54 protein-coding genes (2 of these 54 only partly in view) are annotated in these 57,671 nt (G+C 48.5%); 39 read left to right on the forward strand and 15 right to left on the reverse strand.

Translation table 11 applies throughout. From position 1 onward, the window contains the following. The 8 genes from fabV to IDZ20_RS04225 form a co-directional block, all read left to right on the forward strand. Positions 1-965, forward strand: partial view of an enoyl-ACP reductase FabV gene (gene fabV / locus IDZ20_RS04190; RefSeq protein ID WP_188150162.1) — the 3' portion only. It extends 223 nt beyond the left edge of the window; 965 of the gene's 1,188 nt are visible here — the last part of the coding sequence; its start codon lies off the left edge, out of view; its stop codon occupies positions 963-965. A 51-nt stretch (positions 966-1,016) separates the two neighbouring features. After that, complete coding sequence (locus tag IDZ20_RS04195; protein WP_188150163.1) at positions 1,017-2,060, forward strand: NADP(H)-dependent aldo-keto reductase; 1,044 nt, start codon at positions 1,017-1,019, stop codon at positions 2,058-2,060. A 7-nt stretch (positions 2,061-2,067) separates the two neighbouring features. Continuing rightward, positions 2,068-2,307, forward strand: a complete 240-nt coding sequence (locus IDZ20_RS16480; protein ID WP_188150164.1) for an LpxL/LpxP family acyltransferase — start codon at positions 2,068-2,070, stop codon at positions 2,305-2,307. Continuing rightward, the gene (locus IDZ20_RS16185; RefSeq protein WP_425443413.1) at positions 2,247-2,483 is read left to right on the forward strand and encodes an LpxL/LpxP family acyltransferase; all 237 of its coding nucleotides are present in this window, start codon (positions 2,247-2,249) and stop codon (positions 2,481-2,483) included. The genes IDZ20_RS16480 and IDZ20_RS16185 overlap by 61 nt, the downstream gene beginning before the upstream one ends. 64 nt (positions 2,484-2,547) lie before the next feature. Further along, entirely contained in the window at positions 2,548-3,423 is an 876-nt protein-coding gene (dapA, locus tag IDZ20_RS04210) for a 4-hydroxy-tetrahydrodipicolinate synthase (RefSeq protein WP_188150166.1), read from the forward strand. A 59-nt stretch (positions 3,424-3,482) separates the two neighbouring features. Then, positions 3,483-4,691: an outer membrane protein assembly factor BamC gene (bamC, locus tag IDZ20_RS04215; protein WP_188150167.1), complete on the forward strand. Its 1,209-nt coding sequence runs from the start codon at positions 3,483-3,485 to the stop codon at positions 4,689-4,691. 8 nt (positions 4,692-4,699) lie between these two features. Continuing rightward, positions 4,700-5,485 carry an MBL fold metallo-hydrolase gene (locus tag IDZ20_RS04220; protein ID WP_188150168.1) on the forward strand — a complete coding sequence of 262 codons (786 nt, stop codon included), beginning with the start codon at positions 4,700-4,702 and terminating at the stop codon, positions 5,483-5,485. A gap of 379 nt (positions 5,486-5,864) precedes the next feature. Continuing rightward, on the forward strand, positions 5,865-6,155 hold the full coding sequence (locus IDZ20_RS04225) for a PilZ domain-containing protein (RefSeq protein WP_245792096.1): 291 nt from the start codon (positions 5,865-5,867) through the stop codon (positions 6,153-6,155). Positions 6,156-6,224: 69 nt separating this feature from the next. On the opposite strand, the gene IDZ20_RS04230 is transcribed toward IDZ20_RS04225, so the two are convergent. After that, positions 6,225-6,755 carry a hypothetical protein gene (locus IDZ20_RS04230; protein ID WP_188150169.1) on the reverse strand — a complete coding sequence of 177 codons (531 nt, stop codon included), beginning with the start codon at positions 6,753-6,755 and terminating at the stop codon, positions 6,225-6,227. Positions 6,756-7,107: 352 nt separating this feature from the next. Between IDZ20_RS04230 and IDZ20_RS04235 the strand changes: the two genes are divergently transcribed. From IDZ20_RS04235 to IDZ20_RS04255, 5 genes are all read left to right on the forward strand, one after another. Beyond that, the gene (locus tag IDZ20_RS04235; protein ID WP_188150170.1) at positions 7,108-7,497 is read left to right on the forward strand and encodes a BlaI/MecI/CopY family transcriptional regulator; all 390 of its coding nucleotides are present in this window, start codon (positions 7,108-7,110) and stop codon (positions 7,495-7,497) included. Positions 7,498-7,545: 48 nt separating this feature from the next. Then, on the forward strand, positions 7,546-9,135 hold the full coding sequence (locus IDZ20_RS04240) for a M56 family metallopeptidase (protein WP_188150171.1): 1,590 nt from the start codon (positions 7,546-7,548) through the stop codon (positions 9,133-9,135). Between the two features lie 99 nt (positions 9,136-9,234). Continuing rightward, positions 9,235-9,927, forward strand: a complete 693-nt coding sequence (locus IDZ20_RS04245; protein ID WP_188150172.1) for an energy transducer TonB — start codon at positions 9,235-9,237, stop codon at positions 9,925-9,927. Then, a complete protein-coding gene (locus IDZ20_RS04250) occupies positions 9,924-10,340 on the forward strand; it encodes an ExbD/TolR family protein (protein WP_188150173.1) in 417 nt (138 codons plus the stop codon). Before IDZ20_RS04245 ends, IDZ20_RS04250 begins: the two co-directional genes overlap by 4 nt. Positions 10,341-10,576: 236 nt before the next feature. Next, positions 10,577-11,344, forward strand: a complete 768-nt coding sequence (locus IDZ20_RS04255) for a class I SAM-dependent methyltransferase (RefSeq protein ID WP_223144893.1) — start codon at positions 10,577-10,579, stop codon at positions 11,342-11,344. 64 nt (positions 11,345-11,408) lie between these two features. On the opposite strand, the gene IDZ20_RS16300 is transcribed toward IDZ20_RS04255, so the two are convergent. The 7 genes from IDZ20_RS16300 to IDZ20_RS04290 all read right to left on the reverse strand — a co-directional run bounded on the left by IDZ20_RS16300 (position 11,409) and on the right by IDZ20_RS04290 (position 15,836). Further along, complete coding sequence (locus IDZ20_RS16300; protein ID WP_245792097.1) at positions 11,409-11,735, reverse strand: hypothetical protein; 327 nt, start codon at positions 11,733-11,735, stop codon at positions 11,409-11,411. Further along, positions 11,732-12,205 (reverse strand): molybdenum cofactor biosynthesis protein MoaE, encoded by a 474-nt coding sequence (locus IDZ20_RS04265; protein WP_188150175.1) that lies wholly within the window; start codon positions 12,203-12,205, stop codon positions 11,732-11,734. Before IDZ20_RS04265 ends, IDZ20_RS16300 begins: the two co-directional genes overlap by 4 nt. Positions 12,206-12,230: 25 nt before the next feature. Beyond that, positions 12,231-12,527, reverse strand: a complete 297-nt coding sequence (moaD, locus tag IDZ20_RS04270; RefSeq protein WP_188150176.1) for a molybdopterin converting factor subunit 1 — start codon at positions 12,525-12,527, stop codon at positions 12,231-12,233. Further along, positions 12,511-12,999, reverse strand: coding sequence for a cyclic pyranopterin monophosphate synthase MoaC (moaC, locus tag IDZ20_RS04275; RefSeq protein WP_188150177.1), 489 nt, complete (start codon positions 12,997-12,999; stop codon positions 12,511-12,513). Before moaC ends, moaD begins: the two co-directional genes overlap by 17 nt. Positions 13,000-13,028: 29 nt before the next feature. Continuing rightward, positions 13,029-14,162: a succinyl-diaminopimelate desuccinylase gene (dapE, locus tag IDZ20_RS04280; protein ID WP_188150178.1), complete on the reverse strand. Its 1,134-nt coding sequence runs from the start codon at positions 14,160-14,162 to the stop codon at positions 13,029-13,031. Positions 14,163-14,242: 80 nt separating this feature from the next. Beyond that, a complete protein-coding gene (gene dapD / locus IDZ20_RS04285; RefSeq protein ID WP_188150179.1) occupies positions 14,243-15,277 on the reverse strand; it encodes a 2,3,4,5-tetrahydropyridine-2,6-dicarboxylate N-succinyltransferase in 1,035 nt (344 codons plus the stop codon). Between the two features lie 208 nt (positions 15,278-15,485). Next, on the reverse strand, positions 15,486-15,836 hold the full coding sequence (locus tag IDZ20_RS04290) for an ArsC family reductase (protein ID WP_188150180.1): 351 nt from the start codon (positions 15,834-15,836) through the stop codon (positions 15,486-15,488). 348 nt (positions 15,837-16,184) lie between these two features. On the opposite strand from IDZ20_RS04290, the gene IDZ20_RS04295 reads away from it, so the two are divergent. After that, positions 16,185-17,996 carry a mechanosensitive ion channel family protein gene (locus IDZ20_RS04295; RefSeq protein WP_188150181.1) on the forward strand — a complete coding sequence of 604 codons (1,812 nt, stop codon included), beginning with the start codon at positions 16,185-16,187 and terminating at the stop codon, positions 17,994-17,996. A 17-nt stretch (positions 17,997-18,013) separates the two neighbouring features. Here IDZ20_RS04295 and nth read toward each other — a convergent pair whose 3' ends face one another. From nth to map, 4 genes are all read right to left on the reverse strand, one after another. After that, the gene (gene nth / locus IDZ20_RS04300) at positions 18,014-18,682 is read right to left on the reverse strand and encodes an endonuclease III (RefSeq protein ID WP_188150182.1); all 669 of its coding nucleotides are present in this window, start codon (positions 18,680-18,682) and stop codon (positions 18,014-18,016) included. 72 nt (positions 18,683-18,754) lie between these two features. Next, positions 18,755-19,951 carry a succinyldiaminopimelate transaminase gene (gene dapC, locus IDZ20_RS04305; protein ID WP_188150183.1) on the reverse strand — a complete coding sequence of 399 codons (1,197 nt, stop codon included), beginning with the start codon at positions 19,949-19,951 and terminating at the stop codon, positions 18,755-18,757. Between the two features lie 13 nt (positions 19,952-19,964). Continuing rightward, complete coding sequence (locus tag IDZ20_RS04310; RefSeq protein WP_188150184.1) at positions 19,965-22,673, reverse strand: [protein-PII] uridylyltransferase; 2,709 nt, start codon at positions 22,671-22,673, stop codon at positions 19,965-19,967. Beyond that, a complete protein-coding gene (gene map / locus IDZ20_RS04315; RefSeq protein WP_188150185.1) occupies positions 22,673-23,446 on the reverse strand; it encodes a type I methionyl aminopeptidase in 774 nt (257 codons plus the stop codon). Before map ends, IDZ20_RS04310 begins: the two co-directional genes overlap by 1 nt. A gap of 526 nt (positions 23,447-23,972) precedes the next feature. Between map and rpsB the strand changes: the two genes are divergently transcribed. From rpsB to IDZ20_RS04395, 16 genes are all read left to right on the forward strand, one after another. Continuing rightward, entirely contained in the window at positions 23,973-24,728 is a 756-nt protein-coding gene (gene rpsB, locus IDZ20_RS04320) for a 30S ribosomal protein S2 (RefSeq protein ID WP_188150186.1), read from the forward strand. 120 nt (positions 24,729-24,848) lie between these two features. Further along, positions 24,849-25,724, forward strand: a complete 876-nt coding sequence (tsf, locus tag IDZ20_RS04325) for a translation elongation factor Ts (protein WP_188150187.1) — start codon at positions 24,849-24,851, stop codon at positions 25,722-25,724. A gap of 252 nt (positions 25,725-25,976) precedes the next feature. Continuing rightward, the gene (pyrH, locus tag IDZ20_RS04330; protein WP_188150188.1) at positions 25,977-26,720 is read left to right on the forward strand and encodes a UMP kinase; all 744 of its coding nucleotides are present in this window, start codon (positions 25,977-25,979) and stop codon (positions 26,718-26,720) included. Further along, positions 26,710-27,267, forward strand: coding sequence for a ribosome recycling factor (gene frr / locus IDZ20_RS04335; RefSeq protein ID WP_188150189.1), 558 nt, complete (start codon positions 26,710-26,712; stop codon positions 27,265-27,267). Before pyrH ends, frr begins: the two co-directional genes overlap by 11 nt. 82 nt (positions 27,268-27,349) lie before the next feature. Beyond that, entirely contained in the window at positions 27,350-28,102 is a 753-nt protein-coding gene (gene uppS / locus IDZ20_RS04340) for a polyprenyl diphosphate synthase (RefSeq protein ID WP_188150190.1), read from the forward strand. Continuing rightward, entirely contained in the window at positions 28,095-28,931 is an 837-nt protein-coding gene (locus tag IDZ20_RS04345) for a phosphatidate cytidylyltransferase (protein WP_188150191.1), read from the forward strand. Before uppS ends, IDZ20_RS04345 begins: the two co-directional genes overlap by 8 nt. Further along, positions 28,931-30,127: a 1-deoxy-D-xylulose-5-phosphate reductoisomerase gene (gene ispC, locus IDZ20_RS04350; RefSeq protein WP_188150192.1), complete on the forward strand. Its 1,197-nt coding sequence runs from the start codon at positions 28,931-28,933 to the stop codon at positions 30,125-30,127. Before IDZ20_RS04345 ends, ispC begins: the two co-directional genes overlap by 1 nt. 79 nt (positions 30,128-30,206) lie before the next feature. Next, a complete protein-coding gene (gene rseP / locus IDZ20_RS04355) occupies positions 30,207-31,580 on the forward strand; it encodes an RIP metalloprotease RseP (protein ID WP_188150262.1) in 1,374 nt (457 codons plus the stop codon). 92 nt (positions 31,581-31,672) lie between these two features. Next, a complete protein-coding gene (bamA, locus tag IDZ20_RS04360; protein WP_188150263.1) occupies positions 31,673-34,360 on the forward strand; it encodes an outer membrane protein assembly factor BamA in 2,688 nt (895 codons plus the stop codon). A 38-nt stretch (positions 34,361-34,398) separates the two neighbouring features. Then, complete coding sequence (locus IDZ20_RS04365) at positions 34,399-34,902, forward strand: OmpH/Skp family outer membrane protein (protein ID WP_188150193.1); 504 nt, start codon at positions 34,399-34,401, stop codon at positions 34,900-34,902. Positions 34,903-35,021: 119 nt separating this feature from the next. After that, the gene (gene lpxD, locus IDZ20_RS04370) at positions 35,022-36,050 is read left to right on the forward strand and encodes a UDP-3-O-(3-hydroxymyristoyl)glucosamine N-acyltransferase (protein ID WP_188150194.1); all 1,029 of its coding nucleotides are present in this window, start codon (positions 35,022-35,024) and stop codon (positions 36,048-36,050) included. A 55-nt stretch (positions 36,051-36,105) separates the two neighbouring features. Then, positions 36,106-36,546: a 3-hydroxyacyl-ACP dehydratase FabZ gene (gene fabZ / locus IDZ20_RS04375; protein WP_188150195.1), complete on the forward strand. Its 441-nt coding sequence runs from the start codon at positions 36,106-36,108 to the stop codon at positions 36,544-36,546. Between the two features lie 66 nt (positions 36,547-36,612). Next, positions 36,613-37,395, forward strand: coding sequence for an acyl-ACP--UDP-N-acetylglucosamine O-acyltransferase (gene lpxA, locus IDZ20_RS04380; RefSeq protein WP_188150196.1), 783 nt, complete (start codon positions 36,613-36,615; stop codon positions 37,393-37,395). Next, positions 37,395-38,594: a lipid-A-disaccharide synthase gene (lpxB, locus tag IDZ20_RS04385; RefSeq protein ID WP_188150197.1), complete on the forward strand. Its 1,200-nt coding sequence runs from the start codon at positions 37,395-37,397 to the stop codon at positions 38,592-38,594. Before lpxA ends, lpxB begins: the two co-directional genes overlap by 1 nt. Then, positions 38,591-39,184, forward strand: coding sequence for a ribonuclease HII (gene rnhB, locus IDZ20_RS04390; RefSeq protein ID WP_245792098.1), 594 nt, complete (start codon positions 38,591-38,593; stop codon positions 39,182-39,184). The genes lpxB and rnhB overlap by 4 nt, the downstream gene beginning before the upstream one ends. A 252-nt stretch (positions 39,185-39,436) precedes the next feature. Then, complete coding sequence (locus tag IDZ20_RS04395; protein WP_188150198.1) at positions 39,437-39,856, forward strand: PilZ domain-containing protein; 420 nt, start codon at positions 39,437-39,439, stop codon at positions 39,854-39,856. Here the strand turns inward: IDZ20_RS04395 and IDZ20_RS04400 are convergent. Both IDZ20_RS04400 and yciH read right to left on the reverse strand, forming a co-directional pair. Continuing rightward, positions 39,853-40,389, reverse strand: coding sequence for an energy transducer TonB (locus tag IDZ20_RS04400; RefSeq protein WP_188150199.1), 537 nt, complete (start codon positions 40,387-40,389; stop codon positions 39,853-39,855). The two genes, IDZ20_RS04395 and IDZ20_RS04400, sit on opposite strands and share 4 nt — an antisense overlap. A 120-nt stretch (positions 40,390-40,509) precedes the next feature. After that, the gene (gene yciH / locus IDZ20_RS04405; protein ID WP_188150200.1) at positions 40,510-40,830 is read right to left on the reverse strand and encodes a stress response translation initiation inhibitor YciH; all 321 of its coding nucleotides are present in this window, start codon (positions 40,828-40,830) and stop codon (positions 40,510-40,512) included. Between the two features lie 125 nt (positions 40,831-40,955). Between yciH and IDZ20_RS04410 the strand changes: the two genes are divergently transcribed. Then, positions 40,956-41,834: an ion transporter gene (locus IDZ20_RS04410; RefSeq protein ID WP_188150201.1), complete on the forward strand. Its 879-nt coding sequence runs from the start codon at positions 40,956-40,958 to the stop codon at positions 41,832-41,834. Positions 41,835-42,005: 171 nt separating this feature from the next. Then, on the forward strand, positions 42,006-44,165 hold the full coding sequence (locus IDZ20_RS04415; RefSeq protein ID WP_245792099.1) for a putative bifunctional diguanylate cyclase/phosphodiesterase: 2,160 nt from the start codon (positions 42,006-42,008) through the stop codon (positions 44,163-44,165). 32 nt (positions 44,166-44,197) lie between these two features. On the opposite strand, the gene IDZ20_RS04420 is transcribed toward IDZ20_RS04415, so the two are convergent. Then, positions 44,198-45,655, reverse strand: a complete 1,458-nt coding sequence (locus IDZ20_RS04420) for a M48 family metalloprotease (RefSeq protein WP_188150202.1) — start codon at positions 45,653-45,655, stop codon at positions 44,198-44,200. A 257-nt stretch (positions 45,656-45,912) separates the two neighbouring features. Between IDZ20_RS04420 and IDZ20_RS04425 the strand changes: the two genes are divergently transcribed. The 7 genes from IDZ20_RS04425 to IDZ20_RS04455 all read left to right on the forward strand — a co-directional run. Further along, positions 45,913-46,173, forward strand: a complete 261-nt coding sequence (locus tag IDZ20_RS04425) for a sulfurtransferase TusA family protein (RefSeq protein WP_188150203.1) — start codon at positions 45,913-45,915, stop codon at positions 46,171-46,173. Positions 46,174-46,176: 3 nt separating this feature from the next. After that, positions 46,177-47,328 carry an AI-2E family transporter gene (locus tag IDZ20_RS04430; protein ID WP_188150204.1) on the forward strand — a complete coding sequence of 384 codons (1,152 nt, stop codon included), beginning with the start codon at positions 46,177-46,179 and terminating at the stop codon, positions 47,326-47,328. Next, positions 47,325-50,342 carry an insulinase family protein gene (locus tag IDZ20_RS04435; RefSeq protein WP_188150205.1) on the forward strand — a complete coding sequence of 1,006 codons (3,018 nt, stop codon included), beginning with the start codon at positions 47,325-47,327 and terminating at the stop codon, positions 50,340-50,342. The genes IDZ20_RS04430 and IDZ20_RS04435 overlap by 4 nt, the downstream gene beginning before the upstream one ends. 610 nt (positions 50,343-50,952) lie before the next feature. Then, positions 50,953-53,607, forward strand: coding sequence for a pyruvate dehydrogenase (acetyl-transferring), homodimeric type (aceE, locus tag IDZ20_RS04440; RefSeq protein WP_188150206.1), 2,655 nt, complete (start codon positions 50,953-50,955; stop codon positions 53,605-53,607). 25 nt (positions 53,608-53,632) lie between these two features. Continuing rightward, on the forward strand, positions 53,633-55,534 hold the full coding sequence (gene aceF / locus IDZ20_RS04445; RefSeq protein ID WP_188150207.1) for a pyruvate dehydrogenase complex dihydrolipoyllysine-residue acetyltransferase: 1,902 nt from the start codon (positions 53,633-53,635) through the stop codon (positions 55,532-55,534). A 672-nt stretch (positions 55,535-56,206) separates the two neighbouring features. Next, complete coding sequence (locus IDZ20_RS04450) at positions 56,207-56,779, forward strand: DUF2214 domain-containing protein (RefSeq protein WP_188150208.1); 573 nt, start codon at positions 56,207-56,209, stop codon at positions 56,777-56,779. A gap of 267 nt (positions 56,780-57,046) precedes the next feature. Then, positions 57,047-57,671: the start of a cellulose binding domain-containing protein gene (locus tag IDZ20_RS04455; RefSeq protein WP_188150209.1), read on the forward strand. It continues 1,355 nt past the right edge of the window; 625 of the gene's 1,980 nt are visible here — the first part of the coding sequence; it begins with the start codon at positions 57,047-57,049; its stop codon lies off the right edge, out of view.

Raw genomic sequence — 57,671 nt, forward strand, 5'->3', positions numbered from 1 at the left:
AAAAGCCCGGCACAGAAAAGAAATCGGGTTCGGCGGGTTTCTACAATTCGGCTGCATTCCACAAGGAAGCCGAAGCCGCAGGCTTGTTTGCCAAGAGCATTAACGGCGATGCATTTGCTCACGACGCTAAGCAAAAAGCGATCGATGTGATCAAAGCGGATATGGGTAAAATTGATTTGGTGGTTTACAGCTTGGCATCGCCACGTCGTCAAGACCCTGATAGCGGTGAACTTTATTCGTCGGTATTAAAGCCAATCGGCAAGGGCTATACCGCGAAAAACCTCAATACCGACAGTCTTAAAATTGCTGAAGTCACCGTAGAACCTGCTTCAGAAGAGGAGATCGCCAATACTGTTAAGGTTATGGGCGGCGAAGATTGGGAGTTGTGGATGGCCGCATTAAAAGACGCCGATGTCCTCGCCGAGGGCTGTAAAACTGTGTCCTACACCTATCTTGGTGAAAAACTGACCTGGCCTATTTATGGTCATGCCACTATCGGTAAAGCCAAAGAAGATCTAGATCGTGCCGCTACGGCCATCACCGAGCGGTTGTCTAGCCTCGGCGGCAGCGCCAATGTGGCAGTGTTGAAAGCGCTGGTAACGCAAGCGAGTTCAGCCATTCCTATCATGCCTTTGTATATTTCTATTTTGTACAAGGTAATGAAGCAGGACGGCACCCACGAAGGCTGTATCGAGCAGCTGTACCGCTTGTACACCGAAGGCTTATATACCGACCAGCCACGGTTGGACGACAACAACCGCTTCCGTATGGATAACCTCGAGCTGAGCGCAGAAACACAAGCCAAGGTTGAAGCCATTTGGCCGCAGGTGACTGAAGAAAACCTCTTCGACCTTACCGACTACAAAGGTTATAACTACGAATTCTTGAAGCTGTTTGGTTTTGGTGCGAAGGGCGTTGATTACGACCAAGACAGCGATATGGTTGCCGACTTTCCTTTGCTGTAACGACCACATCAAAGCTATTAACGCAATCGCCTATACAATCTCGGAGGGTAAATGAAATACCGAAAACTCGGCAGTTCCGAGATTGATGTCAGCCTAATCTGTTTGGGCAGCATGACTTGGGGCGAGCAAAACTCAGAAGCGGAAGGTTTTGCGCAAATGGATATGGCGGTAGATTACGGCATCAACTTCTTTGACGTTGCCGAAATGTACCCCGTGCCGCCAAAGCCAGAAACCTTTGGTTTTACTGAACAGATTATGGGGAATTGGCTGGCAAAGCGTGGCAACCGCGAGAAGCTCGTTATTGCCACCAAGGTTACCGGTCGCAGTAGTAATAACCTTGGTCTTGGCCATGTGCGCAATGGCGCGCGCTTAAACCGAGAAAACATTTTTGCAGCGGTGGATGATTCCCTAAAGCGTCTGCAGACGGATTATATCGACCTCTATCAAGTGCATTGGCCGGAGCGCCAAACCAACTACTTTGGTCGCCTCGGCTATAACCATGTCGACGACGACAGCTTGCCGATCGAAGAAACATTGGACGCACTCGACGAGCTGGTGAAAAGCGGTAAGGTGCGGGCGATTGGCGTATCTAACGAAAGCGCTTGGGGACTGCACGAATATTTGCGTCTCGCCGAGGCGAAGACGCAAGCGCGTATCATCTCGATTCAAAACCCCTATAACTTGTTAAATCGTAGCTACGAAGTGGGCTGTGCTGAATTTGCGATGCGCGAAGGCATCGGTTTGCTGGCTTACTCTCCGCTGGCGTTTGGTAAGCTCTCGGGTAAATACCTGAACGGCCAGAAGCCGGAAAAAGGCCGCTTAACCCTGTACGAACGTTTTACTCGCTACAGCAAGGTGAATGCCGATGAAGCTACTGCGGCTTATGTAGCCTTAGCGCTTAAACACGGTTTAAACCCAGCACAAATGGCATTGGCTTACGTCAATAGCCGCGACTTTACGGTTGCTAATATTATTGGCGCGACCTCGGTTGAACAGTTAAAAGACAATATTGAAAGCGTTGATCTCGAGTTAAACGACGAGGTAATTCAGGGTATTGAAGGCATTCACGCCCGCTATCCAAATCCTTCACCCTAGGATCTAAATGAAGCGATCCCTCTTCACATCCAACCTTTTGCATCCGCGCTGTTGGCTAACGTGGCTCGGGTTTGGTTTGTGGTGGTTGGTTGTGCAGATTCTGCCCTATCGCGTTCAAATGGCGCTGGGGGCGGGGCTGGGTATTTTGGCCGCGCTGGCGCTTGCGCCGTTTGTGGTCGCTACCACATCAAGGTTCACCCTCCGCTCACGCTTAGCGGAGAGAACCCCGAAGCCGATGCACTATTAGTGAATCAGTTTCTGGAAGAGCAGCTGCTGCATAATCCCGAGCAATATTTGTGGGTGCACCGTCGCTTTAAAACTCGGCCGGAAGGCGAGCCCGATATCTACAATATCGACCATCTACTCGAACGCAGCCTTAAGCGAAGAGCTAGGCGGGTTGTAAAAAGATCGAACAAAGGTTGAGTGTGTCGGCGGACGCCAGTAACATTACCGCCCCCGCGTTGGGCCTATTTTTGGAGAACTCATTATGTTAAATGGCAGCATGGTCGCACTTGTGACCCCGATGAAAGCGGATACCTCGCTGGATTGGGATGCGCTGCACAAGCTAGTTGACTGGCATTTGCAGCAGGGTACTCACGCAATTGTTGCGGTGGGAACCACTGGCGAAAGCGCGACACTGAGCATGCAGGAACATATTGAGGTTATTCGCAAGGTTGTCGATCAGGTAAATGGTCGTATACCCGTAATTGCCGGCACTGGCGCCAACTCCACCTCGGAAGCCCTAGAGTTAACCGAGGGCGCGAAAAGTGTAAACGCCGATGCCTGCCTATTGGTAACGCCTTACTACAATAAGCCGAGCCAAGAAGGTTTGTACCAACACCACAAGTACATCGCCGATCGTGTTGCTATTCCCCAGTTGCTTTATAACGTTCCGGGCCGCACGGCGGTCGACATGCTGCCTGATACGGTTGCGCGCTTGGCCTTGGTAAACAATATTATTGGTATAAAAGAAGCCACTGGCAGTATGCAGCGTTTACAAGACATAAAGGACCGAGTACGAGACGATTTTTTACTTTTGTCCGGCGATGACGGCACGGCCTTGGAATTTATGCGTCTTGGCGGCGATGGTGAAATATCGGTAACCGCGAATGTTGTGCCGGCAAAAACATCAAAAATATGTGAACTGGTTGCGGCGGGCAGAGTCGAAGATGCTCGCGCCATCGACGCCAGTTTGGCGCAGCTGCACCAAGCGCTTTTCCTAGAGGCAAACCCAATCCCAGTAAAATGGGCCGTGGCGCGTATGGGCATGATGGGGCAAACGATGCGCCTGCCTCTTACCCCGCTAGCGGAAGCGTATTGGGCTGAGTTAGAACAGGCTATGCAACTAGCCGGTGCTATTTGAGATTAATTAAAACGCCGCGATCACGTCTGGTTTGAACGGGGCAACTAAGATAAAACTTTATGAATTCCACGAATATAGTCACTCCATCGTTTAGCGCCCTGCGTCATTCAATCAAGCATGGCGTTTTGTTTCTCAGCTTAATATGGCTTACCGGTTGCGGTGTTTTTTACGGCAAGCAGGGTGTCTTTCGCGGTCGCGCACAAGACTACCTACAAGCTGGTTCGATCAAAGAGGTCACCTTACCTGAAGGTGTAAAAACCACCGGTCTACAGGCTATGTATTACGTACCTAGTGTCGATGCTACCGATGAGTTCGGCGATCCACTTGTGGTTGAAGAATACAAGGTGCCGCGTCCGCAAGCCTTGGGTGACAAGGGTGAAGTTGGTGTAAAGATACAAAAGCTTGGTGAAACCTCTTGGGTTTACCTGAATGCTTCTACCGGTCAGGTTTGGCCGCGCACCCAAAACTTCCTTACTCAATACGGTATTACGGTGGATCGCAGTGATGCGAGTAAAGGCATTATTGAAAGCCGCTGGTTAAAGTTTCGCGATGACGAAAATAACTATCTACGCTTTCTTATTCGTCTCGAAAAAGGTATCTATGCGGATACTACTGAAGTTCATATCTTGCACCAGCAGGCTCCAGTGGCTACTCCCACCGCGGAATTGGCCGATAAGCCCTGGCCAAAAAAATCAGATTCAGCTGAGCGCGAAGAGTGGTTGTTGCGCGAGCTAGCTAACACCTTGGCCGATACGGTTGATAATACTGCAGCGTCTTTGCTGGGCCAAAATGTAGGCGGCGAGTTAAAGGCCGGTTTTACAGCTTACAACGGCGAGCCTGCATTACACGTGCATTTGAACTTTGATCGCGCATGGGCGACAGTACTGCACTCGGCGTCCAAAGATGGTTTTGTTGCCTGGGGCGATTCTCCTGAGCAGCGAATTATCCATACCGCTTACGCGTCAGAAGATAAAAGTTGGTTGTTCTCTTGGGGCGAAGATAAAGAGTTGCCAGAGAAAGCGCCATATAGCCTAAACGAACTGTTGGCCAATCTAGCGAGTTCTGATGAGGCGAAAGCGCTTTTCGGAGCTACCGCAGGTGTTAACTTCAGCAATAAGAAACTCGAGAATGGCGTGGGCTATTTGATTTATATGGCGCCGCAGGGTGAGGAAGAATTTGTCTTCGTTATTCGCGATTGGCGCGGTAACAAGATCCCGCGCAACCAAGCAAAGGCATTACTTCGTACCTTGCGCGCTAACTTAATTTAATTCCCGTAGTGGCACAGCCGATACTTGAATTTGCATCCCTCGGGAGCGGTAGTAAAGGCAACGCCACGTTAGTACGATGTGGAGCCACTATTCTGCTGGTGGACTGTGGCTTCGGGGTTAAGGAAACCTCTAAGCGGCTGGAAAAGTTCGGCCTTACTGGGCATGATCTCAGTGCCATCCTTGTTACCCATGAGCACGGGGATCACACCAAAGGTGTTGGCCCCGTCGCACGAAAATTCAAACTCCCCGTTTATATGACGCCCGGCACACACGTTAGCCGAGATTACGGCGTATTGTCGGAGTTGTGCTTAATCAAAGCCTACCAACCATTTTCGCTTGGCAGCATCGATGTCACGCCTGTTGCGGTGCCGCACGATGCCCGTGAGCCTGCGCAATACGTGTTTACTTGCGATGGCGTCAAGTTGGGGGTATTGACCGATCTAGGCAGTGTCACGCCCCATGTACTTGAGGCGTACGCCGATTGCCAAGGTTTGCTGGTTGAAGCGAATCACGACCTTGAAATGCTTGCCGCAGGCCCATACCCGCCGTCGTTACAGGCGCGAGTTTCTGGGCCGTGGGGGCATTTAAACAATTATCAAGCGGCAGAGTTTTTACGTTGTGTTGCTACAAATCCACTGCAGCATCTGGTGATTGGTCACCTCAGTGAGAAGAACAATTGTCTTAGCCGAGTGAAGTTAGCCCTCTACGATGTCATCGAAAACCACCACAACGTATTATTTGCGTCTCAGAATGATGGTTTCGACTTTCTGTCGTTACATTCAACCGAGAATTAAGACCGAATTCTGCATGTAAGTACACACTCCCTCCGCACTCCTTTAGAAGCCTTTGTCAATAGGGTTTTCCACATCAATTTGTTTATTTCAGATATGTGACTAAAAAACAGACGATGCGTACTCTAAATACACTAAAAATACTGCAAGTTATTGAATTATATAAGAAATAAAGTTTTGTTTGTTTTCCCGTCAACTTGTCTAAGGCCGAGTAACTTAGCCGCTTTGGTGAATCTTTAAAGAACTTTCTCACAGAGTTATCCACAGGAAGTGTGGATAACGTATAGGTAAATAATCCCCTATCCAAGAGTGCAAACAAACTGCAATTGTCTATGCTTAATAAAACATTTGAGCGACTCGTTCGCAGCAGCAGGTTATAAAAATGATGATAAGTCGAACTACCGGTGACGAACGACGTAAATATGAGCGAACGTCGGCGGCAATTCGCGTAGAAATTCAGCATCCAGCGTTTGGTATCATCCTTGGCTCGACGCGGGATATCTCCGATGGTGGGGCGCAGGTTTCTATCGAAAACCCGCCAGTACCACCAGTAGGCACGGTGGTAAACGTTAAATTCAAAAAATTGGTAGGGCGTATTAATGAGGAGGCTGTCGAGATGAGAGTTATGCACGTCAGCCGCAATGTGGTTGGTTTGATGTTTGTTGCGCGTTAATCGCCTGTATTTGTATACCGCGCCCTGCTGCTTAAAAGCGCAATAGCTTCATAGCTCGTGGCTGGAGACTTAGTTGGAAGCGCAATGTTCCGGTACCAGTAATTTTAACGCCTTTCTCGTGCGGAGCTCATGCAGAGTGTTGCAATCCAAATTTTGATTGCCGCGCAAGTCTAGGTAAATTAACTGCTTCAAAGTCGTAAGCGGTTGAGCATTTACCACCTCGTTATTCGCTAGATTTAAACTCTCCAAGACTGCAAACGACTCGAGCAACGCGAGTTGTTTGACACTGTTTCCGGCCAAGCCGAGTTGACGTAACTGCACGAACTGCTCAAGTCCCGTAAGGTTGTTAATTTCGCCAGGGCCACAAAGCAGATTGGTTAGCTGCGCGGGCCGGTTCAAACGCTGTTCGGTAACCACGCTGGTTACACAGCTTTTTAGGGCTCCATCCCGAAAATCCAAGCTCCCTCGATAATCGCGCGAATCGTATAGCTCGCGCTCGTTCAAAACGAGTTCGTAACTGTTGCATGCACCTAGCAGTGATGCGGCACCGATTGCTGCGCAAAAGAAAAGTCTGTTTTTAAGGTGGCTTCTGGTCTTCATAGAGGATTCTCTGCGGTATAGCGCATGTATGTGGGAGCTGGTGAGTTGCGGTTAGCCGGCCAGCGGGATTGCCGGTGATTTTACGCGAATCTCACTGCGACAATAGCACTAGGATCAACTTTCTCGAAGCGATTTGGCGGCGCAGAGTGATGAACTAAAATCTTCTAGTGCTAATTATTTAGCACTAGAAGATTGCATCTCCGAAATTAAGGTGCTACTTTTACAGCATGGTGCTAAAAACGTAGCACGTGGAGTGTTGATCCACGCTGGCTAATCGAGCGGCTAGCCAAGTCTGATAGCTGAATCGTAAAAGCTAGTGTGAAGAATCTAATATTAAAAAGGTACACGTGAAATGCCGCCACTTTCCCAACACAATTTAAGCCGTCGAGAGCGCCAGATTATGGATATCCTTTATGAAATGGGGTCTGCCTCAGCCCACGATGTACAGGCGCGGTTGCCGAACCCACCAGGCTATTCGGCGGTGCGGGCGTTAATCGCCCGCCTAGTTGAAAAGGATATCGTGAGTTTTAAAAACGAAGGGCCGAAATATATTTACTCGCCGAAGGTTGGCGAAAAAAAGGCGAGTCAATCGGCGATACAGCGTCTAATCAAAACATTCTTTAAAGGCTCTCCGGTACAGGCCGTAAACGCCTTGCTCGATATGGAAGGCGATGACTTGTCCGCGCATGAAATTGAACAGCTGGAACGCAACATTGCGCGGATTAAAGCACTAAAAAAATAGTGATTACTCTAGCAACAATTAATCGCGGGAACAGGAAGGGCTAAAACGATGATCGTTACCGTAAACATTATAAACGCGCTATTCGCGGTGTGGTTAAAGCCTGTTGCTACTTTATTGTTCGTCGGTTGGTTGTTGGCGAGGCCTAGCGTTAGCTCTTCAAACAGGCAGCACAGTTTTTTAACGATTGGTCTTTTGGTCACTTTGATCGCGTTAAGCGTAAGTGTTTGGCTGCCGCAGCTGGCGATTGGGGTAGTACCGAGTGAGCTATACCGCGCGGCTAATTTGCGCTTACTTTTGGGGCCGCAACTCACTACAGATTTAACACTAAGTTATGTGCTTATAGGGGCGTACCTCTTGGTTGCTATTAGCCTGTTAATCTCAAGCCTACGGGAGCTGCTCGATATAGCCCGATTGACAAAAGTGGCGCAACTTAGCGATAACAAAAAAATCGAATCCGCAGCGGCAAAACTTACTGCACATTTCGGTCTAGCGCCGGGGCGTATACGCTTAAAGCAAAGTAGTGAAATTCCTTCGCCGATAACTTGGGGATGGAAAAATGCGGTAATTTTACTGCCGAAGGATGCATCTAATTGGCCAATCGCGCGACTTGAACGGGTCCTCTGTCATGAAGTTGCCCACATAAAACGTGGTGATTGGATAACCAAGCTGTCGTTGCGCGTTATCACCTCGCTCTTCTGGTTTTTGCCACCGGTCTGGAAATTCAGTAACAAAATTAATTGGCATGCAGAGATAGCCTGTGACGACAGTGTGCTTAGCCTATTTAATTGTAGAGCTGAGTATGCGGAGGATCTGCTAGCTATATCGGCAGATATTAAACAAAACTCACTTGCGCTTGGCTTTAATTCGCTTTTATATCGACGTATCGATCTTATCTTGGATCCGAGCCGTCATCGCAGTTCAGTATCAGTTTGGCAGATGTGTTTTTTCGCGATAGGTGTTTTGCTATTGGTAGGCCCCGTTGCATTGTTGCAGTTAGATGAGGTGACCAAGCAAGAGGACTACCTAACGTGGTTGCCTTCGCCGCTAGCACTTGTAGCGCAGGAGTCGGTAACGGAGAGCTACGCGGATCATACGAGTGAACGCGATTGGAAAATACGTCAGTGGGAGTTAGATCTACGCAAGACTTTATCAGCGGAATCCGCAGTAAAGAACTCCCAAGATTCCAATAAAGAATTAACCGGAGCCAACTTAACGCGGTTAGATTATACAGTGCCTACACGTGTGACGGCGGAACACACTCTAACCGTGAATACTGCGGTCGAGGCAGCATCTAAAGATAGCGTTGATAATACGGCAAGGATTATAACGATAAAGCCAAAACTTGCGCAGCCGCCGTTAAAGCTTCAGAACTATCAACTGTTACAGGTTGTCGCGCCTGAATATCCACGTTCCGCTTTAGTTCGAGGTCTAGAAGGGCGAGTAAAAGTGGTGTTTGATGTAAATGAAAATGGGGCGGTTGAAGCTATTCGACTGGTGGAGCCATCGGAGTATTCGGTTTTTAATCGTGCGGTTATCACTGCGGTAGAAAAATTTAAGTTTCAGCCTTTAGAGTTGAATGGAACACCGATAAAAACAAAAAATGTCTCAGAGACATTTGTCTTCACTTCTAGCGATTAGCCAGAAGTAAGACGGTAATAAGCGCAACTGTAATTCACCTTGGTCAAAAACGTGTGCCTTAAATGGCTTGACGCATAACAAAAGTGAGAGGAATACAGTATGAATTCGAAAATGTATATCGAATCAAAACAGGGTTTTACATCGAACGGCTCGTTGAGCATATTAGGTGAGGCTAGCAAAAATACGATTTCATCGATTGTACACTGGAGTAAAGTCGCGTCCCTAGCGCTTGTGATTACCACGTTATTGCTATTAACCATGGAGCGCTTAATCGCAATGACCCATATCGAAATTGTTGAAGAAGAGTTTGTGCCGATGCCGCCGGTATGGATGGAGGAACCGGTAATCAAAACCATTATCGATAATAAACCAAAACCACCTGCAGAGATCGACAATGTACCGCCAATACCAGAGCCTGTGGTAGCGGATGGCGGAAAAATTGGTGTCGAAATACCGACAACGAAAATTATTCGTGATAAGGGTGATAAGTTTGTACTTACAAGCGGTGCTAATATTCCCATTGCGCAATACTTGGTCGCGGCAAAATACCCGGCATCGGCCTTACGTCGTGGCCAAGAGGGCTATGTCGATGTGATGTTTGATATAACCGCGTTTGGCAGTACCGACAATATTCGAGTGCTGTACGCGGAACCTCAAGGTGTATTTGAACAGTCCGCAACCGCGGCGGTAAGTCGCTGGCGTTACCAGCCAAAAATGGATGGAGATAAGCCGGTTAGATTTGAAGGTATGACTAATCGTGTTCGCTTTGAGATGCAGGAGGGAAGTCTATGAAGACATCTATCGCTAGGATAAAAAGCAAACCTGATAGTAAGGCCGAAATTGATTTAACACCTATGCTTGATGTAGTTTTTATAATGCTGATATTTTTCATTGTCACGGCTTCGTTTGTTAGAGAAAAATCACTAGGGCTTAACTTGATGCCGAAAATTAACAGCGAATCTTCTGATTCTGCCGTCGCCATTTTTAATGTGAATGCAAATAATGATATTAGTTTAGACGGGCGTTCCGTGGATATACGCTCTGTACGTTCTGTCGTAGCACAAAAACTAGCCGAAAATTCCGGCATGAGTGTAGTGGTGAATGCTCATGAGCAATCGAATACTGAGACTTATATGGCGATATTGGATGCCGCCCGACAGGCTAAGTACCCCAATGTAATGTTGAAAACCTATGGAGGTACTTAGCGTGTTAAATACGACCACTAAACGTCTGTTTATAAGGTGTTAATGGTGAATCTTTGAAAAATTAAAATTGCACTAGTGGCATATAGAACAGTAGCGCCCTTGACGCTTTCGTATGAAAGCGTCTTTTTTTGTTTTAAGCTACTCATACAGTAATTGTAAATCTGACGAGAACCGAGTCTCCCATGACCGAACACAATAATTCTGAAGGCCAGCTAGCGGTTGCCACTGATGGTGTTATGAGGGTGGACGATGCTAAGGCGTTTGCCAAACACTACCAGTTACCATTATTGGCGACTAACGATAAAGCGTGGAGAGCCTTGGTTTTAGTTTTTGGCAGCCAAAAACTGTGGTTAGAAAATCGTGCCGAAAAAAAGCCGGTGGTTACAATCGTCGATTTTGTTGAAGGAGCAAATGCGCACCGGCGTAAATTTGGCGGTGGTAAAGGGCAGTCGATTGCAAAGGCTGTTGGACTTGGTAAAAGCAAACATATCACTGTGTTGGATGCTACGGCTGGAATGGGGGCGGATGCTTTTGTATTAGCGACGCTGGGTTGCAAGGTGACGCTGTTGGAACGTAGCCCTGTCGTGCAGCTGTTGTTGGAAGATGGCTTGCGACGAGCGTTGAGTTATGCCGAAAGCGAAGACCCTGAGCTCGAAACAATTCTACGGCGGATGACCTTGATTAAAAGTGACAGCCTAGCGTATTTGAGGGCATTACCAGAAGACAGTACGCAAGTGGTCTTTCTCGACCCGATGTTTCCTGAGCGTAAAAAAAGCGCCGAAGTAAAAAAAGAAATGAAATCGTTCCATAGTCTAGTGGGTAAGGATGAAGATGCCGATGCACTTTTGGCCCTAGCGCTTAGAGTCGCGAACAATCGTGTTGTGGTTAAACGACCAAAGTTAGCGCCGTTCTTAGCTGAGCAAGAACCTGGCTATCAGCTTGTCGGAAAGTCGGGGCGGTTTGATGTGTATCCCTTAAAGGCCTTTGACGCAGATCCGGCTTAAGCTCGCTCTATTTATTTAGCAAAGACTAAGCTAAAGGTAAGCGACAGGATTATCCTCTGACACGTTACTTGTCGATGAATTTAACTAGACGGCTAATAATCAGCCTTACGTGCGCCAAGATAGCGACCACGAAGCCCGCTCCGGCCATTATAAGCCCTGCTAGTACCAGCCATTCTTGTTTGACTGAGGGTTCAACCGTGGTGTTGGCGAGATAAACAATTATTACCCCAACGGCAAAAAAAATTGCACCGTTACGAAATTGTTTAAACATAAGTTGTTGCGGAGCATGATAGTGCAGGTAAAGCGCCTGTTTGATTAACGCCCATTTTGATTGCAAAGTACTGCCGTGTAATTTGGCACCCTGCTGGGGTGTTTGTTTTTTCTGTTTCATTCGGATTCGGTCGTCCAGCGCGAGGCGGCTTGTTCGTCACTTTCTTTAGCATCGACCCAGTTATCACCTTCTTTTTTCCAGAACGGCGCTTGGGTTTTTAATATATCCATAATATACATGGCGCCGTCGAAGGCTGCGGCGCGGTGTGCTGCACTAACGGCAACCAACACAATCTGATCGCCGAGCTGGAGTGAGCCGACGCGGTGAATTATTGTGACCTGTTGTAGCTTATAGCGAGATCGCGCCGCAACTTCGAGTTCTGCCAGCACCGTTTCGGTCATACCGGGATAGTGTTGCAGAGAAAAGGTGTTTGCTGTTGGGTTGCCTTCAGCCGTGTTCGTAGTCGCTATAAATTCTCGCACTAGGCCCGTAAATAAAACAATCGCACCGGCGCTCGCCGAGGTGTTGGCGCTGCGTAATGCGTTATATTCTGCGCCGGTATCAAAATCTTCCTGTTGGATACGAATCATCGAAATTGCCCTTATTCTCCGAGCTTTAGCCGCCGGTAACCGGTGGGAAGAATGCTACCTCGTCGCCGTTTCTTAGTGGTGTGTCGTCGCGCGCAACAGTTTGGTTTACTGCACATAAAATCGTCGCGCCTTGGGCGGCACTGGCCCAACGGCTGTCGTGTTGTTGGAGATACTGGCGTAGCTCAGCGACGCTAGTTATATTTTTGTTTGGGGTTAGTGTTTCGGATGGTCTGCCGAGTGTGTCGGCGAGGCTGGCAAAGTAGAGGAGATGAAGGCTAAATTTTGAAGCGCTTGTTTGGGTCTGCTTAGTCTTGTTTGTCATGAGTCCAATCGCCTGATTTGCCGCCTAACTTTTGCAACAGCTGAGTGTTGCGAATGACCATGCCTTTGTCGACGGCTTTACACATATCATAGATAGTGAGTGCTGCGATAGATGCTGCCGTAAGCGCTTCCATTTCGACACCGGTTTTACCATCAAGTTTACACAAGGCTTCAATTACAACGCAGTTGTTGGTTTCATCTGCGCGAATATCGACACTAATCTTTGTCAGCATTAGTGGGTGGCAAAGCGGGATTAGATCGCTGCATTTTTTCGCGGCCTGAATGCCGGCGATTCGAGCAACCGCAAATACATCGCCCTTGTGGTGTTTGCCTTCCACAATCATTGCCAGTGTTTCTGGCTGCATAACTATTTCACTTCGGGCAATTGCCTGCCTTTGGGTGACGGCTTTACCGCCCACATCGACCATGTGGGCTTCGCCTTGCGGGTTGAGGTGAGTAAGTTGTTTAGACATAGGAGCTGCTCTTATACCTAGCTGAAAAATTATTTAGCCAGTAGGTGGCTCATAATCTGTTGGTACATCTCGCTGAGGAGATCAAGGTCGGCGGCGGCAACACATTCGTTAACTTGGTGAATGGTGGCATTTACTGGCCCTAACTCTAATACCTGAGCGCCTGTAGGTGCAATAAAGCGACCATCCGATGTGCCTCCTGCGGTAGAGAGCTCGGTTTCTCGGCCGGTTACGGTTCGTATTGCACTGACCGCTGCATCAACTAAGTCGCCAGCGGCGGTTAAAAAGGGTAGGCCTGAAAGGTTCCACTTTAAGTCGTAGTCGAGCTTGTATTTTGCCAGCACAGCTTCGGTGCGAGCTTGTAACTGTTCGGCGTTTGTTTCGGTAGAAAAACGAAAGTTAAAAACGATATGCGCTTCACCAGGTATCACATTGGTCGCCCCAGTGCCGCTATTAAAATTGGATACTTGAAAGCTGGTGGCGGGGAAGAATTGATTGCCTTGGTCCCATTGCTCTGCCGCGAGTTCGGCTAGTGCTGGCGCGACAAGGTGGATGGGGTTTGCAGCCAAATGCGGATAGGCTACGTGGCCCTGCTTGCCTTTAACGGTAAGCTCCGCGCCGAGTGAGCCGCGCCGACCATTTTTAATTACGTCGCCGACTAGCGTTGTGCTTGAGGGCTCGCCAACAACACACCAGCTAATTTTTTCATTGCGCGCTTCTAGCCATTCGATCACTTTTACCGTGCCGTTGGTGGCAATGCCTTCTTCATCACTGGTGATTAATAACGCGAGGCGGCCCTGGTGGTTGGGGTGCAGAGCAATAAAATTTTCGCAGGCGGTAATCATTGCCGCGAGACTGCCTTTCATGTCGGCCGCACCGCGCCCGTATAACATGCCATCTTTTATAATGGGCTCAAACGGTGGGTTGTCCCAATGTTTTGGGTCGCCCGTGGGCACCACATCGGTATGGCCTGCAAAAGCGAGTATTGGCCCACTCTCGCCGCGCGTCGCCCAGAAGTTATCGACGTTGCCAAAGCGCAGGTGTTCAATGTTAAAACCTATCGCGCTTAAGCGTTCAATCATCAGCGCTTGGCAGCCTGCATCTTCTGGCGTGACGGATTGTCGACTAATTAGGTCACAGGCGAGTTGTTGAGTGGGTGTGGTCATAGTGTGTGATTCAGTATAAATAAGAGAAGGCTGTGCGCGGAATAACACGCGCACAGCGTTAGCCTTGCTGCAAGTAGGGATTAGTTGTGTGCGTGTAACTCTTCGTTTAGCGCCACGGCAGAACGGTTAGCCTTGCATTCAACCGTGCCGGTAAGAGAATTACGACGGAACAATAAATCGCTTTTGCCAGCTAGCTCGCGCGCTTTTACATGTCGCACCAATTGGTTTTGGTCATCCAGTAAGGCGAGTTTTGTACCTGCGGTGATATACAGGCCGGACTCTACAATACAGCGATCGCCCAGAGGAATACCGATGCCGGCATTCGCGCCGATCAAACTTTCTTTGCCGACTGAAATAACAATGTTGCCGCCGCCGGATAGGGTTCCCATGGTGGAACAACCGCCGCCAAGATCGGAACCTTCGCCAACCGTTACGCCAGCGGAAATACGGCCTTCGATCATGCTCACACCAAGAGTGCCGGCATTAAAGTTGACGAAGCCTTCATGCATGATAGTAGTGCCTTCGCCGATATGGGCACCCAAACGAACGCGAGCGGTATGCGCAATGCGTACACCGGTAGGTACAACATAGTTGGTCATCTTGGGAAATTTATCGACGCAGTCGACACTCAGCATACGTCCTGCGAGCCTCGCTTCTAGCTGGCGTTTTGGCAGTTCGTCAATATCGATGGCGCCTTCGTTGGTCCAAGCAATATTTTTCAGCGCTCCAAACAAGCCCGTTAGGTTAGTGCCGTGAGGCTTAACAAGGCGATGAGACAGCAAGTGTAATTTTAAGTAGCCTTCAGGTACCGATGCAGGGGCCGTATCTTCGGCGAGCAGCGTGGCCACTAATGGCTGAGTAGAATTTTTAAAACTGGCAACTATACTGGCCAGTTCTGTTGCTGTAGTCGCCGCTAGCGCTGTTGCTAAGGCTTCGACTTGCTTACTTGTGAGGCTGATAACTTGATTGCCGCCGCTATAATTTACGACTGCGGCAATGGCATCGGCTACAGCGGTTTCGGGCTGCAGGAGTGGTTTTGGGTAAAAAACTTCCAGCCATTCGCCTTTGCTGTTTTGGGTGCCAATACCCAAGCCGATACTGTAGAGTGAGGTCATCTTGTATTTCCTTTGTGTGTCATTCAGGTCAAATTATTCAGGATAAGCGTTCGGGTTGTGCTCTTGAGTTGTGCGACGCGGATAAGTGATGTCTTGGGCTATTTCATCTTGCCGCGCGGTCTTCACGCGCGGATGATATTGGTGTTAGCTTGCCCGCAAGTATTGGATGTTTTAAGCCTTTAGTCGCGAGAGGGCCGATGGGTGGCGCTTATGCTAGCGCGGCATAGTCCTCTTCATTAAAGCCAATCAGTAGTTTGCCGTCGCCGTATTCTAATACTGGGCGTTTAATTAGCGTTGGGTTGGCGAGTACGATACTCCAGCTACCCTGATCTAGCTTGGACTTCTCGTCGCTGCTTAACTGCTTCCAAGTAGTGCTGCGGCGGTTAATTAATACCTCGGCGCCAACTTTGTCCAGCCAAGCTTGCAGCTTGTCGGCACTCATTGACTGCACGCGAAAATCATTAAAGTCGTAGGCAATTGAATGACTTTCTAGCCATTTACGCGCTTTTTTAACCGTATCGCAGTTTTTAATACCGTAGAGCTGGATGGTGGTTAACATAATCTAAAAACGCCGCTGGTTGATGAGGATGGCCCTGTTTCAGGGGCTGCAACTATACCAAAATGCGGCCGTTGGTTCACCTGTTACGGCAATCACTAACTTTAGCGAATTACGGCAAGTGAGGGTGGTGGCTGGTCGCAGCTAGAAGCCTCGGCCTATAATTGCCAAACACTTGTCTTTACTGGTTAGCCAATCGGTCAAAATATGGCCAGTTACGGGATGGTCATGACGCCTAGCGGTTGACTATGGGGTGTTTTGATTTTGAACTATCTTGTTTTTAACCATTGGCTCCTTGCTATAAGCGGGTATCTAAATATTCGCCGCTTTCTCTAATAGGACTATTCGAAAATGCTTCGTTGTTTGTCGTGCTCCATTTTACCGGTTTTTAGTCTTTTTGATTCGCTAGGCACTTACGGTCGATATTTTATGGGGCGTGTGCTGGTGGTGCCAACTGCCATATTGGCGACTGTGTGCTTGCTATTTAGTTTCTCATCGAGCGCAGAAACGGCCAGCGTTCCCGGTTCTGAGTTTGTCGATGTGCATGCAGAAACTCATCAAAATGCGGTACTGACTGATGTCAAGCCGCTAAGCCCGCTGCAACAATCGTTGCAAAAGGTTCGAGGTTTGCGCGACGACATCGAACAAATTGAAGAACAGTTGGCGGTTGCGGAAGGAGAGGATTTTGAGTCATTAAGTTTACGTAAGCTGGACAAGCGTGCAGAGTTACTCGCGGTGTTGACCGAGATGAGTAAACGTATTTCGGTGAGACGTTCCGAGGGCGAGAACGCTGCAAAATTACTCGGTGATTTTCGAGGTGAATTGTTGGCGACCGGGAAGGTGTTGCGTGCCGAAATTGACGGCTACGAAAAGCGTTTTGATTCGCGTAATCGCGAGCGGGATAATCTCACCAGCGCGGGCATAAAAGCCTATGTTCAGGGTAGCAAGCAGATTGACGCAGGCATCGAAAATTTGGGCCGGTATGCAGATCTAGTTGAGCGTATGGGCTTCGGTGCTCAGCCTTCAGTTGAATATTTACGTGAAAAAACGCAGCAGCGCGCAGAACTGCTAGCCGGTCGGGTACGCTTGGCCGCCGAGCTTGAAACGGAAACGAAAAAACTTTTGGCGGCGCGGGTAGATGACCCTGAACTGAAACTTCGGTTGGCGCTTATTGGCGAGAAGTTGGCCGCCGATACTACGAGTTTGCGAAAAATAATCGCCGTGGCCGATCGTTATGGGATTGATATCAGCGGTTATCAAAAATTATTAATCAAAACCACAGGTCAAATTGGTACCGGTGTTTTGAATAAGGATGTTGTACTTGGTTTATTGCACGACTGGTGGGGTAGCAGTCTGGTAATGCTCAGCAAAAATAGCGGCAGCATACTTTTTAAGGTGATTATTTTAATTTCATTATTGTTGTTGTTTCGCCTTCTGGCGGCATTTGTCGGTCGTGTAGTCCGTCGCAGTGTTCAGTCTTCTAAGGTGAGTGTGTCGGTGTTAATGCAAGACATGCTGGTATCGATGGCTTCGCGTTTAGTGCTGTTGATCGGATTGTTAATTGCATTGGCGCAGATTGGAGTTTCGCTTGGCCCTGTATTGGCCGGCTTGGGTGTGGCTGGTTTTATTGTCGGCTTTGCGCTGCAAGATACCTTGGGCAACTTCGCCGCAGGTATGATGATTTTAGTTTATCGCCCTTACGATGTGGGTGATTTTGTTGAGGCGGCAGGCGTTTCAGGGCTAGTGAAAAGCATGAGTATTGTTAGTACAACTATTCTGACGGTAGATAACCAAACGCTGATTATTCCCAATAGCAAAATTTGGGGCGATGTCATTAAAAATGTAACCGCTCAGGGAGAGCGCCGAGTCGATATGATGTTCGGTATTAGCTATAGCGACAGCATAGAGGATGCGGAGCGAGTGTTACACGATATTGTTACATCAAACGAAAAGGTATTGGCCGAGCCCGCGCCGGTTATTCGTCTGCATCAGTTAGGGGATTCGTCGGTTAACTTTATTGTTCGTCCCTGGGTGAAAACTGCAGACTATTGGGAAGTGTATTGGTATGTAACAAAAGCCGTAAAATTACGCTTTGATGCCGAGGGGATTTCAATTCCATTTCCGCAGCGTGATGTCCATATTCATCAAAGTGCTGAAAAATGATTTTTGGATAAATGGCGCTAGGCTTTGCGGGTTAGCTTCGGGTGTTTTCGACTAGGGTAGCAGGTCGTACAGATGGGGCAGATTGTGCCATCGCAACCGCGGGCGGAACAGTACTCACGTCCGTAATAAATGATTTGTAGGTGTAGCGCATTCCATTTCTCTCGCGGGAACAAGCGCTTCAAATCCTTTTCCGTTTGGGTGACATTCTTGCCATTGGTTAAACCCCAGCGTTGCGCTAATCGGTGGATGTGAGTGTCCACCGCAAAAGCGGGTATACCAAAAGCCTGTGACATGACTACGCTAGCCGTTTTGTGACCGACGCCAGGCAATCTTTCCAGTGCTTCCATATCGGCTGGCACTTCGCCATTGTGCTCATTAACCAGCATCTCGGATAAAATCTTAATGGCCTTTGACTTTTGTGGTGAGAGTCCGCAGGGGCGAATAATAGCTTTAATTTTTTCTACCGGCTGTCGCGCCATATCGTAACAGTTGGCGGCCAATTGCCAGAGCGCAGGGGTAACTTGGTTGACGCGCTCGTCGGTGCACTGCGCTGACAGTAATACCGCAACCAATAGTGTGTAGGGATCGCTATGGTTTAACGGAATCGGTGGTTTTGGGTAAAGCCGCTGCAGCTCTTCTAAAATATAAGCGACACGTTCGGCTTTTAATAAGTTTTTATTGCTCATAATTATTTATGATTCTGCGCTGCAAAAGTGTAATGAGTTATTAACAGCAGGTAACCTGCAGCGTTGCGGTCTCTATAAAGTTAAGCAAAATTCACGGATTCGAGTCGCAGCCTGTTCGCACTCTTCTAGTGATGCAACCAATGCCATGCGAACTCGGTTGCTGCCAGGATTAACCCCGCCACTGGGGCGTGCTAAAAAGGTGCCGGGCAGTACGGTAACATTTTGTTCTGCGAATAATTTTTGAGTGAACAGCTCTTCGTTAATGGGTGTGGTTGGCCAAAGATAAAATGACGCATCGGGCATGCCCACATCGAGACAGCCATCTAAAATAGACAATACGCGTTCAAACTTTTTGCGGTACAGGCTGCGGTTCTCGATAACATGCTGTTCGTCCTGCCAAGCGCAGATACTGGCGAGTTGGGTTTGAATGGGCATAGCACAGCCGTGATAGGTTCGATACTGTAAAAACGGCGATAGCAGCGCTTGATCTCCCGCTACAAAGCCAGAGCGTAGGCCGGGTAAATTTGAGCGTTTAGATAAGCTATGAAACACAATGCAACGGGCATAATCGTCGCGGCCCATACTGGCGCAGGCTTGCAGTAAGCCCTGCGGTGGATTGGCTTCATCAAAATAGAGTTCCGAATAACATTCATCGCTGGCGATAATGAAATCGTATTTGTCTGCGAGCTCGATAAGCTCTACTAATTGCTGGTTACTCATAACCGCGCCGGTCGGATTGCCGGGGGTGCAAATAAAGAGCAGTTGGCAATCTTTCCACGTTTGTTCATCAATCTCGGCATAGTTGGGCTGGTAGTGTGTTTCACGGGAGCAATTTAAAAAAACGGGCTCTGCACCGGCGAGGTAGGCGGCACCTTCGTAGATTTGATAGAAGGGGTTGGGCATTAACACCTTGGCGGTTTTTCGTGTGTCTACACAGGCTTGAACAAAAGCAAATAAGGCTTCACGCGTGCCGTTAACCGGCAGTACTTGCGTTTCAGAATCGATTCCCGCCGCGTTTAGCTTGAAGCGCCTCGTAAGCCATTCGGCAATTGCTTGCCGTAATTCTGGCAACCCCTTGGTAGAGGGATAGTTGACGACGCGGCCAATATTTTTATTCAGGCTCTCAAGAACAAAGGCTGGCGGTGTGTGTTTTGGTTCGCCGATCGAGAGTGATATAGGGCTTTTTTCTACGGCTGGTGTAATACCATTTTTTAGAGACTGCAGCTTTTCGAATGGGTAGGGCTGCAGTTGCGACAAGTATGGGTTCATGCAAGAAAATGCTCTAGTGGGTAAGTTCGCTTTTAACTTTTTTATCGAGTTTGCTGCAAATATCCGCCTGCAGCGCGGCGCATAGTGCTGGGTCACCGAGTGGGTTTCCATCCATATCGGTGACAAAAAATACATCCTCTACGCGCTCGCCAAGGGTGGAGATTTTAGCGTTCTGTAGGTGTATGTCGTGTTCGATAAAGATCTCACCAATAGTTGCAAGCAGGCCCGGGCGGTCGGGACTGATAACTTCCACTACCGTATGATGATTGTTGATATCGTTCGAGATACTGGTGCGGGTTGGAATTGAAAACTGCTTCAATTGTCGCGGTGTGCGCCGTTTGATATCGCTGCCGCTAAGATCCTTCTCCGACAGTTCATCGGTGATGGAGTCGATAATTCGCTTGTAGCGTCGTGGATCGTCATCGAGCGGTTCGTGGTTTTCATCCAGCACAAAAAACGTGTCGATGGTGTAACCATTAGTTGATGAGTAAATCCGCGCATCTTGCACGTTCAAATTGAGCGCTGCGAGGCAGTGTGAAACCACTGAAAATACGCGGTAGTCATCTTTGGTGCGAATAAAAATCTGGGTCGCGCCACCAACACCTAGGTTGGTGGATTCGCGCACTAAAATTACCGGGTCGTGATTGTATTGGGCGATCGATTCCGTATGCCAAGCAATATCTAAGTGGCTTTCGCGAATAAAGTATTCTTCGCCCATTTCTGCCCAGATTGCTCGTGCCGTTTCGCTGCTAATACCTTTATCGATAAGCTTTGCTTCTGCGAGTTGTTGGGTCTCTTCAATATACTCTTGCTTATCTACAGTGTTCTCTAGCCCGCGGCGCAGCGCGCGCTTGGTTTCCATGTAAAGTTGACGCATCAGGCTGGCGCGCCAAGAGTTCCAAATTTCTGGATTGGTGCCACACATGTCAGCCACGGTTAAGGCGTAGAGGTAATCTAGATGGCGCTGGTCGCCAACCTCCAGAGCGAAGTTGTGGACGACTTCTGGATCGGAGATATCCTGCTTCTGGGAGACGTAGGACATCAACAGATGTTTTTCTACTAGCCATGCGACTAGCCGAGTATCTTTTCCGCGAAAGCCGTGCTCTTCGCAAAAATCGATTGCATCCTGAGCGCCTAGGGTGGAATGATCGCCGCCGCGGCCCTTGCCAATATCGTGAAACATTGCCGCGATATAAAGAAGGTGCAGGTGTGTGCGGCGCTTCATTATGTGTGCGGCAATCGGGAAATTTTCGCTTGCTTCGGGCTTGCGGAAGTTACGCAGGTTGCGAATCACTAATAACGTGTGGGCATCTACGGTGTACTGATGGAATAGGTCGTGCTGCATTTGTCCAGTAATGGTTCCCCATGCAGGCAGATAGCGGCCTAGTATACCGTAGCGGGCCATGCGGCGAAGTTGCTGCAGTAAACCCGTTTCGAGAAGAAACAACTCTAGAAACATGGCTCTATTCGCTGGGTTTGCGCGGAATGATTCGTCAACTAGCCAGCGACGTTCACGTATCAAGCGGATGGTGGAGGCGCGCACGCCAGAAATCGTGGGATTGTTGCCCATGATAATAAAGATTTCTAATAAAGCGCTGGGGGTTTCGTCGAATACGCTCGGTTGTGTCACCTCAATATAATTGTCGCAAAGCTGGAAACGGTCGTTAATAGCGATAATTTCAAGTGCGCTGTGCTGGGTGTGGATCAACTCGTCAAGGTGTTGCAGTAGCACGTCATTAAGTTCGCGCAGTGCCATTACCGTGCGATAGTATTCGTGCATAAACTGCTCCACCGCGAGTTCTTCGGCGGTGTCGTGATAACCAAACAGGCCTGCTAGCTCACGCTGATACTCAAACAATAAGCGCTCTTCTGCGCGCCCCGACAAAAGATGTACGCCGTAGCGTACGCGCCATAGGTAATCTTCGCCGTTGCGCAAAGTTGCGTATTCCAGTTCGGTAAAAAAACCTTTGCCTTCAAGTTTAGTTAGGCTAGGCACGCCAAAATAACGTTTTGCCACCCAGTTAATTGTCTGGATGTCACGCAGGCCACCTGGAGCATTTTTGATGTTGGGCTCGAGGTTGTATTCGGTAAAGTTGTGTTTGTTGTGGCGCTCTTCCTGCTCGCTGCGTTTGGCGAGGAAAAAGTCTTTGACCGACCACATATGGTCAGGCCCTGTGAGGATTTGCAGCTGGTCGCGAAGTGTATCGTTACCGGCGAGGCGTCGCGCTTCAATGAGGTTGGTGGCTACGGTAATGTCGTCTTTAGCGATAGCGACACACTCGTTAAGTGTGCGTACGCTGCTGCCAATCTCCAACCCTATATCCCACAGAAAGGTAACGAGGGTTTGTAATTGCTCGTTATATTCATTGCTAATGCTGTTGTCGAGCAGGATTAAGATATCGATGTCGGACTTTGGGTGCAGCTCGCCACGGCCATATCCGCCCACAGCGATTAGCGCTATGTCGTCATTCCAATCGTACTGATGCCATGCGTAATGGAGCAGTACGTCTACAAAGGCGGCGCGTTCTCGTATCAAGCTGCCAACATCCGCGCCCTCTCGAAAGCGCTGTGCAAAGTGTTCGTTCACACCAAAAATAGCATCTTTGAACACCTTGATAGTGGGCTTTACGGCTAAATCTTCTCTAAAGCGTTGCTGCTTAAAAAAAATCGGCTGATAAGGGAAGTAGGGTAGCTGCTTGGTACTAATGGCGGCGGGTTGCATTAGGAGAAGGATTCCTCACTTCGGGCGGTTAGCACTTCAACGCCATCTTTGGTGACGACCATAGTGTGCTCCCATTGCGCGGACAGGCGCCCATCTCGTGTCTCGACTGTCCAGCCATCGTTTTTCAGTTTGCAGAGGTGTTTGCCTGCGTTGATCATCGGCTCGATCGTAAAGGTCATACCTTCGCGTAGCTCCATACCGGTATTGCGACTGCCGTAGTGAAGTACTTGCGGGTCTTCGTGAAATACTGCACCAATACCGTGACCACAATAGTCTCGTACGACAGAGTAGTGATTTTTTTCGGCGTGTTGCTGGATGACGAAACCGATATCCCCGAGGCGAGCGCCCGGCTTAACTAACTCAATACCTTTGTATAGACACTCCTGAGTGACCTTGATCAGTCGGTGCGCGTGGGGCGCAACTTGGCCAACCATATACATTTTACTGGTGTCACCGTGGTAGCCGTCAAAAATGACCGTGACGTCAATGTTGACGATGTCGCCACTTTTCAGTTTCTTTTTCTCTGACGGAATACCGTGGCAGACAACATGGTTTACCGAGGTGCATATGGACTTGGGGAAACCCTTGTAGTTGAGCGGTGCCGGGATCGCCTTTTGGACCTGAGTGATATGGTCATGGCAGATGCGATCTAATTCGGCTGTGGTAACGCCGTCCGTCACAAAGGGTTCGATCATTTCGAGCACTTCAGCGGCCATGCGGCCGGCAACGCGCATCTTTTGAATTTCGTCTGGGGTTTTTATGCTAACAGCCATTTGGGTATTTCTACTCTTTTGGTGAATGGCGCTAAGAGCTTGCTTGAGCGACATATTATTGTCATCAGTACGGTATAGGGTGAGCAGCCTCAGCTGTAAAGGGGCTCAGACTGGGCGAGCGCTACAACCGCGCTATGATATGGGATCAAAACGACGTCCATTCTAAACTAAACCGCCACCGAGGGCACCTAGCTAAGGTGGTTCGTTCGTGGTGTATGAGAGCTTGGCCGCGCTTAGCGCGCGCGGGCACGAAGCTTGGCGGTGACGCCCAAGTCATCGCTGGTTGCAATTTAATCTTTAAGTTAGTGGGTGTTTGTGGTATAAAGCGCGCCCCAGAGCAGTCTCAGTGGATATGGGTTGGCCTTAGGTCGATCGAATAACCCCTTTATGAAGCTGATCTAGGGAAACTTAATCAATGTCACACATATACCGACACATTCGCCTGGGTGCCTCGTAAAACTGCGTGTTTTATAGGGTTGGAGGATGGGGTATATGGAGGCTCAACCCGATTTAAAGGAAACTTATTATGCCTACAGTTAGCATGCGCGATATGCTGCAAGCTGGTGTCCACTTCGGTCACCAAACCCGTTACTGGAACCCAAAGATGGATCAATACATCTTCGGTGCTCGCAACAAAATTCATATCATAAACTTGGAGCTTACTGTTCCAGCGTTTAACGAAGCTCTTGCTGTTATCAAGCAGATGACGAGCCAAAAGAAAAAAATCATGTTTGTTGGTACCAAGCGTGCCGCTCAGAAAACTCTGAAAGAGCAGGCCGAGCGTTGTGGTATGCCTTACGTTAGCAACCGCTGGTTAGGTGGTATGTTGACCAACTACAAAACTATCCGTGCTTCGATCCGTCGCTTTCGCGATTTGGAAGTTCAAAGCAAGGACGGTACCTTCGCTAAGTTAACTAAAAAAGAAGCGCTTATGCGTACTCGTTTGATGGGCAAGCTAGAGCTTTCTATCGGCGGTATTAAAGACATGGGCGGTTTGCCTGATGCAATGTTCGTAATCGATGTTGAGCATGAGCGCATCGCAATTCAAGAAGCTAACAAGTTGGGTATTCCCGTATTCGGTATCGTTGATACCAATAGTGATCCAGCAGGCGTTGACTATGTAATCCCTGGTAATGACGATGCAATCCGCGCAATTAAGCTGTATGCAACTGCATTGGCCGATGCTTGTATCGAAGGCGCTAACGATGGCAGCGCTGCTGTAACGGCAAGCGATTTTGTTGAAGTTAGCGAAGATCAGCAAGAAGCCGCTAGCAACAGCTAAGTAAAGCGGTTATCGCTTTGGCCTGAGGGGTGGTTTTTCACTTGGCGGGCGTATCTTGCTAAAAAAGGGGGTTTACCCCCTTTTTTCATATCAATCATGTTAAATATTGGAGACGTAAAGATGGCAGTTTCTGCTACTTTGGTGAAAGAGCTTCGTGATCGTACTGGTCTCGGTATGATGGAGTGTAAAAAAGCATTGGCTGAAACCGATGGCGATATCGATGTGGCGATCGAGAATTTGCGTAAGGCTTCCGGCTTAAAGGCGGCTAAAAAGGCTGATCGTACTGCTGCGGAAGGTGTTGTAGCTTCCAAGGTTGCCGACGATGGTAGCTCCGCAGTTGTAGTTGAAGTGAACAGCGAAACTGATTTCGTTGCTCGCGATGCTGGCTTTTTGGGTTTTGTCGGGATGATCGTCGATCGTGCGTTCTCAGAGAAAACCGTTGATATCGCCGCTTTGGTTGATGCTGGCGTAGAAGATGCCCGTCAGACTTTAGTGCAGAAGATCGGTGAGAATATTGGTGTTCGTCGTGTAACTCGTGTTGAGGCTCCAGCTGGCGGCGTTGTCGGTGCCTACGTGCACTCAAACAACCGTATCGCTGTATTGGTTGAGCTGAAAGGCGGTGATTTAGAGTTGGCGAAAGATGTCGCTATGCATGTTGCAGCTGTAAATCCTCAGGTTGTAAGCCCTGCGGATATGCCTGCAGAAGTGGTAGAGAAAGAGAAAGATATCATTCGCGCTCAGCCGGATATGGCTGGCAAACCTGCGGAAATCGTTGAAAAGATGATGACCGGCCGAATCAACAAGTTCTTGAAAGAGAGTAGTTTGATCGAGCAGGCGTTTGTTAAGGATCCAGAGGTTACCGTAGGTAACTTGGTGAAGAAGGCTGGCGCAGAAGTTGTTAGCTTCACCCGATATGAAGTGGGTGAAGGTATTGAGAAGAAGCAGGAAGACTTTGCTGCGGAAGTTGCAGCACAGGTAGCCGCTTCTAAGAAGTAAGTGCCTCACCCTCGCTGAGTATGGCGCTAAAAAGGCAGAATCAATGATTCTGCCTTTTTTTATGTCTGCCGATCAGTGCTTTGGCTGCGAGCCATTGGCGCCCTCAGCGCGCAGAGTCGGTGGTTGCGATTAATCCGAGCGCTAACCGCAAATTTCGCTGTTTTTCTGTTAAACTCTCGCCGATTTATTTGCTGGGTTCCGCTGCAGAGCGGTCCAAGTTGATTTTAACCCGAACATCGGAGAGGCATATTCATGGCGAGTGGGCGTGATCGCAAGTATAAACGAATCCTACTGAAGCTTAGCGGCGAGCAGCTGATGGGTGATGAGGGCTTCGGAATTGACCCTAAAGTGCTCGATAAAATGGCATTAGAGATAGGTCAGCTAGTTGGAATCGGTGTTCAAGTGGGCTTAGTTATCGGCGGCGGTAATCTTTTTCGGGGAGCTGCGCTCAGTAAAGCTGGCCTTGATCGCGTCACCGGTGACCATATGGGTATGCTAGCGACGGTCATGAATGCCTTGGCTATGCGCGATGCGCTGGAGCGCTCGAATATCTCATCTACTGTTATGTCGGCGATTCCGATGCATGGCGTTACCGATCAATATGATCGTCGTAAAGCGCTACGCTTGTTAGAGAATGGCGAAGTTGTTATTTTCTCTGCCGGTACCGGTAATCCGTTTTTTACGACCGATTCAGCAGCCTGTTTGCGCGCTATTGAAGTGGGCGCTGAACTGGTTTTAAAGGCTACTAAAGTCGATGGTGTTTACACTGCAGATCCAATAAAAGATCCCAGCGCTACACGTTACGACCGCTTGAGTTATGACCGTGTACTAGCGGATAAACTCGGCGTTATGGACCTAACTGCAATTTGCTTATGCCGCGACCACAATATGCCGGTGCGGGTATTCAAAATGAGCAAGCCCGGTGCACTGCTCAGTATTGTGGTGGGTGAAAATGAAGGAACCTTGATCGAAGAGACCGAAGAAAATGTTGAATGATATTAAAAAAGACGCCGAAGCGCGGATGAAAAAAAGTATTGAATCCCTGGGAATCAACTTCAATAAGATTCGCACCGGCCGTGCTCACCCGAGCATTCTCGATTCGGTGATGGTGTCCTACTATGGCTCCCCAACCCCGCTGTCTCAAGTTGCAGGCGTTAATATTTTGGACGCTCGCACCCTGTCGCTGAGTCCTTATGAAAAGAGCTTAGTGCCGGAAATTGAAAAAGCCATTATGAAATCTGACTTGGGTTTAAACCCAGTTACAGTCGGCGGCCTTATTCGTGTGCCAATGCCGATGCTGACCGAAGAGAGTCGAAAAGGTTACATCAAGCAGGCGCGTGCTGAAGCAGAGGGTGCGCGAGTGGCAATTCGCAATATTCGTCGCGATGCTTTGGGAACGGTTAAAGATCTCCTCAAAGACAAAGAAATTGGCGAAGATGATGATCGTCGTGCACAGGATGAGATCCAAAAGCTTACCGACAAATATGTTGCTGAAGCGGATAAAGCTCTTACCGCTAAAGAAAAAGATTTGATGGAAATATAAGTGCTGGGCCGCGCGCATTTCGCGTGAGTGTAACGCTCATCTGCTGTTTATTAAAATGTTGTAGGGCCCGCTGTAGTCGTTTATGGATAATTTCAAATCAACACAAGAAAACCCCTTGCGTCACGTTGCAATTATTATGGACGGTAATAATCGCTGGGCGAAGCGCGAGGGGCGTCAGGGGATCGCCGGCCATAAAGCAGGTGTAGAGCGTATTCGAGACGTCCTGCGAGCCTGTCAAGATGAGGGTGTGGAAGCACTCACGTTGTTCGCATTCAGCAGTGAAAATTGGCGTAGACCGCCCAAAGAAGTAGAAGCCCTAATGGGGCTTTTCTACAGCTATTTGAAAAAGGAAGCGCGCAAGCTTGCCGACGAAAATGTCGCTTTGCGAGTGATCGGCAACCGTGATCGGTTTGATAAAAAGTTGTTAAAGGCTATTGATCAAGCTGAGGCTATAGCATCTGAAGGTAGCGCTACTTTGGTTATTGCTGCCGATTATGGCGGCTGTTGGGATATTGCCCAGTCGGCTCGAACGCTGGCCGAGCAGGTTAAACTTGGTGCGCTAGAGCCTTCCGCCATCTCCGAACAGTTGCTGACCGACAATCTATCTACCCAAGGTCTTCCCCCGCTCGATATGTTAGTGCGTACTGGGGGCGAATATCGAATTAGTAACTTTTTACTCTGGCAGGCGGCTTATGCCGAACTGTATTTTAGCCCATTGCTGTGGCCCGAATTTGGCGCCGACGCTATGCGTGAGGCGATAGAAGAATTCCGTGGACGTCAGCGTCGATTTGGCAAGACCGGCGAGCAATTAAAACAAGAGGCTGCCAGTGCTTAAACAACGAGTTATAACCGGATTAGCGCTGGCAATCGGCTTTGCGCTTGTTTTGGCTTTGGGGTCTTTTGAGGTCTTCGCGTTCGCCGTAGGTACGGTGATGGCACTTGCGGCATGGGAGTGGAGTGACCTTGCAGGGTTAAGCTCGCGCTGGAGCCGCTTGGTATTTACGCTTGTTACTGCTCTTATTGGCGCGCTCGTTCCCTTCGCAATAGATCTTCCCGAATTTTCTCGTTTTCTGCAGCCAATTCTTATCGCCGCCTGTGTTTGGTGGGGCGTAGCGCTGCTATGGGTGCAGGGTTTTCCCGCAAGTTCGATCATATGGGGGTCTGTACCGGTACGTTTGTTAATGGGTTGGTTTATTTTATTACCGGCATGGGTTAGCTGTTTATATCTGCGTGCTTTGCCTGACGGAATCTGGTTGGTGTTGATGGTCGTTAACTTAGTGGCGGCTGCCGATGTCGGCGCATATTTTACCGGTCGTGCCATTGGTCGTACCAAGCTTGCTGCCAGAGTAAGCCCGGGTAAAACTTGGGAGGGAGTGCTCGGCGGTCTAGTGCTGACCTTAGCTGTCGCTAGTGTGTACAACTACTTTGTGTTTCAGAGTGATTGGCTGCAGTTGTGTGCGTTTGTTGCTCCGGTTGCTTTGGTTTCGGTACTGGGTGATTTGTTAGAGAGCATGGTTAAACGTCATCGTGGTGTCAAAGATAGCGGTCATTTACTGCCTGGGCACGGTGGCTTCATGGATCGAATCGATGGTCTTGTTGCGGCACTTCCGGTGTTCGCTCTGGGCGTTTTTTCCACCCAGTGGGTTCTGCAGGCGCTGAATTAATGGCAATTCAGGCGGTAACGGTATTGGGCTCTACGGGTTCCATCGGTGTTAATACGCTAGATGTGTTGGCGCAGCATCCCGATCGTTTCTCTGTCTATGCGCTCGGTGCAAACCGTCAGGTAGCGAAACTGTTTGAACAATGCTTGACCTATAAACCTCGCTACGCTGTTATGTGCGACGCTACTGCAGCAGTGGAGTTGCAGGGGCTTCTGCGAGACGCCAAATCAACTACAGAGGTATTGGCTGGGGAGCAGGGCTTGGTGGATGTTGCTTCTTCCTCCGAGGTCGACACAGTGATGGCAGCGATTGTTGGCGCGGCGGGCTTGGCGTCGACTATGGCTGCTGTGACGCAAGGCAAGCGAGTGCTGCTGGCGAATAAAGAGTCGCTTGTCATGAGCGGTAGGCTTCTCACCGAAGCTGTGCGTAGTCATGATGCGCAATTACTGCCAATCGACAGCGAGCACAACGCGATTTTTCAGTGTTTACCTGCCGGTTTTACCAATTTAAAAGACGCTGGAATACGCCGAGTTCTTCTCACCGGTTCCGGTGGTCCGTTCCGTCAAACACCGCTTGCGGAGTTGGCAAGCAAGACCCCAGATCAAGCTTGCGCTCACCCGAACTGGTCAATGGGGCGTAAGATTTCAGTTGATTCGGCCACCATGATGAATAAAGGCTTGGAGTTTATCGAGGCCTGCTGGTTGTTTAATGCTCAGCCGGACGATATTGAAATTGTGGTGCACCCGCAGAGTATTGTTCACTCCATGGTCGAATACGCGGATGGCTCTGTGCTGGCTCAGATGGGGATGCCAGACATGCGTACGCCAATTGCTAACTGCCTGGGCTGGCCGGAGCGGATTGAGTCAGCTGTTGAGCCGTTGAACTTTCATCAGCTCGGCGCGCTCGAATTCTCTGCGCCGGACTATGAACGATTTCCCGCATTGAAACTCTCAATACAGGCGATGAAGTCGGGCGGAAGCTACCCCATCGCGCTAAATGCTGCAAACGAGGTGGCTGTGGAGGCGTTTCTTGCGGAACGAATTGGCTATTTAGGTATCTCAGCTGCCATTGAAAATGTACTGCAAGCGTGGCAAAGCAGCGAGCCAGACTCGCTCGAAGCGGTAAAAGCGGCTGATAAAATAGCGCGTCAAATGGCGTTGGTTCAAGTTCAGAGTGCTGAACATAAACGCTGCAAATGATTGTGGTTAATGGTGTACCCAACAATGGATAAGCAGGTGATTTTAATCTATAGCAACGCAATAGGCATTCAATAAAGTGATAGATCTCCTAATGACGATCGCCTACTTTTTGGTAGCCATAACGATTCTTGTTGCGATACACGAATACGGGCACTTTTATGTGGCGCGTCGTTGTGGCGTGAAGATTTTACGTTTCTCAATTGGTTTTGGGCCGCGACTCTATTCTTGGTACGACCGTCACGGCACTGAGTTTGCTATCTCAGCCATACCTTTGGGTGGTTACGTGAAAATGCTCGATGAGCGCGAAGGTGATGTCCCCGAGCATGAACTCGAGCAAGCTTTTAATCGTAAGCCGGTACAGCAGCGTATCGCCATCGCTGCCGCTGGTCCCATCGCAAACTTTATTTTAGCCATAGCGCTCTACTGGCTTGTGTTTATGCAGGGAACGGCAACCGTTGCCGCGATTATTGGCAAGGTTGACGTTGGCTCGATTGCTGATCGCGCTGGGCTTGAGGCCGGTCAGGAAATTGTTTCTCTTGATGGCCATCCCGTAGCCAGTCGCAGTGATATGTTGCCATTGCTGATCAATCGTTTGGGTGAGAGTGGGGAAATTAGTTTCTCGGTACGATACCCAAACTCTACCTTGGTCTATGAATCCAAGGCGCAGTTAGATGAGTGGCTACGCGATTCTGCCGAGCCGGATATTTTTCAAGGTTTGGGTATTGAATTTGTTGGCCCGCAAGTGTCTCTTGTTGCCGCGGCGGTCTCGGAAGGCAGCGCAGCGGAAAAGGCTGGGATGCAAGTGGGGGATCGCGTTATTTCTGCAGATGGCACAAGGTTCGCCGATGGTCAGCAGTGGATAGATTTCATTCAGGCTCACCCGGGGCGCCGACTAGAAGTTGTTGTCGAGCGCGCTAGCGCTGACGGTGGTTTGCCGCAGCAAGTGGCACTAAATCTCACGCCTGCTACGAAAGAAGGTGAGGATGGCCGAGCCTACGGTTTGGCCGGTATTAGCCATCAATCGTTGCCGCTACCCGAAGAGATGATTCGTCGCCACCACTGGGGTGTGCTTGGCAGTGCAAAACAAGCGCTGCTCGAGACAGGTGAAACCGCGCGTACCGTGCTGGTGTCGTTAAAAAAGCTAGTTATAGGTCATTTATCAACTAAAAACTTGAGTGGGCCCATTGGCATTGCTAAAGTTGCCGGCGATTCGGCCAGAGCCGGTGTTTGGGCGTTTGTACACTTTTTGGCTTATATAAGTGTTTTACTGGGGGTGTTTAACCTGCTGCCCATCCCAGTGTTGGACGGTGGTCATATTCTCTATGGCCTGATTGAGTGGGTGAAGGGAACCCCCGTTTCCGAGCGTGTGCAATTGTTTGCCTATCAGGCAGGCCTTGCAGTACTTATGGGCGTGATGGTTTTGGCCTTTTACAACGATATTCTGCGCCTGTGATTATAACTTTTACAGCTGCTTAACAACAGATGTGAACCGTTGGTTCACATCTGATAACTAAAAGAAGATTTTGATTGAACTCCTTAATTAATATGAAGCGATTGTGTGTATTTGTGGCGCTGAGCCTCTCTTTTTTGTCGGCGTCATCATGGGCGGTGCAGTTTAGAGTAAGTGATATTCGGCTGGAAGGTTTGCAGCGTGTGTCTGCCAGCCCAGTGTTTGCCGCCTTGCCCGTTCGGGTTGGTGAAGATGTCGATAGCGAAGATGTACGCGATATTATCGGCGCGCTTTTCGATACGGGCTTCTTTTCGAATGTTCAGGTTGCACGTGAAGACGACGTTTTAATTATTGTGCTGCAAGAGCGCCCCTCAATTAAGAAAATTGAATTAGAGGGAAACAAAGCGATTAAGACCGAACAGCTTACCGATGTTCTCGATGATAATGACTTGCGCGAAGGTGAGATTCTGCAAAGCGATGTTTTGCAAAATATTACCCGCGAGCTTGAGCGTCAGTATGTGGCGCGTGCGCGTTATGGCGCATCGGTAGAAGCTAAGATAGAAGAATTGCCGAACAATATGGTCAACATCCAAATCTTGGTAGACGAGGGCGATTCGGCAAAAATTAAACACCTTAATATCGTTGGTAACGAGATCTTCAGCGAGAAGGAGTTACTGCAGCAATTCGAATTAACATCAACAAGATGGAATTCTTTTTTCACTAGTTCAGACAAATACGCACGTGAAAAACTTACCGGCGATATAGAAAAGCTTGAGTCATTTTACCTCGATAGAGGCTATTTAGATTTCGAAGTGCAATCAACACAGGTTTCCATTAGTCCTAACAAGGAACAGGTGTTCATCACTATCAATATTAGTGAGGGCGAGGTTTATAAAATAAAGTCCGTCGACATCGCCGGAGACCCTGTTGTCCCAGAATCACAAATTAAGCGTTTAGTTTTGTTGCGCGAGGGCTCGACCTTCTCACAGCAGTTGATGACCGATTCAACTGAATACATCACTACCATGATGGGTAATGCGGGCTACACCAACGCCAAGGTTGAAGGTATTCCAAAGAAAAACCCAGAAGACAAAACCGTCGACCTGACAATTTTTGTCGACCCAGGTATGCGTGTTTATGTTCGTCGCATTGAGTTTCGCGGTAATACAAAAACCAATGACGATGTGCTGCGCCGCGAAATGCGTCAGTTCGAAGGTGCTTCTGCATCAAATGCCCAGATTGAAGGCTCCAAAGTGCGTTTAGAGCGGCTTGAGTACTTCAAGGAAGTGGCCGTTGAAACGAAAGATGTGCCCGGGACAGAAGACCTTATCGATGTCGAGTACACCGTCGAAGAGCAGCCTTCTAGTACGATTCAGGGCAGCGTCGGCTATGCACAATACACCGGTTTAAATCTTGGTGTGAATGTACAGTTTAATAACTGGCTGGGTAGTGGTAAGCGCCTGCAGTTGGGTGTTACCGATAATAAATATCAGACGCTATATAGCTTTGGTTACAGCGACCCTTACTTCACCCCTGATGGGGTTAGTCGCGGCTTTGATGCCTACTACCGAACCCGAGATTACTCGAAGATTAACGTAACTAGTTATAGTACCGATGCCTACGGTGCGAATATGACCTTTGGTTATCCCATATCTGAAGTGTCGCGAATTGGCTTTGGTATGGGCTATATCCACCAAGAAATTCGCACTGGGATTTACGCACCGCAAGAAATTGCCGGCAGCCCAAAACTGACCAATAACAGCGGTTTTAACTATATCAGTCAATCCGATTGGGAAGATGTCTCTAGCCAATACCAGTCTACTGGTGGGATCCCGTTTGTGGGCGGCCAATATCAAGAATTCCAACTTGAAAACTATTTGGTGACTGAAGAGCAGTTGCTAGAGAGTGTTCCTGGCTTTATTGATAAATATGGCGACGCTTACGATAGCGTTACCTTGAATTTTAACTGGTCTCGTTCGACTCTAAACCGCGGTATTATGGCGACGCGCGGTAACCAGCAAACCTTGTCCTTGGAGACAACGGTACCCGGTAGTGAAATGGAGTACTACAAGGCCTCTTACCACGGTCAAATGTTCTTCCCTTTGATTGGTGATTTTACTCTGCGGCTGCGAACTCGATTGGGTTATGGTAACGGTTATGGCGACATGACAGAGTTACCTTTCTTTGAGAACTATTACGCAGGTGGTTTTGGCTCTGTGCGTGGGTTTCGTCGCTCTACTTTGGGGCCGCGCGGGACGCCAGCGACTCAGTACCAAACCGTGTCTTCAAATGGTGTAAGTACCGCAACGGGTTGGGCGGATGTAAATCGCGATGGGGTTGTGCAGTCTAGCGAAGTCTCAGGCGTAAATGCTTACATTGCTTGTGAGGATCCGGGTACCGCATTTATTGCTTCTCAATACACCGCAATTTGTGAACCAGGTAAATTAATAGCCTCGAACGTCGGTTACGCATCCGTTATTGGTGGTAACATCCTCACCACTTTTACGGCTGAAGTTATTTTACCCTTACCCTTCGTAGAAGATTCGCGTTCTATGCAGGCGGTCGCATTCGTGGATGCTGGGAATGTATTCTCTGACTATTGCGGCTCTGGCCAGCGCAATTGTGCTTCTTTTGATGTCGGCGAATTGAGTTCATCTGCAGGTGTTGGCTTCACTTGGATTTCTGCCTTTGGGCCAATGACCTTTAGTTATTCTGTTCCGCTAAACAAAGGGTTATACGATGAAACAGAGAAGTTCCAGTTCTCTTTTGGTGCTGGATTTTAATAGCGAATTAATTATTTAGAATAAGTGAGATAGGTAACATGTTGAATAAAATTATTATTGCTTTTGCTCTTAGCTTGTCCGCGATGACCGCTGCGGCAGGAAAAATCGCCATCTGTGACCCGCAAGCGGCGGTTATGCAGACTGAATATTTCGCCAAGGCGTACGAAGCCTTAAAAGCGCGCGGAGACTATTCGCAAATGTTGGCTCAAGTCGAAAGCCTACAGGCTGATATGCAGGCGCTAGCCAAAGAAGCTGAAACTAAAGGTATGACTTGGGGCCAAGAGCAGCAGCTGAATCACCGTAAAAAAGTTGAGTACGTGCGCGCTGATCTTGAGTTGGCCGTTAAAAAAGTTCAGTCTGAGAACAACGCCTTTCAATCCAAGGTCATGCAAGAGCTGCAGCCTAAGCTAGAAAAAGTGATGCAGAAGATCGTTGATTCCGAGTCAATTGACATGGTATTGCGCCCTCAGTCTGTGTTTTACGCTGCGCCTGATACTGATATTACCGCTAAAATTACCGCGGCTTTAAACAAAGCTAAGTAAGTTCGTTTTGTTCGCGTCCTAGGCAGTGTTTGCTGCCTAGGCGTTTTTGTTTTTGAGCACACCTTTTTTGTACGTCCCCTCAAATTGATTTTGCTCTCAGCAGTGGAGGCCCGCGGCATATGCAAGGTTCAACCTTTAATCTGCAACAGTTAGCCGAACACTTGGCCTGCGAGTTTGTTGGCGATGCCAGCTACGAGGTAAATGCTGTTGCCCCCGTTGAAGTGGCAACTCGCTCCGATCTAACCTTCGTAGCGCAAGAGCGGTTATTAAAACTGTTGGCAGAATGTAATGCGGGCATAGTGCTGTTAAACCCCGCTCACGAGTCAGATTTCTCTGGCAATAAGTTACTCGTTACAGACCCTTACCTTGCTTACGCTAAGTTAAGTAAGTTGTTTGATATGCGTGTCGCTCGTAATCAAGGTGTACACCCCTCCGCAGTTGTAAGCAGCAGTGCAAAAATTGCCCCTACGGCAGCGGTTTCGGCCAATTGTGTGGTTGGCGATAATGTCGAGATCGGAGAGAACACTGAACTTTATCCGGGCTGTGTTATCGGTGATGGTGTTGTCATTGGGGCCCGTTGTTTGCTTCATGCCAACGTTACCCTCTACGCTGACGTTATTCTGGGTAACGACGTTATTATTCACAGTGCAACAGTGATTGGTTCGGATGGCTTTGGGTTTTCTCCATCGAAAGACGGTTGGATCAAAATTCACCAACTTGGACGTGTACGCATAGGCAATCGTGTAGAGATTGGTGCGAACACTGCAATTGATCGAGGTGCACTTACCGATACTGAAATTGGTGATGGTGTTATTATCGACAACCAAGTCCATTTGGCGCACGGCGTTAAGGTCGGGCGTAACACGGCTATCGCTGGATGTGTGGGTGTCGCGGGCAGCACCGTTATTGGTGAGAATTGCACTATTGCCGGCATGGTCGCGATTAATGGCCATATTTCTATAGCAGACAATACCCATTTTAACGGCGGAACCGTCGTTACCAAAGGCAATACCGAAGCGGGTGTTTTTGCATCGACCACGCCGCTGCAAGATGTACGCTCGTGGCGAAAAAATTCAGTGCGCTATACGCAGCTTGACGAAATGGCATCGCGTATCCGCAAACTTGAGAAAGCGTTGGAAAAATTATAATTCTTTAAACAAGACATCGGGGCGAACTGTCGCCGCGACACTAAGGGCACGTTTTATGTTGGACATCCTTGAAATTCGGAAATACCTCCCGCACCGCTATCCGTTTCTGTTAATCGACCGAGTGGTGGAATTAAAGGAAGGCGAATCGATTGTCGCTTACAAGAATATCACCTATAACGAAGAGGTGTTCCAAGGGCACTTTCCGCACTTTCCTGTTTTCCCTGGGGTGATGCTGATCGAAGCAATGGCTCAGGCATGTGGCGTTTTAGGTTTTAAAACCATGGATAAAACCCCTGATGACGGCTCGATATATTTGTTTGCGGGTATTGACGATGTGCGTTTCAAGCGCCAAGTTGTACCGGGTGACCGCGTGTTTTTTGAAGCTAAAATAGTCTCGGTTAAACGCGGTATTTGGAAGTTTGATTGTCAAGCGAAAGTCGACGATCAGTTGGTGACTCGCGCTGTTATTATGTGTGCAGATCGCGCTGTTGGCTAATACCCGTTATTCAGGCGCGTTACTCAGGTCTAGTTTTTTTAGCCTACTTTTTGTCGGTAGAGGTTTATGACAAATCCTTCAATTCATGCAACGGCTATTATCGATCCTTCTGCAGATATTGCTGAGGATGTAGAAATTGGCCCCTGGACGCTAATTGGCCCCGATGTGAAAATTGGCGCGGGTACCAAAATCGCGTCTCACGTCGTGATTAAGGGCCCCACCGAGATAGGTTGTAATAACCGTATCTATCAATTTTCCAGCGTTGGTGAAGATACCCCTGACTTAAAATATAAGGGCGAGCAAACGCGCTTAGTTATTGGCGATAACAATATTATTCGCGAGTGCGTAACCTTGCACCGAGGTACTGTTCAAGATCGCTCAGAGACGACTATTGGTAATAATAATTTGCTAATGGCTTATGTCCATGTTGGACATGATAGTGTTATTGGCAACCATACAATTTTGGTTAATAACGCCTCTTTGGCGGGGCATGTGGTGGTCGATGATTGGGCGATCCTGGGTGGCTTTACTCTAGTTCATCAATATTGCCGTATTGGTGCACATTGTTTTACTGGTATGGGCAGTGCGATTGGCAAGGATGTTCCAGCCTATACCATGGTGACGGGAGCGCCGGCAGCGGCCCGTAGCATTAACAGCGAAGGTTTGAAACGGCGCGGTTTTACTAAAGACGAGATCGCAATGATTCAGAAGGCTTACAAGCTCATTTATCGCCGTGGCTTAACCGTTGATGAAGCCGTTTTAGAGCTAAAAGCATCACTTGCAGACTACCCCTGTTTACAGCCACTGGTTGATTCGCTCGAACTCTCATCTCGCGGCATCGTGCGCTAATGAGTCGTGTAGAACATAAGTTAATTCGAAATCCAAAACGTATCGCGATCGTAGTGGGAGAAGCATCGGGTGATATTTTAGGTGCTGGACTTGTTGCGCAGTTAAAAAAGCAATTTCCGCAGTGTCGCTTCGAGGGGATTGGTGGTCCGAGGATGCTTGAACAGGGATTTATTTCTCATTTCCCCATGGATCGACTTGCGGTTATGGGCTTGTGGGAGCCGCTTAAGCGCCTGCCTGAGTTGCTGCGAATTAGACGTTGGTTAAAACAGACCTATTTGTCCAATCCTCCAGATATCTTTATCGGAATCGATGCACCTGATTTCAATCTTTCCCTAGAAGAGTCACTACGCAAGCAAGGTGTGTTAACCGCACATTACGTTAGCCCTTCGGTGTGGGCATGGCGTCAGGGCCGCGTTAAGAAAATCGCGCGGGCGGTTGATTTGATGTTAACCCTGTTCCCGTTTGAAGCTGAGTTTTATCGCGCTCATGCGGTCAAGGTCATTTGTGTCGGCCATACGCTTGCAGACCAAATTCCTTTGCAGCCTAATCACCAGCTTGCGCGCGAACAGCTCGGTGCCATTTCTCCAGACGACCCTTGTATAGCTTTGTTACCCGGTAGCCGCGCTTCTGAAGTGCGCTATTTAACGCCGATATTTTTGGATGCCGCACGTATATGCCTGCAGGCCATGCCAACGCTTAAGTTTGTTATCCCAGCGGCCAATGCTATGCGCGAAAAAGAGATTAATCGGCAGTTGGCATCGTACCCAGACTTACCCGTGACCTTGGTTTACGGCAATTCTCATCGAGTGATGGCGGCAGCGGATGCAGTACTTATGGCATCGGGTACGACTACCCTAGAAGCTCTGTTGTTAAAGCGGCCGATGGTTATCGCGTACCGCATGGCAGGTTTTTCTTACAGTATTTTAAAGCGTTTAGTTAAATCTAAATTTATTGGTTTACCGAACTTACTGGCTGGTCGAATGCTCGTGCCAGAATTTATTCAAAACGAAGCGACAGCCGATAAACTCGCAACGGCGCTGTTACGTTATTTTAACGAACCGCAGCTCGCTGCAGACTTACAAAGTAGCTATCTGGATATTCATAACAGTCTGCGTTTGGACGCCGATTGTGCTGCCACCCAAGCACTAACGGATCTACTTGCCGATCGCCAAGCTAGCGAAGCAGAGGTTGAGTCGTGACAGACAAATTGGAATACGGCGCTGGTTATACTTGGGTTGCTGGCGTAGACGAAGTTGGTCGCGGGCCCTTAGCTGGAGATGTTGTTGCCGCCGCGGTCATATTGAAGCCATCTCACGGTATTGTCGGCTTGGCGGATTCAAAGAAACTAAGTGAAAAAAAGCGCGATCGTTTGTTTGATGAAATTCGCGCAAAGGCGGTGTGTTTTTCGGTTGCGCGAGCCTCGGTTGCTGAAATAGACGAGCTTAATATTTTGCAGGCGAGCTTGTTGGCTATGAAGCGTGCGGTCGAGGGTTTGGATCAGTCGCCCGATTATGTGTTGGTCGACGGAAATCGCTTGCCGAAATGGGCATATCACGGCGAAGCCGTGGTGAAAGGGGATAGCAAGGTGGAGTCTATTAGCGCCGCCTCTATTCTTGCCAAGGTGACTCGTGATCGCGAGATGACCGAGCTTGATCGCCTCTATCCTGGTTACGGGCTCGCTCAGCATAAAGGCTACCCAACCAAACTTCATATGGAAGCCCTCCAGCAGCTTGGCGTCAGCGTCATTCATCGACGCTCTTTCGGGCCGGTTAAAGCGCTCCTTGACTAGGTAGTGCTTTGGCACAGCTTTTCTTATCCCTTAATTTTTTAGCCTGCCATCTGTCGTTTAACTCCTCCAAAATCACAACTTGTGCAAGCCTAGGCGCCAACTTTTACCGCTATCCAGCAATGTCTCTCCGTATGAGCTATATAATCAGTGGTACCTTGTAATTTCACCGTTTCTAGTGCGACGTTGATATAGAGAGTGGTGAAAATATACGGGCCTATTTTCTCTATAGCTTGAGTTATCGGAGACAGCAATATGCGGCACTTCATTCGTCACCCGTCTGATATCCCGATACGATTTTACCTAGAAGATCACGTCAATAACGACCACATAGTGAATGCGGAAAGTCTACGCGATGTTGGGCGAGGGGGCCTCTGCTTTGTATCGGCGCATCCACTTGCTCGGGGTACATCCATCCATATTGAAATTCCGGTTGAAACCCCGCCTTACGGAGCTGATGGTACGGTAGCGTGGTGTCGGCGCGAGGGTGATCACTTCACCATTGGCGTTCAGTTTAATGAGCCCGCCATTCAATATAGTTTGCGAATGGTGGAGCAGGTCTGCCATATAGAGCACTATCGCTCTCACGTTCAGCGCGCCGAAGGGCGAGATATTTCTAGTGAAGAAGCGGCATCGGAATGGGTAGAAAAATATGCCGCGGGATTCCCGAACTAAGCCGCCAACAACTTATCGTATCGGCGGCTTAGGATATCGTAAAACTGTTCCCTCAATTGCATGATCGACTGTTTCAAATCAGCAATTTCCTGTTCAGTGATGTCTTCTCGGCCGATATAAACTTGTTTGCGAAATAAAGCTATTCGCGCCGCGTAAAGTCGCAAAGTCTTCTCCATTGTTTTCTCTCCCAGCATCAACAAGCGCGCTTCTGCGTCAGACAGCTTTTCGAACTCATTAACTAGCTCGGCGTTAACGCGCTCTAGCTCGTGTTTGCGAACGGCCGGCCAGCGTTTACCGAAACGCGTGGATTCAATTACGAGTGACGAATATTTGGCGAAGCTATGGTTGACGTGGCCCACGTCGGCAGAGATTTGCTCTAGCAAGCTAATACGCCGATTGACTGTGGCGTTCTGTTGCTCACCGAATCGCTCTTTCCATTGGCGGCCCAGCCAGAAGCAGCCTATAGCAACAGCCGCCCCAAAGCCCATCTTTAAGCTCGTGTCAAAAAATAACCAAAGATTTTCCGATAACATAGGTATAGTCCCGCTAGTCAAATATTTGACAAAGTTTGTTCATGTACAGGACTTTTGCAAGTTTCGAACCAAATATTTATGGTGTTAGATAGGCGATTAGCTAGTGGTAAATTAGCTAGTTTAGCCGCCCGAGAGTTTTACCTGAAAGCCTTCTGTCTTGAGATAGTCGGCTAGTTTTTGACGGTGGTCGCCTTGAATTTCGACACTGCCGCCTTTTGCTGTACCGCCAGTTCCACAAAGCTGCTTAAGCTTCTTCGCCTCAGCTTTAAGCGCTTGTTCGTCGAGAAGAAAGCCGTCGATGACGGTAACCCCTTTACCATTCCGACCTTTAGTTTCACGCCTAATCCGTAAAATGCCGTCGCCTTCGGGTTTTTGGGGGGCGGTGGTTTCCTTAATTCGACCCTTATCTGTCGAATAGACAAGGCGATTGTTATCTTTCATTTGTGTGCTCCAGCGTACGTTTTATACTTGGCCTAGGTATACTGGCTATATTACACAGAAAGGCCTTTTCTGTGGGAGATGTAACACCATCTCTATGATTTGAATTTTAAGGTGCTAATTAGCCTATGAGTATTGAGCCACAACCTCAGCCAAGTTCAGAATCGAATGAATTTGCTCCGACCCTGCGATTTAAGCTTTACACCATTATATTTGGCACCTCGACCCCGGCGGGGAAGCGCTTTGATTTAGTGTTGATCTATCTAATCGTATTTAGTGTGTTAGCGCTGATGCTCGATTCAATTCGCTGGGTATCGGATTTATACGGCCCGTATATTTTTGCTTTTGAATGGTTATTCACTATTCTATTTACGGCTGAGTATTTGGTCCGAGTCTATTGTTCGCCAAAGCGTTGGGCCTATGTATTTAGTTTTTATGGGTTGGTAGATTTAATCTCTATTTTGCCAAGCTATGTAAGCCTGTTTGTTCCCGGCGCAAACTTCTTGTTAGCCATTCGATTGTTGCGAGTCCTTCGAATATTTCGAATTTTAAAACTGGTTCGATATTTAAGTGAAGCGAATGTGCTGATCCGAGCGGTGATGATGTCGCGCCGCAAAATTTCAATTTTTGCAATGTCGGTTCTAGTGTTAAGTGTGATTTTTGGTTCTTTAATGTACATCGTGGAGGGGCCCGAAAATGGTTTTAGCAGTATTCCGAAAAGTATTTACTGGACTATCGTTACCATTACTACCGTAGGATATGGGGATATTACTCCGCACACGGTACTCGGACAGATTATCGCGGCGACGGCGATGCTCACAGGTTATTCAATTTTGGCGGTGCCAACCGGGATTTTCACCGCAGAACTTGCACAGGAAATGCAAAGAGATCGGCGCATACGTAATTGTATTAATTGTTCCCGCTCTGGTCATGAGGCCGATTCGAAATTCTGCCGTTTTTGCGGTGCAGGGATGGAAGAAAAGTCGACACCCGAATCTAAAGATTAAAACAAGTGTATGAAACACCGACATTTTTCCGCCAAAGGATTATAAACTTCGCTCATTTTCTAAAAATTTAACTAATTATATGCGCGCCAATATTTAGGCTATACTTGTGCCAGCATCGTTAGCTGAGTTTGGTTTCCCGAACTAACGATATAAATAAATAGGCCGCAAGCTTTGAAAGAATTATCGCAGACACAGCTGGCAAGCGTTGCAAAAATTCAGGTTGCCGAAGTCGCTGAAAATTTAGACCTGCTATCACTTCTCGATGCGATGCGCTCAATAATATTCTATGTCGATCGCGATGCGGTTGTTGTACATGGAAATATTACGGCGCGTAGATGGGCGCCGAGCCGTTTTGTTATTGGTAGCTTTTTGGTCGACTTAATTCCCGATTGGCGCGATGTGAATCGCTTGCTAGCTGAGATTGCTATTGTTAGCGAAATGGGTACAGCGTCTTGGGGGCTTGAGTTTTTGGCGAGCACTCATGGCGTAGAGCATTGGTTTAGAGTTGATTTAATTCCAACCAAACGAACCGATGCTGATGCCGCCGGTGCCATGATTGTTATTGATGAAATCAGTGAAAGCGTGCGTACTGAATACGCCCTCCAAGAAAGTGAGGCTCGTTACAAAGCTTTTATAGCCAATAGCTCAGATGCTATTTGGTGCTACAGTATTTCCCCACCTGTCGATATCCGTCAGCCAGCGGATGTTCAAGTCCAAAAAATAATGTCCACGGCGGTTTTGGCCGAGTGCAATGTTCAGTTAGCAAAATTGTTTGGTGCAAATAAAATTGAGCATGTAGTTGGTGCGCGTTTGCATCGTTCGCGATCCGTCTCTACCCGTAGAGATGTTGCCAAGTTTGTCGAAAATGGTTATCGACTAGAAGAAACCGAGTTGCAATTGTTAACGTCGGACGGCAAACGCGGGTGTATGCAAAGCTCAGCAATTGGTGTAGTTGAAAATGGCTTTCTGACGCGAGCGTGGGGGATAACCCGCGATATTACCGAGCGCCGCAACTATATTGATAAAATGGAGCACCTTGCGAATCACGATGCATTGACGCAGCTACCTAACCGAGAGCTGCTGTATTCAACTATTGAACGCGCTCTTGAGCGACGTAAAGATGGTCGAGTGATGGCGCTAATGTTAATCGACCTAGATCGCTTTAAGGAAATTAACGATACCCTAGGCCATGTAGCTGGCGATGAGGTTTTAAAGCAAATTGGGCCCCGCTTAAAATCTGAGTTGAGTGAAATTAAGTCGTTAGTGGCGCGCTTGGGTGGTGACGAATTTGCAGTTTTTTTACCCTCGGTGAGAAGTGTCCAGCAGGTCGTGATTGCCGGCCATCGTTTATTGGATTGCCTTTGTGATGTGTTTGAATTACAAGGCAGTAAAACCGAAATTTCTGCGAGTATCGGTATTTCTACTTGTCCGCATCAAGCCGAGGATGTCAGTACTTTGATGCGTTATGCCGATGTGGCTATGTATCATGCCAAGAAAAGTATGAAGGGCGTGGCGCTTTACGATTCCAATTTTGATCCGCACTCACCAGTTCGGTTAGCGCTTATGGGTGCATTGGGAAAAGCCGTAAGAGAAAACGAATTGTTACTGCATTATCAGCCGAAGGTTTCCATGGAACGTCACCATGTATATGGGTTGGAGGCGTTGGTTCGCTGGAATCATTCGCATCTCGGTTTTGTCCCGCCAGAGGAGTTTATCCCTATTGCTGAGATGTCGAATATGATTTACCCCATGACCTATTGGGTTATGGAAAATGCAATTCGCACGAATGCAGCGCTATACGCTAAGGGTTATCGCCTTACTATCGCCGTGAATCTTTCGCCGCGTACGGTAACCGACGATCGTTTGCTTACAGATTTATCAAACTTGTTAAAACGGTACCAGCTTCCCAGTCATTTGTTGGAGTTGGAAATTACTGAGTCGTTAATTTTGTTGGAACCTGACCGCGCTTTCGCAGCACTAAAAAGTATTGGCGATCTTGGTGTGAAGTTGGCGATAGATGATTTTGGTACTGGGTATTCTTCGCTTGCTTACCTAAAGCGTTTGCCGGTCCAAACGCTGAAAATAGATAAGTCATTTGTGTTGGATATGCTCGATGATGAGCAGGATGAAATTATCGTCAACTCTACTATTAACCTCGCTCACAACTTGGGGTTAAGCGTTGTGGCAGAGGGAGTGGAATGCGAAGCTGTATATCAGCGCTTGAGCGATCATCACTGTGATTGCGCTCAGGGCTATCACATCGCTCCACCAATGAACGATTTAGAACTAGAGTCTTGGTTGAAAAACAGTCGCTGGACCAGTTGCCCATAGTGCACTGGTGGCGGAATTATTCGCCGCGCTTGTTACAGTTGGATTTCTTTGCGCAGCTGGCGTACCTCTTTAAGTTCTTGTTGTATCTTTGCTCGCGTGTGTTGGTCATCACTGGCGACAAGCTTCAGTGCATTTGAAAGCTGTATTTCGGCTTTATCGAACAGAGCGTTAAGCTTGAAATATTCAGCACGAGCCATATGCACAGCAAATATATTCCCGGCCAACCCTTCTGCCTCTGCCAGCAAATACCATACGTAGTCGTCTTTAGGCCGACGTAAGACGTGCTCATTTAGTACCTCTTCACACAGCTTGTAGTCGCCCGATAGCATTAGTATTTCGGCCAAGCGAGTATTTAGTGGGTGATGATTCGGATATTTTTGGCGGTAGCGCTGCAATAGTGCAATTGCGTCTGGGTATTTTTTTTCTGCCGTCAAAATATCGGCTTCTGCGACAACAAAGTAGAGGTTGTCTGGTGATGATGCCCGCAGTTGGTCGATTAGCTGCCTAGCTCTGTCGGTTTGATTGTCACGTATAAGTGCCAGCACTAAGCCGTATTGGGCGGCTGCATCTGAGTATTCGGTGCCCTTGAGTTCATCTTCAAACAGCTGAATTGCCGTTTTATTATTGCGCTCTTGGCGGATGATAGTGCGAGCGCGGACCAGTTCGTATTCCAGCACATTTGGCGTTAAACGTCGTGGAAACTCCTGCGCGCGCGCGCGGGAGTCGGCAACTCGCGACTCTGTCACCGGGTGGCTCATTAGAAACTCTGGTGGGCGACGTTGAAAGCGTGTAGCGCGCAGCATTTGCTCAAACATTTCCGACATAGCATAGGGGTTCATATCGGCGCGTACTAGTGTCTCCATACCACGACGATCGGCTTCCTGCTCCATTTGGCGGCTAAAGCGTAATTGTGCGCCAGCCGCGGACGCATTCGTGGCGGCAACGGCGGCAATTCCTGCATCTGCCCCAGCTGTCACGCCAATCAAGATCGCGGCGAGCATGCCTGCTAGCGTGGGAATCGCCATGTTCTTCTGCTGCTCGACTTGGCGTGCGTAGTGGCGTTGGCTGAGGTGGGCGAGTTCGTGAGCGACCACCGATGAGAACTGTTCTTCTGTTTGGGCGTAACGGAAAAGCCCTGTGTGAATACCTATAACACCGCCGGGAATGGCAAACGCGTTCAGTGTAGGGTTCTCGATAACGAGCACGTCGAGGCGGCGGTCATTTAGGTCGCTATAGCGCGCTAAGCGCCTTACCAGCTGCTCGCTGTAGCTTAGAATAAACGGATCCGATGTTGTTGGTACCTGAGCGCGGTAGATGCGCAGCCACTTTTGGCCTAAATCATACTCTTGCGATGGGGTTATCAGCCCACCGCTGTCGCCCCCCAAATTTGGAAGCTGTAAATCTCCGCCGAATACGAAGTGAGATAGCGGCAACGCCAGAAATAGAGTTAGCAGCGATTTTTTCAAAGATTGACGAAAGTATGTAAGCAAGGGTTAACAACCTCAGGGTATAAAGCGTATAAACAATGGATCTGATGCAGATTGACAGGCAGGCGAGTCGCATTGCATTTATAATGCCTGCTTGTTTGACGTGGCTAGTCTGCGTGAGTTCCTCGGGCCATCCTATTTGCGCAAGGTTATTTTTTCAAACCTTTTGCGAGTAGAGCTTACCGATACAGTAAAAAATATCATCTGCGGCGGCGTTTCACACAGCAAAACAATACTATAAACCTATTCGAAGAGTTTAAATGTCGGACCTCGGTAATAAGACGATTGAAGTCATTTCGCCTAGCTTGCTTATAGATGCTCGGGGTTTGGCGTGCCCATTACCCTTATTAAAGGCAAAACAGGGGCTAAATCAGTTAGCGGTAGGCGAGTGTCTACAACTTTTGGCTACGGATCCCGGTTCAGAGCGAGATATTCACGCCTATATGTCACTATCGGCACACCACCTCGAGAGTTTCAGTATTGACGCTGGAACCTATATTTACCTTATCAGGAAAGGATAATTTATGATTAGAGTGTTTCAGCGTTGGCTAGAGCGTTACTTTGCCGATGAAGAAGCCGTTCTCGTTGCTGTGTTGCTAGTGGCGAGTCTTGTAATTGTGTTAACCATGGGTGTGGTGTTGGCGCCGATGATCTCTGCGGTGATTATTGCTTTTTTAATGCAGGGTATGGTGTTGCGCTTACGCTCTTGGGGGGTACCGCATTTAGTCGCGGTAAGCATTACATTTCTAGTGCTCGCGGGTAGCCTTATTGTTGGCCTTGTCTATATTCTTCCGGCTTTTTGGCGTCAGTTAATCAATCTACTTAACGAAATGCCGCGCATGCTGCAGCAGGGCCAGCATTTGCTCCTATTGTTGCCAAAGCAGTATCCAACGCTGGTGACAGAAACACAGATCACCGAGGTGACCAGTAGTCTACGCAATGAGTTGGCGCAGTTTGGGCAGACCATCGTGTCCTTCTCTTTGGCGCAGTTGCCGATATTGTTCGCCGTGCTAATTTATCTAGTGTTGGTGCCAATCCTCGTATTCTTCTTTCTCAAAGATGGCGGTCAGATGCTGTCGTGGCTATCGAGTGTACTACCGCGCGAGCGACCGGTTATGAAGCAAATCTGGCAGGAAATGAATCTGCAGATCGCCAACTATGTACGCGGTAAGGTTATTGAAATTGTGATCGTCGCAGTGATCTCCAGCGTTGCGTTTAGCCTGCTCGATTTACGTTACGCGTTGTTACTGGGTATCTGTGTCGGCTTATCTGTATTGATTCCTTATATTGGTGCCGCGGCCGTCACTTTGCCGGTTGCGTTAATTGGGTTTTTTCAGTGGGGCTGGACCAACGAATTTTTTTACGTGATGTTAGTCTATGCAGTGATCCAAGCCTTAGATGGCAATATTCTGGTGCCTTTATTATTTTCTGAAGCGGTAAAAATGCACCCAGTTGTGATTGTTTTGGCCGTTTTAGTGTTCGGTGGCTTGTGGGGTTTTTGGGGGGTGTTTTTTGCCATCCCTCTCGCTACGCTCTGTAAAGCAATAATAAATGCTTGGCCAACGGTGGCTAAAGTTTATATAGATGTCGATACATTAAGTAGCCCTGATGTTGACCAGGAGACAAATCAAGGCACACAAAAAAAATCTGCCCAAGGCGACGGAGTGAATTCATGATCCAGCGGCCTAAAAAAACCGTGCTACTCAACAAGGTTATCTATTCGTGGTTGTTAATTGTTGGCTTGGGTGTTGTCTCGTTGCAGCTGTCGGCCTCGGCTGAGAGCGAACGCTTAAATGATGTTTCGGGCTCGCAAGTACAAATCGCTAGCCGCGTGTCAGATATTATTAAGCCTGAAACCGACACTCGTCTTTACCGTTCTCTGGAATTGAAAAATGGGTTAAAGGTGCTGTTGATTTCAGATCCTAAGGCGGAAAAGTCCGCCGCTTCACTGTCGGTATCGGTGGGAAGTGGTGACGACCCCGTTGATCGCAATGGCCTTGCACATTTTCTAGAGCATATGTTGTTTCTGGGGACGGAAAAGTATCCCGTTGCGGGAGAGTATCAGGATTTCATCTCCGGCCACGGCGGCTCACACAATGCCTATACCAGTATCGATCACACCAACTACTTTTTTGATATCGAAAACCCGTATTTCGATTCGGCACTAGAGCGCTTCGCCCAGTTCTTTATTGCGCCTTTGTTTGATGAAAAATATGTCGAACGTGAGCGCAATGCGGTGCACTCGGAATATTCCGCGAAATATGCTGACGAGTTTCGGCGCGCACGGGATGTGTATCGAGAGTTGGTGGCGGAAGCTCACCCTCTGGGTCATTTTTCGGTGGGTAATTTAGATACGCTTGCGTTGGAGGGGCCGCGTAAGCTGCAGGACGATTTAAATACGTTTTATACCCGTCACTATAGCGCCAATCGCATGGCGCTAGTGGTGCTTAGTCATCAGAGCCTTGAGTATTTGCAGGAGCGAGTAGTCAGCGTATTTTCTGCGGTGGCTAGCCGCTCGACCGAAGAGCCCGTAGCTGTAGTCAATTTTATTCCCGAGAGTCAGTTGCCACTGGAAGTTCAGTTGCGGCCGCGAAAAGAAAAACGTGAGCTTTCGTTTATTTTTCAAGTGCCTGATACCAAGCTCTACTTTCGAGAAAAGCCAACCGCGTACATCGGTTTTTTTCTAGGTCACGAAGGTAAGGGCAGCTTGTTGTCATTGCTAAAGTCAAAAGATTGGGCGACTGGATTGTCTGCCGGACGCTATCTTGAGTGGCGTGGTGGGTCAACGTTTGGAGTTTCGATTGCGCTTACCGAGCAGGGTGAGTCTCATGTAGATGAGATCCAAAGTTTACTGCTTGCAGCAATAGACTTGTTGAAATCTTCTGGTGTCGATCGTTGGCGATACGAAGAGCTTGCAAAGCTTGGTCGTCAATCTTTTGCCTACAGCGACGCCCAGCAACCTATTAGTGAGGTGATGCAGTTAGCAAATAAACTACAGCGGATACCTGTCCAAGAAATTTTACAGGTAGACCATCTCTACCAAAATTTCGACGCGGAACTTATCCAACGTTATTTGGCGAAACTGAGTCCGAGCAACATGGTGCGGGTGCAGGTTTCGCCAGCGGCCGTTGTTGATAAAACATCGCGCTACTATCAAACCGAATACAGTGTGCGCCCCTTGTCATTAGCTGCAAAAACTGTGGTCTCTAAACGATTGGTTGCAGAGCTAAAGCTTCCCAAACGAAATCGATTTATTGCAGAGGACTTTACCCTTTACCCCGCTAAAGTCGTTGCTGAAAAGGTGGGCGATGCTGAAGCCAAATCTCAGCCTAACGGCGTTGAGATCCCCACGGATTGGGCTGCGGTACCGGTGTTAATAGAGGGTGCTGAGCGTTTTAAACTCTGGTATCTAAATGATGATGTATTTGAGCTGCCGAAGGGGTTTGTGAAAATCCGCTACTACTTACCAGCCGTTGCGGATTCAGTCGATGGTGCAGTGCAAGCTAATTTGTACGCTGGGCTTATAACCGAGATGCTTAACGAAGTTTCTTATAGCGCAGCTATGGCGGGATTGAACTTTTCAGTATCGCCTCACTCACGCGGAATTGATCTCAGCTTTTCGGGTTATAGCGATTCCTTGCCAGCCTTAGTGAAAACAGTTCTCAGTGAAATCAAAAGCTACAACCGCAGTGCGCGGATTCGTAAAAAAGTACACGCCCAATCATTTGAAACCCTGCGTGATGACCTTTTGCGCGGCTATAAAAACGAACGCTTAAGCACCCCGTATCGCCGCTTGCTGCGCGTATTGCCAAGCCTTCTTTACAGCCCCTATTGGAGTTCAGATGCTCAGGAAACGGCTACGCTGGTGATGGGGTTGAAGCAGTACGAAGCGACAGTTGGGGATTTTTTCAGCGGGGCGAGTGCCGAGATGTTTGTGTTTGGTAACTATCGAGAAAAAGACGCGCAACGCCTCGCCAAGCCGGCAAAAAAGCTGCTTAGCTCTGGGCGTGACGCGCCATCGTTAGTGGCGAATCGGGTTGTCGACCTTAGTCGAGGCGGCCAACGATTTTGGAAGGTATTACCCTCGGAGCATAGCGATAGCGGGGTGATTTACTATATTCAAGCTGCGAGCGAAAGCGTCGCTGAAAGTGCGCGTTTAATGTTGCTAGAGCAGATGCTCGCAACACCGGCCTATACATCACTAAGAACAGAAAAGCAGTTGGGCTACATTGTGTTTGCAGCACTTTACCCAATTCGTGATGTGCAGGGATTAATGTTTGTGGTGCAGTCTCCTAGTGTCGACGCCAACACTATATATACCGAAGTTGATTCGTTTTTGCTGGGTTACAAGAGTGATGTATTGAATAACTTCGAGCGGGATAAGCTCTCTGTACTGGCAGGTTTGCGGCAAAAACCAAAGACTCAAGCTGAACGTGCTGGTGAGTTTTGGGATGGGCTGTTAAGGGGGGACACCGACTTCACTCGAAAGCAGCGACTTATTTCGGCAGTAGAGGGACTTGTCGGCGCTGATTTGACTGAATACTACGGGAAGCTACTTTCGTCGCAAAGCGCACGAGTTATTGTGGCTACAGAGCCGCCTTCTGCCGATGCTCTAGTTGGTTCAGCGATTGAGCTTATAGGTACAGATGATCAGCTGAAAAAAGCGTTGCCGAGCTACAAATACCCCTAAATTTGGTTCTGGTGGTCTTTCAGTGCTTAAAGGGTTGTGCAAAAAGCAGGCTGCAAGTCCTTGAATTCACTGCAGCTGCTAGCTAAATCTAGGGGACCTGTGTAGAATCGTGACACCCAAAATGGGCTCCATTTTGCGGTATTTAGATTGTGAATATAGTTTGTTGGGCAGCGACAGGGTTGAAATTCCCTGGAATCTAATAAGGTTGGGCCGAGGCTGAATCCACGCTTCTGTTACCAATTCTCCTTGTGATCCTAATCACAATGCTCAGGCCCGCTATAGGGTGAGCTTGCCACAACACTGGTGCAACAGGACTGCAGCCGAGTTGGTTTTTGCTTTTTTTGGCATTTTCAACTCTCGGTTTTTGGGTGGGTAGCGGCTGATAAATACAGCTCGCGCTGGCCTGTGCTCGCTTGATGTAATTGCATTGCAATCTGTCGAGCTGCGCCAGCAGCACCACTTCAAACTCCTCGTTTACATTACGTGCAAAGCGCAATAAGCCGTTTTGCGCTGCAGAATTTAACGCACTTTGGGCATAGGCTTTGACCGTGGTCCCATTGTGTTGATTATGAATATTGCGCCAGAGTGCGCACCTAGTCAGGAGGCTTTAATGCTAGAGGAAACTGATGCTCTCGAAACCCAAGAGTGGTTGGAAGCACTGGAATCAGTGATTCGCCAAAACGGTGGAGAGCGCGCGTCCTACCTGTTGTCGCAGCTGTCTAACGCGGCGACCCAAGCTGGGGTGAAGTTGCCCTCCGCGATCAACACGCCTTACGTCAACACCATTCCGGTTAAAAACGAAAAGCATTATCCTGGCGACCAATTTATGGAGCGCAAAATTCGCTCATTGGTTCGCTGGAATGCGATGGCTATGGTAATGCGTGCCAATGATAATAATGACGGCTTAGGCGGTCACATTTCATCATTTTCATCTTCTGCAACGCTCTACGAAGTAGGTTTTAACCACTTTTTTAGAGGTAATGAAGGCGACCAGTCTGGCGACCTAATTTATTTTCAAGGTCATATTTCCCCAGGCATCTATGCGCGCTCCTTCCTCGAAGGCCGCTTGACTGAAGATCAGCTCAATAATTTCCGGCGTGAAGTCGATGGCAATGGCCTGTCGTCTTATCCTCACCCTTGGCTAATGCCTGACTACTGGCAGTTCCCAACAGTTTCTATGGGCTTGGGCCCGATACAAGCAATTTATCAAGCGCATGTTATGCGCTATATGTCCGCACGAGGCCTGTCTCCTCGCGGCGACAGAAAAGTCTGGGCCTTCCTCGGTGATGGCGAATGTGATGAGCCGGAATCCCTAGGCGCGATTTCACTTGCTGGGCGCGAACAGCTTGAAAACCTGATATTTGTTATCAACTGTAACCTGCAGCGTCTTGATGGCCCTGTTCGCGGTAACGGTAAGGTAATGCAAGAGCTTGAAGGCGTGTTCCGCGGCTCTGGCTGGAATGTCATTAAGGTTGTTTGGGGGGCTGGTTGGGATCGCCTGCTCGAAAAAGATACCACTGGTTTGCTCGTAAAGCGTATGAACGAAGTGGTTGATGGCGAGTTGCAGAACTACAAAGCAAACGGCGGCGCCTACACTCGTGAGCACTTCTTCGGTAAGTATCCGGAGTTGTTAGAGTTAGTTGCAGATATGACAGACGAGGAGATCTTCCAGCTTAATCGCGGTGGTCACGATCCTCAGAAGGTTTACGCGGCCTACTCCGAGGCTGTTGCCACGAAGAGACAGCCTACCGTTATCTTGGCGCAAACCGTAAAAGGTTACGGTCTGGGTCAAGCCGGCGAGTCTGCCAATATCACTCACTCAGTGAAGAAGCTGGATTTAGAAAGCCTGAAGAAGTTTCGCGACCGCTTCGGCATCCCTATCCCTGACGAAGAGCTTAAAAACGTCCCCTATTACCGCCCAGCGGATGACTCCCCTGAAATGGTGTACATGCAGCAGCGTCGTACTGCTCTGAATGGTTATCTGCCCGCTCGAGTGGCAGACTTTGAGGCGTTAACTGTTCCACCAATGGAAACTTTCAAGGCGTTACTGAAGTCGACTGGAGATCGAGAGATATCATCGACTATGGCGTTTGTTCGTTACTTGTCCACGTTGGTGAAAGACAAGAATATGGGTAAGCAGGTTGTTCCGATTGTGCCGGACGAGGCGCGTACCTTTGGTATGGAAGGTATGTTCCGCCAACTTGGTATTTATTCGTCCGAGGGGCAGCACTATACGCCGCATGATCACGATCAGATCATGTACTACAAAGAAGACAAGAAGGGTCAGATTTTAGAAGAAGGTATTAACGAAGCTGGGGCTATGTCGGCTTGGATTGCGGCGGCAACGGCGTACAGTACCTATGGTGTACCTATGGTGCCGTTCTATATCTACTACTCGATGTTTGGTTTCCAGCGTATTGGTGACTTAGCGTGGCTCGCGGGCGATATTCAGGCGCGCGGCTTCCTAATTGGTGCAACCTCTGGTCGCACGACGTTAAATGGTGAAGGCCTGCAGCACCAAGATGGCCACAGCCATCTAATGGCGAACACTATCCCTAACTGTCGCACCTACGACCCGACTTACAGCTATGAACTTGCCGTGATCATACAAGATGGTTTGAAACGTATGTATCACGAGAAAGAGAACGTATTCTATTACCTGACCACAATGAACGAAAACTACTCACATCCGGAGATGCCGGAAGGAGCAGAAGCGGGCATTATTAAAGGTATTTACAAGCTCAAAGATGGTAAGAAAAACGTTAAGAAGAAGCGTGTACAGCTGATGGGTGCCGGTTCTATTCTGCGTGAAGTTGAAGCGGCCGCAGAGTTGCTGCGTGATGACTGGGGTGTTGAATCCGATATCTGGAGCGTGACAAGCGTGAATGAGCTTGCTCGAGATGGTCAGCGCACTGAGCGTTGGAATCGTTGGAATCCTACGGCTACGGCGAAGAAAGCGTACATTACAGCCGTCTTAGAAAAAGCGGACGGCCCCTTCGTCATTTCTACGGATTATATGAAGAGCTACTCTGAGCAGTTGCGCGCCTATATACCGGGTAATTATCACGTACTTGGAACCGACGGTTTTGGCCGATCTGATACACGTACCAAGCTGCGTCACTTCTTCGAAGTTGACAGACACTTCGTTACCATCGCGGCTTTAAAGGCCTTAGCGGATGAAGGCAAAGTTGAAGTTAAAATCGTAGCAGAAGCCATGACTAAATACGGCATTGACGGCGCTAAAGCCGATCCAATGACTGTTTAAAGCGTTAGTAAAGGAGAGTATCCGAGTGTCTAAACAAATCATCCCGGTACCCGATATTGGCGGGTCTGCGAATGTGGACGTTATAGAAGTTTGCGTTGCCCCAGGCGATATGGTGGCGGCGGAAGACTCTCTTATTGTTCTAGAGTCAGAAAAAGCATCGATGGAAGTTCCGAGCCCAGTCGCTGGCCGCGTCATTAGCGTTCTTGTCAAAGACGGTGATTCGGTCGCTGAAGGAGCTCCGATTGTTGAAATAGAAACAGAGGACGAGGTTGCTGAGGTAGCCTCACCTAGCGCGCCTGAGCTAGTGCCGACTCCTGCCGCCGCAGCTCCTGAGGCGGCTACAGGCTCATCTGCAGAAGAGTTAGTTCGTGTGCCCGATATCGGCGGATCTGAAGGTGTCGATGTCATTGAAATCTGCGTAGCTGTCGGCGACGAGGTTAGCGAGGGCGACTCACTGGTTGTACTTGAGAGTGATAAGGCGTCGATGGAGGTTCCCTCTCCCTTCTCTGGCAAGGTTGTTAGTCTGGGCATGAGTGAGGGCGATAAGGTTTCCATGGGGGACGCGGTTGCAACTCTGTTGGTTGCCTCTTCAGACTCACCAAAGGCAGCTGCTCCTGAAGCTCAGGCGCCGAAAGCTGCTGCAGAACCGGTATCTGTTTCATCGGAACTTGATGTGGCTGTGCCAGATATTGGCGGGGCTGAAGACGTTGAGGTGATTGATGTTTGCGTATCTGTCGGTGATTCGGTAGCTGAGGGCGACTCTATTGTCGTTCTTGAAAGTGATAAGGCGTCGATGGAAATCCCATCGCCTGCGTCCGGCACTGTTGTGGCAATTCAGATTAAGACTGGAGAAAAAGCATCGAAAGGAACACCGGTCTTGACCTTGAAGACCGAGTCCACTGCAGCTGCATCAGCTCCTGTCGCCGCAAGTGCTACTGCGCAGGCTTCCGTAAAAGCGCCTGCGCCAGCAGCAAAAGCTGCGCCGCCTAAAGCCGCGCCAGCTTCAGCTAGTGGCGGTTTGGTCTACGCCGGGCCTGCGGTGCGTTTACTCGCGCGTGAGTTGGGCGTGGATCTGACGCTGGTACCGTCAACTGGACCGAAGGGCCGGATCTTAAAGGATGATGTACACGCTTACGTTAAATCCGTTATGCAGCAGCAGAAAGATTCGCCGAAGGGTGTTTCTGGTGGTAGCGGCATTCCCGCAATCCCAGAAATAGACTTTTCCCAGTTCGGTGAGATTGAACTGAAGAAAATGACTAAAATTGGCAAGCTGACCGCGGCTAATATGAGCCGCAACTGGCTTAACGTGCCCCATGTTACCCAGTTTGATGATGTCGATATTACTGAGCTTGAAGCTTTCCGTAATAGCATGAAAGCCGATGCCGAGAAGGCTGGAGCCAGACTGACGCCGTTACCATTTTTATTGAAAGCCTGCGCGGCAGCTTTACGAGCGAATCCAAAGTTTAATGTTTCTTTGCATGCTGACGGTGAGCATATCGTTCAAAAGAGCTATGTGCATATTGGTGTCGCTGTTGATACGCCGAATGGTTTGATGGTGCCGGTACTTCGAAACGTGGATCAAAAAGGTTTGTATGAACTCGCGCGTGAAACTATCGAGCTGGCCGGTAAGGCACGAGATGGCAAGCTTATGCCTAAAGATATGCAGGGCGGTTGTTTTACAATCTCGAGTTTGGGCCCTATCGGTGGCACTGGGTTTACACCAATTGTGAATGCCCCTGAGGTTGCTATTTTGGGCGTCTCTAAGGCATCGATTAAGCCTGTATGGAACGGTAGTGAGTTTGAGCCGCGTCAGATGCTGCCTTTATCGTTGTCCTATGACCACCGCGCAATTAACGGCGCCGATGCAGGTAAGTTTTTTACCTACCTAGGCTCCGTGCTTGCTGATTTAAGGCGGTTAATTATTTAAGGTTGGGCGTCCACTTTAATTATGCGTAAACGGGCTTTTTAGCCCGTTTTTTTTGCTAAGTTTGAGGGAAGGCGAAAAGTCATTTTGGGGCTCGTTCTGGCCCAAATAGGGGTGATAGTTAATTGGTATTAAAACTCGCTGCTGGAATTAATACTAAGTTGTAGGTTTTTATCGTCCCGAATTAATTAAAGCACTATTTTTTATTTGGTGGGGTGTAACCCGCTATTTTTTGGCTGAAATTTAAACAAAAAAATGGCGTGTAAACAGTCTAAACTACGCTTCAAATAGTGTGACCTACGTCACAAAAGATGCTATTGTTCATTCCGCAAACAGACATATTGTTCGCACTGAGGCTATCCGACAATCTCTTATTGAGGTAGTCTCTCGCACTGATAGTCCATAACAATAAACATTAAAAAGAGTGCAAAAAAGTAGGAAGAGCGTTTGTTTGAACGGGAATTCCTGAATCACGTACGAGAAAGTCTAAAAATAATACTTTTGTACGATGAGAGACATTTGGCGGATGTTAGTCCAAGTGTAAAACTTCAGAGCTGTATCTCCTTACAGGATGTTCGGTATTTAAGCGGCTAGGGCAGTTGTCTGCCTTTGCGCTAACAGATCTGGCAAAACGATAACTAAGAACAATAACTTATTTTGTCGGGAACCTGGATTATGAAAACTTTAGTTGTATATATGCATTTGTTGTCAGCGTGTGTAGCTGTCGGCTCGCTGATTTTGCAAGATCTTGGCCTGTGGCGTACTCGTGCGCGATCGTTAACAGAAAATGAAATTGGTGAGCTGACTAAAACCGCACAAGTTATCACCTTGGCTTTAGTGCTGTTGTGGATATCGGGCTTGGCGCTAGTGGGGCTTGGTTACCTAGCGAATCCCGAGCAGTATCTGTTGAATGAGAAACTTTGGGCCAAATTCACCGTTGTTGTGATTCTTACCCTTAATGGGGTTTTCCTTCACTATTACACTTTCCCCAAGATCAGTTCTGGCAAAGTGTTTATCTCAATGCAGTCTACCGAACGTTTTGGTGTGGTACTAACGGGCTGCATTTCCGCAGTCACTTGGTTGTTTGCTTGCTATTTGGGTATAGCGCGGCCTTGGAACTACACTCTCGATTATGCGAGCATTATGACGCTTTACGCTGGAATACTAGCGGTTGCATTTGTTGGCGGTCACGAGATGGTGCGCTTTAGCGGTAGAAGTTTTGCGAACTCCATGGCGCAACCCAGTTAAATAATAATAAATTTTCACAGTGAGGCGGCTACCTAAGGCGGCCTTGCTGGTTTACCGTATTTGTTCGTTGCTGTAAGAGGTTTTTGCAGGTAGTCGGCGAGCAGACATTGTTGGTAGGTTTTTCCAATCTACCGACAACATAAATTTCTTCGAAATGGTGTTCGATCTACCTTTGGTTTCGATGAATAACAATAACTATAAACCATGAGTCTCTAAGGCGGTCTTCTGCCCGGTCTCATTTTCCTTACATAGAGAGGAGAGTCTGTTGTGAAGCATGCAGCGATAAAGTCAGCGCTATTATTGAGCGTAGCACTCTGTTTTGGGGGGCTATCCAGTATAGTGTCTGCACAAAGTACGTGCTCGATTGACTATGTGGTCGCGTCCGATTGGGGCAGCGGCGGTAGCCATCGAGTGTTTGTTACCAATAATGGTAGCGCAATTAACGGCTGGGAGCTTACCTGGGATTTTAATGGTAGCGAACAGATCAGCAATCTTTGGAATGGTAGTTATACGCAAACCGGTAGTTCGGTAACCGTAACTAGTATGTCTTGGAATGGTAACTTGGCTTCTGGCCAGGAGTTGGAAGTTGGTTTTAATATCAACGGTTCAACTAGCACTCTTCCGACTGTATATTTTAATGGCTCTGATTGTAGCGGTGGTAGTTCATCTACCTCTTCTTCAAGCAGCAGCTCCTCTAGTAGCTCTTCTAGTTCTAGCAGCTCTTCGTCTAGCTCAAGCAGTTCTTCAAGTTCTAGCAGCTCTTCGTCTAGCTCAAGCAGCTCTTCAAGTTCTAGCAGTTCTTCGTCTAGCTCAAGCAGCTCTTCAAGCACGTCAAGCGGCTCGTTTAGCGTATCGGCTAGCTTTGAGAATGACAGTGTTGATCAGCAGCCTG

This window comes from Teredinibacter waterburyi (assembly GCF_001922985.1).
Lineage (GTDB): Bacteria > Pseudomonadota > Gammaproteobacteria > Pseudomonadales > Cellvibrionaceae > Teredinibacter > Teredinibacter waterburyi.

What these genes read in the sequence shown, in the direction of transcription:
- IDZ20_RS04410 (WP_188150201.1), top strand. Translation starts at nt 40,956, where the DNA reads ATGAGTATTGAGCCACAACCTCAGCCAAGTTCAGAATCGAATGAATTT.
- bamC (WP_188150167.1), top strand. Translation starts at nt 3,483, where the DNA reads ATGAATTCCACGAATATAGTCACTCCATCGTTTAGCGCCCTGCGTCAT.
- frr (WP_188150189.1), top strand. Translation starts at nt 26,710, where the DNA reads ATGTTGAATGATATTAAAAAAGACGCCGAAGCGCGGATGAAAAAAAGT.
- rpsB (WP_188150186.1), top strand. Translation starts at nt 23,973, where the DNA reads ATGCCTACAGTTAGCATGCGCGATATGCTGCAAGCTGGTGTCCACTTC.
- dapE (WP_188150178.1), bottom strand. Translation starts at nt 14,162, where the DNA reads ATGACCACACCCACTCAACAACTCGCCTGTGACCTAATTAGTCGACAA.
- IDZ20_RS04430 (WP_188150204.1), top strand. Translation starts at nt 46,177, where the DNA reads ATGATTAGAGTGTTTCAGCGTTGGCTAGAGCGTTACTTTGCCGATGAA.
- dapC (WP_188150183.1), bottom strand. Translation starts at nt 19,951, where the DNA reads ATGAACCCATACTTGTCGCAACTGCAGCCCTACCCATTCGAAAAGCTG.
- IDZ20_RS04290 (WP_188150180.1), bottom strand. Translation starts at nt 15,836, where the DNA reads ATGTTAACCACCATCCAGCTCTACGGTATTAAAAACTGCGATACGGTT.
- IDZ20_RS04400 (WP_188150199.1), bottom strand. Translation starts at nt 40,389, where the DNA reads ATGTTATCGGAAAATCTTTGGTTATTTTTTGACACGAGCTTAAAGATG.
- IDZ20_RS04235 (WP_188150170.1), top strand. Translation starts at nt 7,108, where the DNA reads ATGCCGCCACTTTCCCAACACAATTTAAGCCGTCGAGAGCGCCAGATT.
- IDZ20_RS04240 (WP_188150171.1), top strand. Translation starts at nt 7,546, where the DNA reads ATGATCGTTACCGTAAACATTATAAACGCGCTATTCGCGGTGTGGTTA.
- uppS (WP_188150190.1), top strand. Translation starts at nt 27,350, where the DNA reads ATGGATAATTTCAAATCAACACAAGAAAACCCCTTGCGTCACGTTGCA.
- IDZ20_RS04395 (WP_188150198.1), top strand. Translation starts at nt 39,437, where the DNA reads ATGCGGCACTTCATTCGTCACCCGTCTGATATCCCGATACGATTTTAC.
- IDZ20_RS04310 (WP_188150184.1), bottom strand. Translation starts at nt 22,673, where the DNA reads ATGCAACCCGCCGCCATTAGTACCAAGCAGCTACCCTACTTCCCTTAT.
- nth (WP_188150182.1), bottom strand. Translation starts at nt 18,682, where the DNA reads ATGAGCAATAAAAACTTATTAAAAGCCGAACGTGTCGCTTATATTTTA.
- lpxB (WP_188150197.1), top strand. Translation starts at nt 37,395, where the DNA reads ATGAGTCGTGTAGAACATAAGTTAATTCGAAATCCAAAACGTATCGCG.
- lpxD (WP_188150194.1), top strand. Translation starts at nt 35,022, where the DNA reads ATGCAAGGTTCAACCTTTAATCTGCAACAGTTAGCCGAACACTTGGCC.
- ispC (WP_188150192.1), top strand. Translation starts at nt 28,931, where the DNA reads ATGGCAATTCAGGCGGTAACGGTATTGGGCTCTACGGGTTCCATCGGT.
- IDZ20_RS04265 (WP_188150175.1), bottom strand. Translation starts at nt 12,205, where the DNA reads ATGATTCGTATCCAACAGGAAGATTTTGATACCGGCGCAGAATATAAC.
- tsf (WP_188150187.1), top strand. Translation starts at nt 24,849, where the DNA reads ATGGCAGTTTCTGCTACTTTGGTGAAAGAGCTTCGTGATCGTACTGGT.
- IDZ20_RS04195 (WP_188150163.1), top strand. Translation starts at nt 1,017, where the DNA reads ATGAAATACCGAAAACTCGGCAGTTCCGAGATTGATGTCAGCCTAATC.
- dapA (WP_188150166.1), top strand. Translation starts at nt 2,548, where the DNA reads ATGTTAAATGGCAGCATGGTCGCACTTGTGACCCCGATGAAAGCGGAT.
- IDZ20_RS04295 (WP_188150181.1), top strand. Translation starts at nt 16,185, where the DNA reads ATGCTTCGTTGTTTGTCGTGCTCCATTTTACCGGTTTTTAGTCTTTTT.
- IDZ20_RS04255 (WP_223144893.1), top strand. Translation starts at nt 10,577, where the DNA reads ATGAGGGTGGACGATGCTAAGGCGTTTGCCAAACACTACCAGTTACCA.
- IDZ20_RS04250 (WP_188150173.1), top strand. Translation starts at nt 9,924, where the DNA reads ATGAAGACATCTATCGCTAGGATAAAAAGCAAACCTGATAGTAAGGCC.
- aceE (WP_188150206.1), top strand. Translation starts at nt 50,953, where the DNA reads ATGCTAGAGGAAACTGATGCTCTCGAAACCCAAGAGTGGTTGGAAGCA.
- fabZ (WP_188150195.1), top strand. Translation starts at nt 36,106, where the DNA reads ATGTTGGACATCCTTGAAATTCGGAAATACCTCCCGCACCGCTATCCG.
- lpxA (WP_188150196.1), top strand. Translation starts at nt 36,613, where the DNA reads ATGACAAATCCTTCAATTCATGCAACGGCTATTATCGATCCTTCTGCA.
- yciH (WP_188150200.1), bottom strand. Translation starts at nt 40,830, where the DNA reads ATGAAAGATAACAATCGCCTTGTCTATTCGACAGATAAGGGTCGAATT.
- IDZ20_RS04225 (WP_245792096.1), top strand. Translation starts at nt 5,865, where the DNA reads ATGATGATAAGTCGAACTACCGGTGACGAACGACGTAAATATGAGCGA.
- dapD (WP_188150179.1), bottom strand. Translation starts at nt 15,277, where the DNA reads ATGACCTCACTCTACAGTATCGGCTTGGGTATTGGCACCCAAAACAGC.
- pyrH (WP_188150188.1), top strand. Translation starts at nt 25,977, where the DNA reads ATGGCGAGTGGGCGTGATCGCAAGTATAAACGAATCCTACTGAAGCTT.
- map (WP_188150185.1), bottom strand. Translation starts at nt 23,446, where the DNA reads ATGGCTGTTAGCATAAAAACCCCAGACGAAATTCAAAAGATGCGCGTT.
- moaC (WP_188150177.1), bottom strand. Translation starts at nt 12,999, where the DNA reads ATGTCTAAACAACTTACTCACCTCAACCCGCAAGGCGAAGCCCACATG.
- IDZ20_RS04245 (WP_188150172.1), top strand. Translation starts at nt 9,235, where the DNA reads ATGAATTCGAAAATGTATATCGAATCAAAACAGGGTTTTACATCGAAC.
- IDZ20_RS04450 (WP_188150208.1), top strand. Translation starts at nt 56,207, where the DNA reads ATGAAAACTTTAGTTGTATATATGCATTTGTTGTCAGCGTGTGTAGCT.
- IDZ20_RS04435 (WP_188150205.1), top strand. Translation starts at nt 47,325, where the DNA reads ATGATCCAGCGGCCTAAAAAAACCGTGCTACTCAACAAGGTTATCTAT.
- IDZ20_RS04365 (WP_188150193.1), top strand. Translation starts at nt 34,399, where the DNA reads ATGTTGAATAAAATTATTATTGCTTTTGCTCTTAGCTTGTCCGCGATG.
- IDZ20_RS16300 (WP_245792097.1), bottom strand. Translation starts at nt 11,735, where the DNA reads ATGAAACAGAAAAAACAAACACCCCAGCAGGGTGCCAAATTACACGGC.
- IDZ20_RS16480 (WP_188150164.1), top strand. Translation starts at nt 2,068, where the DNA reads ATGAAGCGATCCCTCTTCACATCCAACCTTTTGCATCCGCGCTGTTGG.
- bamA (WP_188150263.1), top strand. Translation starts at nt 31,673, where the DNA reads ATGAAGCGATTGTGTGTATTTGTGGCGCTGAGCCTCTCTTTTTTGTCG.
- IDZ20_RS04230 (WP_188150169.1), bottom strand. Translation starts at nt 6,755, where the DNA reads ATGAAGACCAGAAGCCACCTTAAAAACAGACTTTTCTTTTGCGCAGCA.
- moaD (WP_188150176.1), bottom strand. Translation starts at nt 12,527, where the DNA reads ATGACAAACAAGACTAAGCAGACCCAAACAAGCGCTTCAAAATTTAGC.
- IDZ20_RS04425 (WP_188150203.1), top strand. Translation starts at nt 45,913, where the DNA reads ATGTCGGACCTCGGTAATAAGACGATTGAAGTCATTTCGCCTAGCTTG.